Origin of the sequence: Streptomyces sp. NPDC058678 (assembly GCF_042714835.1) — a bacterium.
GTDB lineage: Bacteria > Actinomycetota > Actinomycetes > Streptomycetales > Streptomycetaceae > Streptomyces.
In genome coordinates, this window is the sequence record NZ_JBHXSG010000013.1 from 1 (window position 1) to 55473 (window position 55473).

The 55473-nt window shown below is 69.3% G+C and carries 52 protein-coding genes and 5 pseudogenes (1 of these 57 only partly in view); 33 read left to right on the plus strand and 24 right to left on the minus strand.

What is annotated here, in order from left to right; genetic code table 11:
- Positions 1–40: 40 nt before the first annotated feature.
- Complete coding sequence (locus ACFWWR_RS14530) at positions 41–1309, minus strand: MFS transporter (protein WP_383871140.1); 1269 nt, start codon at positions 1307–1309, stop codon at positions 41–43.
- A 741-nt stretch (positions 1310–2050) separates the two neighbouring features.
- Between ACFWWR_RS14530 and ACFWWR_RS14535 the strand changes: the two genes are divergently transcribed.
- From ACFWWR_RS14535 to ACFWWR_RS14545, 3 genes are all read left to right on the plus strand, one after another.
- On the plus strand, positions 2051–3052 hold the full coding sequence (locus tag ACFWWR_RS14535) for a C-terminal binding protein (protein WP_384303445.1): 1002 nt from the start codon (positions 2051–2053) through the stop codon (positions 3050–3052).
- Entirely contained in the window at positions 3052–4116 is a 1065-nt protein-coding gene (locus ACFWWR_RS14540; RefSeq protein WP_383871134.1) for a phosphotransferase family protein, read from the plus strand. Before ACFWWR_RS14535 ends, ACFWWR_RS14540 begins: the two co-directional genes overlap by 1 nt.
- A gap of 72 nt (positions 4117–4188) precedes the next feature.
- The gene (locus ACFWWR_RS14545; RefSeq protein ID WP_384303447.1) at positions 4189–4719 is read left to right on the plus strand and encodes a cupin domain-containing protein; all 531 of its coding nucleotides are present in this window, start codon (positions 4189–4191) and stop codon (positions 4717–4719) included.
- An 847-nt stretch (positions 4720–5566) separates the two neighbouring features.
- Here the strand turns inward: ACFWWR_RS14545 and ACFWWR_RS14550 are convergent.
- Positions 5567–6466, minus strand: a complete 900-nt coding sequence (locus ACFWWR_RS14550) for a LysR family transcriptional regulator (RefSeq protein ID WP_384303449.1) — start codon at positions 6464–6466, stop codon at positions 5567–5569.
- A 179-nt stretch (positions 6467–6645) separates the two neighbouring features.
- Between ACFWWR_RS14550 and ACFWWR_RS14555 the strand changes: the two genes are divergently transcribed.
- From ACFWWR_RS14555 to ACFWWR_RS14575, 5 genes are all read left to right on the plus strand, one after another.
- On the plus strand, positions 6646–7818 hold the full coding sequence (locus ACFWWR_RS14555; RefSeq protein WP_384303451.1) for an acyl-CoA dehydrogenase family protein: 1173 nt from the start codon (positions 6646–6648) through the stop codon (positions 7816–7818).
- Positions 7819–8005: 187 nt separating this feature from the next.
- The gene (locus ACFWWR_RS14560) at positions 8006–8503 is read left to right on the plus strand and encodes a flavin reductase family protein (RefSeq protein WP_383871122.1); all 498 of its coding nucleotides are present in this window, start codon (positions 8006–8008) and stop codon (positions 8501–8503) included.
- A 444-nt stretch (positions 8504–8947) separates the two neighbouring features.
- On the plus strand, positions 8948–9619 hold the full coding sequence (locus ACFWWR_RS14565) for a hypothetical protein (protein WP_384303453.1): 672 nt from the start codon (positions 8948–8950) through the stop codon (positions 9617–9619).
- 77 nt (positions 9620–9696) lie between these two features.
- Complete coding sequence (locus ACFWWR_RS14570) at positions 9697–10572, plus strand: PhzF family phenazine biosynthesis protein (RefSeq protein ID WP_383871116.1); 876 nt, start codon at positions 9697–9699, stop codon at positions 10570–10572.
- A gap of 171 nt (positions 10573–10743) precedes the next feature.
- Positions 10744–11493 carry a DNA alkylation repair protein gene (locus tag ACFWWR_RS14575; RefSeq protein WP_384303455.1) on the plus strand — a complete coding sequence of 250 codons (750 nt, stop codon included), beginning with the start codon at positions 10744–10746 and terminating at the stop codon, positions 11491–11493.
- Between the two features lie 28 nt (positions 11494–11521).
- Here the strand turns inward: ACFWWR_RS14575 and ACFWWR_RS14580 are convergent, their stop codons facing one another.
- Positions 11522–11767, minus strand: coding sequence for a hypothetical protein (locus ACFWWR_RS14580; protein ID WP_383871110.1), 246 nt, complete (start codon positions 11765–11767; stop codon positions 11522–11524).
- A gap of 295 nt (positions 11768–12062) precedes the next feature.
- Between ACFWWR_RS14580 and ACFWWR_RS14585 the strand changes: the two genes are divergently transcribed.
- Positions 12063–12461 carry a hypothetical protein gene (locus ACFWWR_RS14585; RefSeq protein ID WP_383871108.1) on the plus strand — a complete coding sequence of 133 codons (399 nt, stop codon included), beginning with the start codon at positions 12063–12065 and terminating at the stop codon, positions 12459–12461.
- A 47-nt stretch (positions 12462–12508) separates the two neighbouring features.
- Here ACFWWR_RS14585 and ACFWWR_RS14590 read toward each other — a convergent pair whose 3' ends face one another.
- Positions 12509–12838, minus strand: a complete 330-nt coding sequence (locus ACFWWR_RS14590) for a hypothetical protein (RefSeq protein ID WP_383871106.1) — start codon at positions 12836–12838, stop codon at positions 12509–12511.
- 90 nt (positions 12839–12928) lie between these two features.
- On the opposite strand from ACFWWR_RS14590, the pseudogene ACFWWR_RS14595 reads away from it, so the two are divergent.
- Positions 12929–13700, plus strand: a pseudogene (locus ACFWWR_RS14595) (IS5 family transposase).
- 220 nt (positions 13701–13920) lie between these two features.
- Entirely contained in the window at positions 13921–14124 is a 204-nt protein-coding gene (locus ACFWWR_RS14600) for a cold-shock protein (RefSeq protein ID WP_037751662.1), read from the plus strand.
- A gap of 607 nt (positions 14125–14731) precedes the next feature.
- Here the strand turns inward: ACFWWR_RS14600 and ACFWWR_RS14605 are convergent.
- Complete coding sequence (locus ACFWWR_RS14605; RefSeq protein ID WP_383871103.1) at positions 14732–15127, minus strand: GNAT family N-acetyltransferase; 396 nt, start codon at positions 15125–15127, stop codon at positions 14732–14734.
- 494 nt (positions 15128–15621) lie between these two features.
- On the opposite strand from ACFWWR_RS14605, the gene ACFWWR_RS14610 reads away from it, so the two are divergent.
- On the plus strand, positions 15622–15942 hold the full coding sequence (locus ACFWWR_RS14610; protein WP_383871151.1) for a hypothetical protein: 321 nt from the start codon (positions 15622–15624) through the stop codon (positions 15940–15942).
- A 154-nt stretch (positions 15943–16096) separates the two neighbouring features.
- Here the strand turns inward: ACFWWR_RS14610 and ACFWWR_RS14615 are convergent, their stop codons facing one another.
- Positions 16097–16978: a helix-turn-helix transcriptional regulator gene (locus ACFWWR_RS14615; protein WP_384303457.1), complete on the minus strand. Its 882-nt coding sequence runs from the start codon at positions 16976–16978 to the stop codon at positions 16097–16099.
- Between the two features lie 169 nt (positions 16979–17147).
- Between ACFWWR_RS14615 and ACFWWR_RS14620 the strand changes: the two genes are divergently transcribed.
- From ACFWWR_RS14620 to ACFWWR_RS14675, 12 genes and pseudogenes are all read left to right on the plus strand, one after another.
- Positions 17148–18164, plus strand: coding sequence for a zinc-dependent alcohol dehydrogenase family protein (locus tag ACFWWR_RS14620; RefSeq protein ID WP_384303459.1), 1017 nt, complete (start codon positions 17148–17150; stop codon positions 18162–18164).
- A gap of 133 nt (positions 18165–18297) precedes the next feature.
- Entirely contained in the window at positions 18298–18963 is a 666-nt protein-coding gene (locus tag ACFWWR_RS14625; protein WP_384303461.1) for an SDR family NAD(P)-dependent oxidoreductase, read from the plus strand.
- A 189-nt stretch (positions 18964–19152) separates the two neighbouring features.
- Positions 19153–19500, plus strand: a complete 348-nt coding sequence (locus tag ACFWWR_RS14630) for a cyclophilin-like fold protein (protein ID WP_383871092.1) — start codon at positions 19153–19155, stop codon at positions 19498–19500.
- Positions 19501–19718: 218 nt separating this feature from the next.
- The gene (locus ACFWWR_RS14635) at positions 19719–21017 is read left to right on the plus strand and encodes an MFS transporter (protein ID WP_384303463.1); all 1299 of its coding nucleotides are present in this window, start codon (positions 19719–19721) and stop codon (positions 21015–21017) included.
- Complete coding sequence (locus ACFWWR_RS14640) at positions 21014–21781, plus strand: glucose 1-dehydrogenase (RefSeq protein WP_384303465.1); 768 nt, start codon at positions 21014–21016, stop codon at positions 21779–21781. The genes ACFWWR_RS14635 and ACFWWR_RS14640 overlap by 4 nt, the downstream gene beginning before the upstream one ends.
- Positions 21782–21817: 36 nt before the next feature.
- Positions 21818–22231, plus strand: a complete 414-nt coding sequence (locus ACFWWR_RS14645; protein WP_383871082.1) for a cupin domain-containing protein — start codon at positions 21818–21820, stop codon at positions 22229–22231.
- A gap of 440 nt (positions 22232–22671) precedes the next feature.
- Positions 22672–23322, plus strand: a complete 651-nt coding sequence (locus ACFWWR_RS14650; protein WP_383871079.1) for a 2Fe-2S iron-sulfur cluster-binding protein — start codon at positions 22672–22674, stop codon at positions 23320–23322.
- A gap of 12 nt (positions 23323–23334) precedes the next feature.
- The gene (locus tag ACFWWR_RS14655) at positions 23335–24315 is read left to right on the plus strand and encodes an FAD binding domain-containing protein (RefSeq protein WP_384303467.1); all 981 of its coding nucleotides are present in this window, start codon (positions 23335–23337) and stop codon (positions 24313–24315) included.
- Positions 24312–26507, plus strand: coding sequence for a xanthine dehydrogenase family protein molybdopterin-binding subunit (locus ACFWWR_RS14660; protein WP_384303469.1), 2196 nt, complete (start codon positions 24312–24314; stop codon positions 26505–26507). Before ACFWWR_RS14655 ends, ACFWWR_RS14660 begins: the two co-directional genes overlap by 4 nt.
- Positions 26508–26766: 259 nt before the next feature.
- On the plus strand, positions 26767–27897 hold the full coding sequence (locus ACFWWR_RS14665) for an XdhC family protein (protein ID WP_384303471.1): 1131 nt from the start codon (positions 26767–26769) through the stop codon (positions 27895–27897).
- A gap of 14 nt (positions 27898–27911) precedes the next feature.
- Positions 27912–28436, plus strand: a pseudogene (locus tag ACFWWR_RS14670) (GNAT family N-acetyltransferase).
- A 213-nt stretch (positions 28437–28649) separates the two neighbouring features.
- Entirely contained in the window at positions 28650–29879 is a 1230-nt protein-coding gene (locus ACFWWR_RS14675) for an MFS transporter (RefSeq protein WP_384303473.1), read from the plus strand.
- Positions 29880–30048: 169 nt separating this feature from the next.
- Here the strand turns inward: ACFWWR_RS14675 and ACFWWR_RS14680 are convergent, their stop codons facing one another.
- Positions 30049–30936, minus strand: a complete 888-nt coding sequence (locus ACFWWR_RS14680) for an aminoglycoside phosphotransferase family protein (protein WP_384303475.1) — start codon at positions 30934–30936, stop codon at positions 30049–30051.
- Positions 30937–31398: 462 nt separating this feature from the next.
- On the minus strand, positions 31399–32310 hold the full coding sequence (locus ACFWWR_RS14685) for an NAD-dependent protein deacetylase (protein ID WP_384303477.1): 912 nt from the start codon (positions 32308–32310) through the stop codon (positions 31399–31401).
- A 399-nt stretch (positions 32311–32709) separates the two neighbouring features.
- Between ACFWWR_RS14685 and ACFWWR_RS14690 the strand changes: the two genes are divergently transcribed.
- Positions 32710–33303, plus strand: coding sequence for an SDR family NAD(P)-dependent oxidoreductase (locus tag ACFWWR_RS14690; protein ID WP_384303479.1), 594 nt, complete (start codon positions 32710–32712; stop codon positions 33301–33303).
- Positions 33304–33561: 258 nt separating this feature from the next.
- Positions 33562–33993 carry a pyridoxamine 5'-phosphate oxidase family protein gene (locus ACFWWR_RS14695; protein WP_384303481.1) on the plus strand — a complete coding sequence of 144 codons (432 nt, stop codon included), beginning with the start codon at positions 33562–33564 and terminating at the stop codon, positions 33991–33993.
- Positions 33994–34336: 343 nt separating this feature from the next.
- Here ACFWWR_RS14695 and ACFWWR_RS14700 read toward each other — a convergent pair whose 3' ends face one another.
- Complete coding sequence (locus tag ACFWWR_RS14700; protein WP_384303483.1) at positions 34337–35323, minus strand: aldo/keto reductase; 987 nt, start codon at positions 35321–35323, stop codon at positions 34337–34339.
- A gap of 154 nt (positions 35324–35477) precedes the next feature.
- On the opposite strand from ACFWWR_RS14700, the gene ACFWWR_RS14705 reads away from it, so the two are divergent.
- Positions 35478–36836: a helix-turn-helix domain-containing protein gene (locus ACFWWR_RS14705; RefSeq protein ID WP_384303485.1), complete on the plus strand. Its 1359-nt coding sequence runs from the start codon at positions 35478–35480 to the stop codon at positions 36834–36836.
- A 5-nt stretch (positions 36837–36841) separates the two neighbouring features.
- Here ACFWWR_RS14705 and ACFWWR_RS14710 read toward each other — a convergent pair whose 3' ends face one another.
- From ACFWWR_RS14710 to ACFWWR_RS14730, 5 genes are all read right to left on the minus strand, one after another.
- Positions 36842–37801, minus strand: a complete 960-nt coding sequence (locus tag ACFWWR_RS14710) for an amidohydrolase family protein (RefSeq protein WP_384303487.1) — start codon at positions 37799–37801, stop codon at positions 36842–36844.
- Between the two features lie 53 nt (positions 37802–37854).
- Positions 37855–39444: a Na+/H+ antiporter gene (locus tag ACFWWR_RS14715; protein WP_383871044.1), complete on the minus strand. Its 1590-nt coding sequence runs from the start codon at positions 39442–39444 to the stop codon at positions 37855–37857.
- A 70-nt stretch (positions 39445–39514) separates the two neighbouring features.
- Complete coding sequence (locus ACFWWR_RS14720; RefSeq protein ID WP_383871041.1) at positions 39515–39919, minus strand: cupin domain-containing protein; 405 nt, start codon at positions 39917–39919, stop codon at positions 39515–39517.
- A gap of 108 nt (positions 39920–40027) precedes the next feature.
- Positions 40028–40360, minus strand: coding sequence for a carboxymuconolactone decarboxylase family protein (locus ACFWWR_RS14725; protein WP_383871038.1), 333 nt, complete (start codon positions 40358–40360; stop codon positions 40028–40030).
- A gap of 30 nt (positions 40361–40390) precedes the next feature.
- A complete protein-coding gene (locus ACFWWR_RS14730) occupies positions 40391–40564 on the minus strand; it encodes a hypothetical protein (protein WP_383871035.1) in 174 nt (57 codons plus the stop codon).
- A 454-nt stretch (positions 40565–41018) separates the two neighbouring features.
- Between ACFWWR_RS14730 and ACFWWR_RS14735 the strand changes: the two genes are divergently transcribed.
- Positions 41019–41888, plus strand: coding sequence for a helix-turn-helix transcriptional regulator (locus ACFWWR_RS14735; protein WP_384303489.1), 870 nt, complete (start codon positions 41019–41021; stop codon positions 41886–41888).
- Between the two features lie 181 nt (positions 41889–42069).
- Here the strand turns inward: ACFWWR_RS14735 and ACFWWR_RS14740 are convergent, their stop codons facing one another.
- From ACFWWR_RS14740 to ACFWWR_RS14750, 3 genes are read right to left on the minus strand one after another with little or no spacing between them, the layout of a single operon-like run.
- The gene (locus ACFWWR_RS14740; RefSeq protein ID WP_383871148.1) at positions 42070–43173 is read right to left on the minus strand and encodes a maleylacetate reductase; all 1104 of its coding nucleotides are present in this window, start codon (positions 43171–43173) and stop codon (positions 42070–42072) included.
- Between the two features lie 35 nt (positions 43174–43208).
- Positions 43209–44105: a dioxygenase gene (locus ACFWWR_RS14745; RefSeq protein ID WP_383871145.1), complete on the minus strand. Its 897-nt coding sequence runs from the start codon at positions 44103–44105 to the stop codon at positions 43209–43211.
- 32 nt (positions 44106–44137) lie between these two features.
- Positions 44138–45331, minus strand: a complete 1194-nt coding sequence (locus ACFWWR_RS14750) for an FAD-dependent monooxygenase (RefSeq protein WP_383871030.1) — start codon at positions 45329–45331, stop codon at positions 44138–44140.
- Positions 45332–45503: 172 nt separating this feature from the next.
- Between ACFWWR_RS14750 and ACFWWR_RS14755 the strand changes: the two genes are divergently transcribed.
- Positions 45504–46283: an IclR family transcriptional regulator gene (locus ACFWWR_RS14755; RefSeq protein ID WP_384303491.1), complete on the plus strand. Its 780-nt coding sequence runs from the start codon at positions 45504–45506 to the stop codon at positions 46281–46283.
- The gene (locus ACFWWR_RS14760; protein WP_383871025.1) at positions 46250–46942 is read left to right on the plus strand and encodes an aldolase/citrate lyase family protein; all 693 of its coding nucleotides are present in this window, start codon (positions 46250–46252) and stop codon (positions 46940–46942) included. Before ACFWWR_RS14755 ends, ACFWWR_RS14760 begins: the two co-directional genes overlap by 34 nt.
- A gap of 81 nt (positions 46943–47023) precedes the next feature.
- Here the strand turns inward: ACFWWR_RS14760 and ACFWWR_RS14765 are convergent, their stop codons facing one another.
- From ACFWWR_RS14765 to ACFWWR_RS14795, 7 genes and pseudogenes are all read right to left on the minus strand, one after another.
- Positions 47024–47956: an NADP-dependent oxidoreductase gene (locus ACFWWR_RS14765; RefSeq protein ID WP_383871022.1), complete on the minus strand. Its 933-nt coding sequence runs from the start codon at positions 47954–47956 to the stop codon at positions 47024–47026.
- A gap of 122 nt (positions 47957–48078) precedes the next feature.
- Complete coding sequence (locus ACFWWR_RS14770; RefSeq protein ID WP_383871020.1) at positions 48079–49251, minus strand: MFS transporter; 1173 nt, start codon at positions 49249–49251, stop codon at positions 48079–48081.
- A gap of 264 nt (positions 49252–49515) precedes the next feature.
- Positions 49516–50385 carry a helix-turn-helix domain-containing protein gene (locus ACFWWR_RS14775; RefSeq protein ID WP_383871017.1) on the minus strand — a complete coding sequence of 290 codons (870 nt, stop codon included), beginning with the start codon at positions 50383–50385 and terminating at the stop codon, positions 49516–49518.
- Between the two features lie 173 nt (positions 50386–50558).
- Complete coding sequence (locus tag ACFWWR_RS14780; protein ID WP_383871014.1) at positions 50559–51257, minus strand: type 1 glutamine amidotransferase domain-containing protein; 699 nt, start codon at positions 51255–51257, stop codon at positions 50559–50561.
- 33 nt (positions 51258–51290) lie between these two features.
- Positions 51291–51683, minus strand: a complete 393-nt coding sequence (locus ACFWWR_RS14785; protein ID WP_383871011.1) for a nuclear transport factor 2 family protein — start codon at positions 51681–51683, stop codon at positions 51291–51293.
- A 53-nt stretch (positions 51684–51736) separates the two neighbouring features.
- A pseudogene (locus ACFWWR_RS14790) lies at positions 51737–52297 on the minus strand (flavodoxin family protein); the annotation flags it as partial.
- Positions 52298–52525: 228 nt separating this feature from the next.
- Positions 52526–53089, minus strand: a pseudogene (locus tag ACFWWR_RS14795) (TetR/AcrR family transcriptional regulator); the annotation flags it as partial.
- A 204-nt stretch (positions 53090–53293) separates the two neighbouring features.
- Between ACFWWR_RS14795 and ACFWWR_RS14800 the strand changes: the two are divergent.
- The 3 genes and pseudogenes from ACFWWR_RS14800 to ACFWWR_RS14810 all read left to right on the plus strand — a co-directional run.
- Positions 53294–53840: pseudogene (locus ACFWWR_RS14800) on the plus strand (carbohydrate ABC transporter permease); the annotation flags it as partial.
- A gap of 94 nt (positions 53841–53934) precedes the next feature.
- Entirely contained in the window at positions 53935–54882 is a 948-nt protein-coding gene (locus tag ACFWWR_RS14805) for a zinc-binding alcohol dehydrogenase family protein (RefSeq protein ID WP_384303493.1), read from the plus strand.
- Between the two features lie 172 nt (positions 54883–55054).
- A protein-coding gene (locus ACFWWR_RS14810) for a TetR/AcrR family transcriptional regulator (protein ID WP_384303495.1) crosses the window boundary here: on the plus strand, positions 55055–55473 show its 5' portion. The gene runs 160 nt beyond the window's last position; the window shows 419 of its 579 coding nt (coding positions 1–419); its start codon is at positions 55055–55057; its stop codon lies beyond the right edge, outside the window.

A 55473-nucleotide genomic window follows, 5' to 3' on the forward strand; every position in this document is an offset into this window, starting at 1 on the left:
CCGGCGCCCGGTGCAACACGGCGGCAGATGGCCGGCGGCCCTAGCGGACCGCGTTGTTGAACTGCGCGGGGCGGACGAAGGCCAGCGCCGCGGCGCCCATCAGCGGCAGCACCGTGACCTGCAGCAAGCCTGCCCGGCTCCAGTCGAAGGAGTCCACCAGTGCGGCGAAGAGCAGGCCCGAGAAGGCCGCCGTCCCGTAGTAGCTGGTGACGAAGAGGCCGGAGGCGCGTCCTATCTGCTCGGGACGGACGGACCGCTGCATCGCGCTGTTGGTGTTGGGATAGATGAAGCCCAGACCGAAGGCGCCCATGAGGAAGGCGAGCACGTACTGCATGCCGATTCCGGGATGGGTCTCGTAGATGCACACGCTGATGGCGGAGACGGCGACCATGCTCAGGATCAGCAGGTTGCGCTGGTTCACGCGGTCCCCGAGCCACCCGCCGAGGATGCCCAGCATGCCGCCGAAGCCGAGGCAGCTCATGGCCAGTGCGGCCTGCCCGGCGGTGTAGTGCAGCGAGCTGATGAGGTACGTCGGGTAGAGGCCGAGGAACCCGTAGATGGCCACGCCGCTGACGACGGAGTGGACGGCCAGAGCGATGGAGTTGCGGTTGTAGGCGGAGGCCGGCATGTACTCGTAGGTCCTGGTCGAGACGACCTTCTCGGCGGAGTGCTCGGTCAGACCGGTTTTCACGAGGAACAGGGAGGCGGCGGCGATCAGCAGGCCGGCCACCCCGAACAGGTAGAAGGGCGAGTGCCACGTGCCGTGCATGCTCATGAGCTGGACGCCGATGAGCGGGGCGATGAACACGCCGATGGAGTAGCCCATGCCGATGACGCCGAAGGCGAGACCCCGCCGGTGGGCGAAGAAGGCGCCGATCGCCGCGAAGATGGCGGCGGACTGCATGCCCTCGCCGAAGCCGGAGACGACCCGGTACAGGGTCATGTCGGCGAAGCCGGTGGCCAGTGGCGTGGCCATGGTGCCCAGCGAGTAGATCACGATGCTGACCAGCAGCACGGTCTTGCGGCGGAAGCGGTCCAGGAGATAGCCCGCGGGCAGGCCGGCCAGGGCCATACCGAGGGTGAAGTTCGTCGCCAGCAACCCGCCCTGCTCCAGGGAGAATCCGTACTCCGCGCGGATGTTGGGCAGCAGGGGAGGAAAGACCTGTCGGTCCATCGCGTTGACCATGTAGGAGAGGACCACCAGCAGGAAGCCCACCCCGATCATGAGGCGGGAAATGGGGGCCGGGCTCTTTTCCTGCGTGTCGCTTTCGGGCACCGCGCTGGTGTCGACTTGCGCTGCGTGAGTCATAGCGGCTCCTGAGGAGGAATGGGCCACGGCAGGCCGCGGCGGATACATCGCCGGTACGGGGCCGTACGGGCGATGACGAGAAGCGGTGAGCTGAACACGGACTCGTGGCGACGACGGCGATGCTGTCGTCGGCAGGCGGAATGAGGGCGACAGGCTGCCGCGCGGTCGGACACCGCGTGCGGAATTGAGCCCTGTATCGCCCGTCGGGGACGTCCGTGGCTATGGCGTCTTCGACAGCCGGACCCCGTGCGGAGACTTATCGGTCACACGGTCGGCGCTGGCAGAAACCATGAGGGGGAAGTCTCTTGCGCGTCAAGACGTGAACGCCGGATTTCTTCGGTGTTTCTCGATTTCCGGCTCCGGCCGGGCTGCTCGGCGCTCACCGGGCCCTGTGGCACAGGGGGCGGCGAGCATGTGCGCGTCCCACTCTTGACGTGTTGAAGACCCGCAATGCTATCGTTAGCACCACGTGGCTGTGACAAAGTGATTCGACGTGCCCCGACATCTCGTGATCCGTTCCAGGGGCATCCCGCGGCGCCCGCACCGACCACAAGTCGGCGCGCGCCTGCTACACCGACCGAGCCCGGCGACCCTCTCCACTTCACCCTCCTGGCGGCCGACGGCCCAACCGGACATGCCGACGGCCGCCCTTCCGGGGGCGATCAGACCCGCACATCGGATGTGACCGGGATGACCCCGGCCGTCCGCCGCGGCCGCACGATTCTGCGAGGACGACCTGCCATGAAACCACCGAGCCGCCCAGGCACCGTGCTGCTCACCGACTACGCCTGGCCCGACGACTCCGTCGAGCGATCGGTCATCGAGGAGGCGGGCCACACCCTGGTGACCGGGCCCGCCGATCCCGCCTCCGCCGAGGCGATCGAGAAACTGGTGGCCGAGCACCGGCCCGCCGGGATCCTGACCTGCTGGGCCCCCGTCTCCGCCGGCGCGATCGGCACGTCGCCCGATCTGCGGATCGTGGCCAGACTCGGAGTCGGGCTCGACAACATCGCCGTGGACACCGCCACCGAGCGCGGTGTGTGGGTCACCAACGTGCCCGACTACTGCGTCGAGGAAGTCTCCGACCACGCCGTCGGCATGGTGCTGGCCTGGACACGGGGCCTGGCCGTGTCCGACCGGGAGGTCCGCGCGGGCCGCTGGGACCCCGCCGGCGCCCGGCTGCGCCGACTGTCGACGCTGACCTGCGGTGTCGTCGGATACGGGCGCATCGGACGCGCCACCGTGCGCAAGCTCGGCGCGTTCGGCAGCCGGATCCTGGCCCACGACCCACATCCGCCGAAGGACGCCCCAGGAGTGGAGATGGTGGGCCTCGAGGAGCTGCTGCGCCGCAGCGACGTGGTGATCCTCCACGTGCCGCTCACGCCGGACACCCACCACATCATCGGCGCCGAGCAGCTGGAGCTGATGGCACCGGGCGGTCTGCTCGTCAACGTCAGCCGTGGCGGCCTGGTGGACACCGACGCGGTCGTCAAGGCGCTGGACAGCGGGCACCTGGACGGAGCCGCCTTCGACGTACTGGAGACCGAACCGCGCGTCCCCGCCGGGCTGCTGGACCAGCCGGGAGCTCTCCTCACCCCGCACATCGCCTTCTCCTCCGACGCCTCGGTCACGGAACTGCGCCGCCGCGCCGCCGAGGAGGTCGTACGAATCCTGGCGGGCGAAACACCTGCCCACGCCTGCAACAGCCCCCTCGCTCCTACCACCGGGTCGGGTGACCGGTGATGAGCCCGACCTCCGCACAGGTGAGCCCGGGCCCCGTGCCCGACACCGCGCTGGCCGACTTCCTGACCGCGCACGAGCTCGCCGAACCCGGCGAAGCCGCACGCTGGACGCCACTGGCGGGCGGTGTCTCGTCCGATCTGTGGCGAGTGGACCTGCCGGGACGTTCCCTCTGCGTCAAACGCGCCCTGGCCAAGTTGAAGGTCGCCGCCGACTGGCAGGCACCGGTGTCGCGCAACGCCTACGAATGGGCGTGGATGCGGTTCGCCTCCCGGCACCGCCCCGACAGCGTGCCCGAACTGCTGGCCCACGACCCCGAAGCCGGCCTGTTCGCGATGGAGTTCCTGCCCCCCGAGCACTACCCCGTGTGGAAGGCACAGCTGCTGCGCGGCGAGGTGCGGGCCGCGACCGCGGCGGCCGTCGGAGAGCTGCTCGGCACCCTCCACGCGGCCGGCGCCGGCGACGCCGGCCTCGCCGCGGACTTCGCGACCGACGACAACTTCCACGCGCTGCGCATCGAGCCGTACCTGCTGGCCACCGCCGCCGCGCACCCCGGTCTGAGCAGCATCCTTCAGGGCCTCGCCGACCGCACGGCCACGACGCACGTGGCCCTGGTGCACGGTGACGTCAGTCCCAAGAACATCCTCGTCGGACCGTCCGGGCCCGTGCTGTTGGACGCCGAGTGCGCCTGGTACGGAGACCCCGCCTTCGACCTCGCCTTCTGCGTCAACCATCTGCTCCTCAAGAGCCTGGTGGTACCCGGGCGCCGCGCCGATCTCCTGCGGTCCGCCCGGGTGCTGGCAGAGGAGTACGTCCGGTGCGTCGACTGGGAACCTCGGCCGGCCCTTGAGGCGCGGGCCGCTTCACTGCTGCCGGCCCTGCTGCTCGCCCGGGTGGACGGCAAGTCCCCGGTGGAGTACCTCACGGACGACCGGCACCGGATGTTCGTACGCACGGTGGCATCGGCCCTGCTCAGGGCACCCGCCCCCACAGTGGCGGACGTCCTGGACACCTGGGCGAGCGAGCTCGGTCCCTCGACCGGGCCCGGCCAAGGCCGAGCCGACTGACCTTACCGGTCCGTCAGGGCCCGACGACCCTGACGGACCCACGCACCGACTGACGCGATTGAGGAGAGACACATGCGCAGAGTCGTCACCGGCCATGACGAGAACGGCAGATCGGTCGTGGTCAGCGACGGTCCCGTCCCGCGCAGCCGGGAGTTCACCAGCCTGCCGGGCTGGGTCTCCCGCCTGCCGTGGGCCACCGAACCCGGCGAACCGGTCGGCCGGACAGGGGAGGACCCCACGCCGAAGGTCACCAGCCTGCTGCCGGTGCCCGGCGGCACGCGCTTCATCGTGCTGACCTTCCCGCCGGACACCGCGATGGCCGACCCGGCGTTCGACCCCGTCGCCTTCGACCAGGAGCAGCGGGCCGACTCACCCGGCATCGCGGACCGCATGGAGCCCGACGGCATGCACACCACGCCGACCGTGGACTACGGCATCGTGCTGCAGGGCGAGATCGTCCTCGAACTCGACGACGGCCGGTGCACCCACCTCTCGGCAGGCGACATCGTGATCCAGAACGGCACCCGGCACGGCTGGCGCAACCGCGGCGATCAACCGGTCACGATGGCCTTCGTCCTCGTCGGCGCGGAACGGGACGTCTGACACGGCAGTCGGTCCACGGTCCCGTTCCGTGTTCAGCCGTCGGGGGAGCGAGATTGTCGTCGCGTGGAGCCCTCGTGACTGCTCGCCTCCTTGCCCCTGCGACGGCCCGATGTTCGCCCTCTCCGAGTCCGCTCACTGGCAGCGGGCAGCGGCCGGATTTGTCCACCGCCGCTTCTCCGCCGCGACGTCCGAACCGTCACCCCTGTCCGCGGCAGAGGGATCCAGTTGCCGGCGAGCGTGGGGCGGGCCTTGGCAGCCGATGAGCTTCAGGGGCGGCAGCGGCCATACTGGCCCGAAAGCGTGCGGCATCCCCGACCCGGCGTGTTCGCGCCCACGACCTGGTCGACACTGCACGACACGAGACACGACGAGCCGCCGAGAACAACAAGTGCCCCGCATGGGCTGACCGGCACGACGACGGTTCTCAAGCGTGGCGGGAGGAGAACCCCGGGCGTCCGGCGCACTCCATCCCGTCGCGGTCCGCCGACCGAAGGCGCAGGATGGCCAGACTGCGCCGGGTGCCGCGCTCAGGGGACCGCGCGTGGTGGACGGCCTGGGGCGAATCCTCGAAAGTCACTCTGTGACGACGGTGGCGGTCGACATCAGGGCGGCTTGGACGCCGAGTGCTGCTGCAGGCGCCCATCTCCGTGCACCTCGACCTGTCCGACCTGCCGTCCGCGGCGGCCGGACCCGGTGGGCCGCGGGAGGCGCGGCGGATGCGTCGCGAGCAACGGCGGGCCGTTGCCCACTGCCACCGTGCAGTATCTCCGTAGTCGGTGTGAGGGGTGTCGGCCCGGCCTGGTGCCCGTTGCGTACGAGTCGTTCGGGGTTGAACGCCCAAGGGCCGTCAGCCGGTTGTCCGCGCAGTGTCCGCAGCGGCGAGCGAGTCCTTGGCGAACTGGAGGAACGCCCGCGCCCGATGGCTGGGGGTGACGTGTGCCGCGTGGGCGATCACGAGCTCGACCTCGTCCAAGGGGTCGCTGAGGGGCACGGATGCCAGGGGAAGCCCCTCGACGCTGGTGTCGGTCGGCCAGGACTGGATCAACGTGGCGAAGCCGAGGCCGCGGGCGACCATGCTGCGGACCGCCTCGATGCTCGAGGTCCGGTACCTGACGTTCGGCTGTGCTCCCGCGAGGGAGAACCAGTGGTCCGCGTTCTGCTGGGCCGGCGGCTCGGAGTAGATGATCAGTGGTTCGTCCGCCAGTTCGGCGAGAGAGACCGCCTTGCGCTCCGCCATCGGATGACCGGCGGACACGATGACATACGGGCGGCTGGAGCGCAGCGTCGTGCAGGACAGACCGGGCTGGGCGCCGAACGCGTACAACAGGGCCAGGTCGCATCCGCCCTGGAGCAAAGCCTGTCGCATCTCTTCCTGCTGACCCTCGATCAGTTCGAGGTCGACCGCCGGGTGGACCTGCCTGAACCCGTCCACCAGGGGCGGGATGAGAAACGGGGTCAGGGCCGCGTAGCAGCCGATCGTCAGGCGGCCCGCCAGACGGCCCTCCTCCGCCCGGGCGCTCGCCGTGAGTTCGTCGGCCTGCGCCAGCATGGCTTGGGCGCGCTCCAGGATCCGGCTGCCGGCCTCTGTGAGGAAGGCTCCCTTCGCCCGGCGCCGTACCAGCAACTGGACTCCGAGGCGGCGCTCCAGATCGGCGATCGCCGTGGAGATGCTCGCCTGGGAAGCGTGGCATCGCACCGCCGCCGCGCTCATGGAGCCCGTGTCCGCCACCGCGACGAAGTATTCCAATTGGCGTAGGGAAAGATTGGCCGCCATTTCGCTCCTGCTGTCATGGGATCCCTGATAAGCCTTATAGGAAAGTTCTGGTTTTCCTGGCCGTAACGCGGATGTCATCCTAAGCCGCAGTCACCTTCTGAAAAAAGCTTGGTTGACGACCAGCCCCCGCACATTCAGCTAGGAGCCCTTTCATGGCCACGCTTCTTGACCCCGCTCAATCCTCGGCCCGACGAACCGACGACAGTGTGCTCGGCCGCGTCCGCGCACTCCTTCCCGAGATCGCGGCACGATCTGCCGAAGGTGAGAACGCGCGGGCTGTTCCGGCGGATCTCGTCACCGCCCTGCGCGAGGCAGGAGCATTCCGGATGGCCCTGCCCAGGGTGTGGGGCGGAGAGCAGCTCGGGCTGCCGGAGGCCGCCCGGGTGGTGCGGGAGATCGCACGAGCCGACGGCTCGACGGGCTGGACCGTTCAGGCCGCTTCGATGGCCTGGTTCTTCGTACGGTCACTGCCCCGGGAGACGCTGGAGAAGGAGGTGTTCGCCGACGGTGCCGACCTCATGCTCCGTGGAGCGGTGGCTCCCAAGGGGCTGGCGACGCCGGTGCAGGGCGGCTATCGGCTCAGTGGTCGCTGGCCGCTCGCGAGCGGCCCGTTCACCCCGGACTGGATGCTCGCGGGGTTCCTGGTCGAGGGGGCGCCTCCGCTGCCGGACGGCCGTCCGGACATGCGGGTCGCGCTGTTGCGTTCCGAGCAGGTGACGTTCCTCGACACCTGGGACGCGGTCGGCCTACGTGCCACGCAGAGCACCGACTTCACGATGGACGACGTCTACGTGCCGGAACACCACACGGGGCCGATGTTCGGCGACAACAACTTCCCCGCTCCCCTTTACGACCTGCCGTACTCCCCGACGGGCTCCTCGCACGACGCCGTCGTCCTCGGCGCCTTGGAGGGTGCGCTCGCCGATCTCTCCGCACTCGCCGCCACCAAGCGGCCGGCGTTCAACCCCAAGGCACTGCTCGGTGAGGACCCGGTGTTCCAGGAGAAGTTCGCGGAACTGCACGTGCGTACGGCCGCTTTGACGGCCCTGTCGGAACACACCGGCCGTCTCGTCATGGACCGTGCCCTCGCCGGAGAGGCACCCACGCCGGACGAGTGGTTCACCTACACCGGCAGCACCCAGCACATCCATCACGACGGCATCCGGATCCTCAACGAGATCATGACCCTCTCGGGCAGCGCGGGCCTCTACAGCACCAGCTCACTTCAGCGCCGCTGGCGCGACGTCCGCTGCGTTTCTCAGCACGTGGTCGGCAACAACGGTGCGATACGGCAGTTGGGCGCAGTCCTGTCGAAGCAGAACTGAAACTCGTCCCTGTCCGTGCCCCGGAAGTGCCCCTCTCCGTGATCTGAACCCGCGCCAGAGCCTTTCACCTTTTCACCACCTCGGGAGAAGCAATGAATACGCCATTCACCCTCGATCCACGAATCAGTGAGAGCTCCGTTTCTCAGCGGGCCAGCTCCACCAACCGACACCAGACGGGTGGTCTCCGGTGAGCCCTCTCCACGCGGCACCGACCAGTCCCGCGCTCCTGCGTCAGGCTTTCGGCTGCTTTCCGTCCGGGGTGACAGCCGTGTGCGCACTCGACTCCGACAGCCCGGTGGGCATGGCGGCGAGTACGTTCACCCCGGTTTCCCTGTCACCCGCGCTGATATCGGTCTGCGTGCAGGACACCTCGAGGACATGGCCCAGACTGCGTCAGCGAAGCCGAGTGGGCGTGAGCGTGCTCGCCGAGGGACAGGACGCGGTCTGCCGGTCACTGGCCGGCAAGGCCGGCGACCGGTTCGCCGGCGTCGACTGGGATGCCGACGAGGAGGGCGGTGTCTACATCCACGGCGCAAGTCTCTGGCTGGACTGCTCCCTGCACGCCGAACTTCCCGGAGGCGACCACACGATCGTGCTCCTCGAAGTCCACGGTCTGAAAGCCGAACCCGACCGAGAACCCCTGGTGTTCCACAACAGCCGGTTCCGACGCCTGGCCATCTCGTAGACAGGCGCTGCCGCTCGGACTCGCGATGCCCGTCTGTCTTCCGGTGACAAATAATGGTCGGCCGACCTCGCCGACCTCGCCGACCTCGCCGACCTCGCCGACGCAGCCGGCGACTTCGGGGAGCTCAGCGAGTATCTGGACGAGGGACTCATGCACCCGGGTACCTGCTTACGCGACGCGCGGTGGCGACCGGCGACCTGCGCGAGCTGCAACGGATCTCCGACGCCGGTAACGGCGAAGCCGGCAAGGAGGTCACGGTCACGGTCCGGTTCCCGAGCTCGAACCGGACCGGCTGTGGCAGCGGCTGCCGCAGAACCAGAGAGGGTATTCGCTGGGGATGACGCCCGGCGCCCGGGATGGCGCTCGCTCAGGGCTCCAGCCTGACTGATAATCCGAAGACCTGATGGGTCCGCCCGGCTACGGTGCGGGTGAGGAGGTGGGCCGATGGGCGCGTCGATGCTCTACCAGGTTCTGGAACCGCTGCCGGACGCGCGGACTGCTCTGCTGTTCGCACGCGAACTGCTCGCCCGATTCGGTACCGGGACGCCGGACATGCCTTCCCTGAGCTTCAACGACATCGCCACGCGGGAACAGTTCCACTACGCCCGGCAGTACTTCACCTGCGGCACGTTCCTCAGCTCAAAGCGGGACCTCCAGGACTCGCGTGTGCAGGAACTCTGGCAGACCCTGTACGGCCTGGGCCTCCGGGACACGTCCACTGGCTGGGTGGAGACAGAGCTGCAGCCCGAACTGGCGTCCCTGTGGCCTTTGCCGCAGGGAGTGCGGTTCCAGCTGATGAAGGGAGAGGCGCCCTCCACCTTTCCCATCCGTGACTGCGACGAGTGCACCGAGGCGGAGATCGACCGCGCAGTCGCGGCCTGCGGCCCCCTGTCGATCGACATCGACTGGTTCTGGGCACTGCGCGGTCTACCAAGCTCCAACCTCTGCGGCGTCCAACTGTGCCTCAACAGCACATGGACCGAGCAATACAGTGAACCTGATCCGGGCAGGCACGCCGTGTACCTGTCCATCGGCACGCGAAACTCGGACGAAGACGTACGGGATTGGCTGCAGGGCACCGGACTGCGCCTGGGGAAATCTCAGCTGGGTTGGTAGACAGGTCCGCCAGGCCAGCAGCGACAAGGGGAACAAGGAAAGGAATAGTCGAGGGCCCGCCCCACGTTGCCGCGAACATGACGACGAACGCGCCGCGGCCCGAGGTGCTGCGATACACCGCCTTCTCCAGCGCCCCCGACGGCGGCAACCCCGCCGGCGTCGTGCTGGACGCCACCGCCCTGGACGACAACGGCATGCTGGCCATCGCCGCCGACCTCGGATACTCGGAGTCCGCGTTCCTGACCGCGCCCCCGGAGGACCTCGGCGGTCAGGAGGGGCGGGCGTACACCATCCGCTACTTCAGCCCCAAGGCCGAGGTGCCGTTCTGTGGACATGCCACCGTTGCGGCCGCCGTCGCGCTCGCCGAGCGGATGGGCCCCGGGGAGCTGGTGTTCGCGACGCGCGCCGGTACCGTGCCGGTGGAGGTGGTCGAGGAAGGCGGGACGGTCAGGGCAACGCTCACCAGTGTCGAGCCGCACATCGAGGAGATCGCCGACGCCGACTTCACGGAGGTGCTCGCCGCGCTCGGCTGGCCGCCTACCGATCTCGACCCGGCGTTCCCGCCCCGTATCGCGTTCGCCGGGGCCCGCCATCTCGTTCTCGCGGCGGCGACGCGCGCTCGCCTCGCAGACCTCGCATATGACTTCGCGCGCCTCGAGGCGCTGATGCACCGCTTGGACCTGACCACGGTCCAGTTGGTGTGGCGGGAGTCGGCGACCGTCTTCCATGTCCGTGACCCGTTCCCCGTCGGAGGCGTCGTCGAGGACCCGGCGACCGGGGCCGCTGCCGCCGCGTTCGGTGCGTACGCTCGGGAGCTCGGCCTGGCCCCCGAGGACGCCGTCCTCACCCTGCACCAGGGCGAGGACCTGGGCCGCCCCGGCGAGCTCACGGTGACCTTGCGCGCGGGCGACTCGCGCGTCCGTGTCAGCGGCGCAGGAGCTCGTATCAGCTGAAACGCCGGTCATGACAGCAGTGCGTGCACGGCGGGCCTTCCCTCAGTGGCAACGGGCGTCCAGAACGCCGACCGAGTGGGACCGCTCGGCCGGCGTTCGGCCTCTCGGCCGGGGAGCAGGCTGCGACTGCGGACTGCGGACTGCGGACTGCGGGCGCTAGCGTCCGTCAGCATGACAACTGCCACCCTGAGGAAGATGCGGTCCGAGCTGAGGGATCATGCGGAGCCCAGCGTCCGGGCGCAACTGGTGCGGGTGCTCAGCCCCGCGGTCGACGACGAGCTGCTCGGCGTACGCGTTCCGGTGATGCGCGAACTGGCCCGGCAACACCGCGAGTTGCCGCTGGAGGACGTGGACGTTCTGCTGCACAGCCGGGTGCACGAGGAGCGGTTCGCCGGTCTGCTGGTCCTGGCCGAGCAGGTGCGCAACGCACGGGGTGCCGAGCGGAAGGTGCTGGTCGATTTCTATCTGGCCCGCACCGACTGCGTGGACAACTGGGATCTGGTGGATGGTTCCGCGCACGTCGTACTGGGGCCGTGGCTGCTGGACGGACCGTCGGACATGCTGGACGTGCTGGACGAGCTGGCCGGGTCAGCGTGGCTGTGGGACCGCAGGATCGCCGTTGTGGCCACTTTGGCGCTGATCCGAGCCGGCCGCTTCGAGCCGACGTTCCGACTCGTTCTCAGGCTGCGCCGGGATCCGGAGCCGCTGATCCACAAGGCGTTGGGGTGGATGTTGAGGGAGATCGGCCGCCGGGACGAGCAGGTGATGGTGGATTTCCTCGACCGGAATCTCGCCGAGCTGCCCCGGATCACCGTGCGGTACGCGACCGAGCGCCTGGCGCCGGGTCGGCGGGCCCGGTTCGTGAAGACGCGTCAGGGCCGGCCCGGCGGATCGGGTGGGCAGCGGACCCTGCTCCCGTAGGCCCCCGGGAGAGACCGCGAAGGTCTGACTACGCGGCAGCCGTGCCGCCAAGCAGTGCCTCGGTTCGGCGGCGTGAGCGGCTGGGGCGGCCTGCGGCGGGCGGGGTGCCGTCGGCGAGAGCGAGGGTCGCGGTGACATCGTTGATGTTGGCGGCTGTGGTGATGACCTTCAGTGGGGTGCCGCGGCCGTCGCCGAGCAGGTGGTGTGCTCCGGTGGTGTTCAGTTCGGCGGGCAGGATGCGGTGAAGCCGGTCGAAGCATCCGCCTGCTGTCATCGCTCTTCCAGTCTGAGCCGGAGGCCTGGAGGGAGCCGAACTCCGGTGGTCCCAGCGACAGGAGTTGCCGGGCATGTTGTTGAAGACGACGTACAGGACGCCCTGCAGGCAGCCGGTCCGGCACCGATCGCGGGCCCGGCGACGTCTCGGGCCAGGGCGGCAGAGGCTCGATCAGCGCCCACGGGCCGTCGTCAACAGGCTGCGGCGGAGTGCTCACACCATCCCGAATGGCTGAATCATCACATCGGTCAGGCCCGACCAGGGCACTCGTGTGACGAGTCCATAGGGTGGTCGGATGTTCAACAGGTTCGAGGTCAGGGCGTTGCCGCCGGGGACCCGATGGGCTGCCCAGTTGCAGTTGTGGATCGACGGTGAGGACGTGGTGGCACAGGTGGTCGGCGCGGGAGGCCGTGGCCCGCTTGTGGAGGAGGCTCTGCTCCCCAGCGGCCGCAGCTCGCTGTGGGCCACCGGACAGGGGCGACGCGTGGTGTTGGGGGAGCCTGAGTGCACGGGCGGATGTTGCGGCGCCCTCTCCGTGTTCGTGCAGCGACACGGGCGCATCGTGGAGTGGTCCGACTGGCAGGTGCCCGACGGCGAAGCGCAGCCCCCGGCATTTCACTTCGACGCCGATCAGTACGACGCCGAGTTGGCTCGAGTCTCGGCAGATCGGTCATGGCGGGTCTTCACGGAGTGATGAGCCGAACGGCTCTCGTCGGATCGAGTACTGAGCGCTGCAGTTGACTACTGCTGCCCTTGCCTGGAACACCCGTCGGCTGACTTCGCCGCCTCTGCCTGATGGGCGGTGAGGATGAGCCGTCCGTCGGTCCCTGCTGCGACGACGTTGACCAGGAACGTGCTTCCCTCGTCGAAGCGCAGGGTGAAGAGCGGATCGAGTTCCATCAGGAAGTCGAAGCCCTCCCGGTCCTCCGCAGACACAGGAGGGTCGAGGATCGCGTCGCACGTCCACTCGCTGCCGGTCACGCGGACCGTGACTCGCACACCGAGCCTGCTCAGGCAGGTCGATCGGTTGGCCCACCACTCAAGCGTCGCGGTGCCCTCGTGAATGTTCATGGCCCAAGTATCGGGGGCAGGTAGACGGCCAAATGTCGGTCGTGCAGCGTTTGCGGCATCTCATTTGGCTGACTCGGTAGGCTGTGGCTCGTGGGGATCGTAGAGCGGCTGGTGCCGGATGCATTGTGGGAGTTGTTCCAGCGGGTGGTGCCGGAGGCCCCCTCGCGGCCTCAAGGCGGTGGCCGGCGCCGTCACGGTGACCGGGAGGTGCTGGCCGCGATCGTGTTCGTGGCCACATCCGGCTGCACGTGGCAGCAGTTGCCGTCCGCGTCGTTCGGGCCGTCGGGAGCGACGGCCCATCGGCGCTTTGCCGAGTGGGCAGGGGCCGGCGTGTGGGCCACACTCCACCGCCTGGTCCTTGACGAGTTCGGCACACGTGGCGACTTGGACTGGAGTCGCTGCGCGATCGACGCCGTGAACGTGCGGGCGCTGAGAAGGGAGGTCTGAGACCCGTCGACCGGGGCGAGTACGGGTCGAAGATCCACCTCATTCACCGAGCGGACCGGTCTGCCACAGCCCGTCGGGATTTCGAGAGCGAACCTGCAGGGCAGCCAAGCCCTGATCGCCGGTGAAGGGCATACCGCCCATGCGCTCGGCGACCCGGGCCGGGCAAGCTCCATGCCGACAAGAGCTACGGCTGCTCCCACCTGCGGCGATGGTTACGCGGGCGCGGCATCCTCCACCGCATCGCCCGAAGAGGCATCGACACTTCGCAGCGACTGGGCCGCCACCGCTGGACCATCTGACGCACCGTGGCCTGGCTCACCGCCTGCGCCGGCGCTATGGGCCGAAGGCTGACCGCTTCCTCGCCTGCACCAGCATCGCCTGCACCCTCACCTGCTTTCGCAGACCCACCAAATGAGATGATGTTCGAGACGAGGTCCTTTCGGAGTCCGGTGTGGCTGATGGCTGTTGCTCTCTGGTGAGGGCCCGTTTCGCCGTGTAGCGTCATCGGCAGCTGTCGTGGTTCGCAGTACCTGCCCGCGCTTTGGCGCGGGCGCTTTGCTGTGCAGTGCCGGACCAGGGCGATCACCTCCAGGACCGCGCGGTGCGGTTCCTGACGTCGACTGAGAGGCACCAACATGGCCAGCGGAACTGTGAAGTGGTTCAACGCCGAGAAGGGTTTTGGTTTCATCGCCCAGGACGGCGGCGGACCGGACGTCTTCGCGCACTACTCCAACATCAACGCCTCCGGCTTCCGCGAGCTGCAGGAAGGCCAGGCCGTCACCTTTGACATCACCCAGGGCCAGAAGGGCCCGCAGGCGGAGAACATCACCCCTGCCTGACCTGGGGTGGCCTCGGGCCCGTTCTGGGCCCGAGGCCAACACGAACCCCTGTGGACCCGCGGGGCTTCGCATGCTGTGCAGCGCTCTTACGGCCGCTAGCCCGGCTGAGCCTGTTCATCTGTCCGGGCCGGCTCTTCGCCCGGGGGCGCTCGGATCTTGAAGGCGTCGTACGTCCGGAGACAACAGGGCACCGGCGGTTGCGACCGTGATCAGCGTGGCGCACTCTGCGAGTGCCCAGCGCGTTCCCACCGCCATGGCCACGGGGCCTGCCAGGAGCAGGCCGAGCCAGGACGGCGAAAGCGAGCGCGACCTTGACAGAAGCATTGCCAAGGACCGAAACAGTACGGGCCGCAGCGAGCAGGACGAATGGCCTGGACAGCCACCGCGAATCGTGGCGTCGGCTGGCGCGGTTCCGCGGCGGCGTTGATGCGGCGGTGGCCGGACAAGGGCAGGCCGCGTGCTTCTGCGTCTGTGGGGCCTCGATTTCCCGATTGAGCAAGCCCACTTCGCCTAGCTGATGGGGGAGGGCCAGGGACCCAGAGTTCTGGCAAGGGCTTGTTGATGCCACTCCGCCTCCTGTGCCTCGCCCTGGTCTCGGATCTCGGCGTTATAGAGCAATGAGACCGGCTGTCGTCTCCTTGAAGCCGCAGCGATCGAAATAGAACGACCGCAGGTGCTCCTCGAAGTCGACGTGGAGCCATTCGCACTCTGCGGCACGGGCTTCGTGGGCTGCGGTGGCGACCAGCGCGGCGCCGACACCTCTCGCTCGGCGATGCTGTGCCACCACCGTGTCCAGGATGAAGGCGTGGACTCCGCCGTCCCAGACGACGTTGACGAAGCCGATCAGGGAGCCGTTCTCCCACGCACAGACCCAGCCGAGACTGTGGCGCTCGAGTCGTTCTCGCCAGTCAGTCCGAGCGACCGGGTGGCCGAAGCCGTCAGCGTGCAGCGAGTTGAGGGCGGCGTTGTCGAAGTCGCCACGCCACTCGTACTTGATCGTCACTCGTCGATCGTAAGGTCCGTGCCCCTTCCAGCGACCGGATTTACGGAGCGAGGAGAACTCGCTGCGGAGCAGTTCGAATCCGGCGCGGCCGAACATCACCTACATCTCGCCCCTGCTCACCGAGCCCGCCGGGACCCCTACTTGGGCGGTGCCCCGGGGCGTCAACCACTACGGTCTGGGCGCCCTGCTGGGCAACACGGTCGGCGGGTGGCTGGGTCACCCGGCGGCCACTCGCCACGCTCATCACGGCCGCCGCCGCGAGCATGCTGTTCCTGTTCTTGCTGGTGCCTCGTTCCCCGAGCCCGGTGGTGCCCGTGGTTCTGGTGACGGTCACGTGCGCCAGTCCGACTGCGCGAATCCTGTCGGAGGTACAGCGCCTCGGTTGGCGGTCAGTCTGGTGCTGCACGCATATCGCGTTGTGGGTCCAGGGGCGCCGCCGTAGGGTCACCGGCATGTCTTTGCGTCTTCGTATGCGTCAAGCACTGCCGGAAGCGATGCGCGCCCGTGACAAGGCCGCGGTGAGCGCCCTGCGCGCAACACTTGCTGCGCTGGACAACGCTGAGGCCGTGCCTGTGGACGAAGCTGAGCTCCGCGGCTCGGCCCTCGAGTACTCGCCGCTTGGTGTCGGTACCACCGAAGCGGCGCGGTGTGAGTTGAGCGAGCGCAGTGTGGTGGATGTCGTGCGCGCCGAGGCTGCCGAGCGACTGGACGTCGCAGCGCAGTTGACTGCGCCCGCGCACGCCGACCGAGCAGCACGGCTCCGCGCCGAGGCCGCCGTGCTGCTCCGCTTCCTCGACGGTCCGGGCACCGCCTAGGGAACGGGTCGCGTCGCTCCCGAAGCGACGCAGGAGCAGGGCTGGGAAGGGGTACGGTCACCGCGTGCGACCAGGTCATGGCGTGGATCGCGGGCCTCTGTGCCAGGCCACAGGCACGATCCACCGGCCGTTCCACAGCGGCGGACCGTCGCGGTCAGCTGAGGGGGGATGAGGCCGGCAGGTTCTGGTCGGCGGCCCAGGAGGCCAGGATGCGCAGCCGTTCGTGGGTGGGGGAGCCCGGGAGGGCCGTCCAGACGGTCAGGTGCTGGTCGGGGTCGGTGTTGGCGGTGAGGGTGTCCCAGTCCAGGACGAGTTCACCGACGACCGGGTGGCTGAGGGTTTTCGTGCCCACCGTGCGGGCGGCGACGTGGTGATCGCCCCACCATCGTGCGAACTGCTTGTCACGCATGGACAGTTCACCGACCAGCTCGATCAGACGGGGGTCCTCGGGGTACTTCGCGGCTTCCATTCGCAGTTGCGCCACTGAGATTTGCGCGGAGGTCTCCCAATCGGCGTACAGGGTGCGCATGGCCGGATTCGTGAAGATGATCCGCGGGTAGTTGCGGTGCTTTTCCGAAATGCGGGAGAAGTCGGTGACCAGGGCGGCGGCCAACGCGTTCCAGGCCAGAATGTCACCACGCCGACCCTGCACGATGGCGGGGGTGGCGGTGAGATCGTCCAAGACCCGCTGCAGTTGCGGCTGGACCTTCTGCCGGCCGCGTCGCCGGGTGCGGGTGGTGGTCTTGCCCGCGAGCTGGAAGAGGTAGCCGCGCTCGTCGTCGTCCAGGTGGAGTACGCGGGCGAGGACGTCCAGCACGGGTGCCGATGCCTGCATGCGGCCCTGTTCGAGACGGGTGTAGTAGTCGGTGCTGATACTGGCGAGCTGGGCGACCTCCTCGCGGCGCAGCCCCTCCACCCGGCGGGGCTTGCCGGTGTCGGGCAGTCCGACCGTGCGCGGGCTCAGCTCCGAGCGGCGCTTCTTGAGGAATTCTCCCAGCTCATTGAGGGGGACGTTGGCGGTCATGCTTCCCAGCATGACACCGATTCCACCCGGGAAAGGGGGGAGAAATTACTCCCAGGATGTTCCCTTCCCAGGATGCATCTCTCCGCTTTTCCCCTCTGCCGTCGCGTGTGAGGCTCGATGTCGAGCAGCCGGTCCTAAACCCGGCTGCGGCTCATTCACCCTCACACCTAAGGAATCACCCATGCGCGGAGCAGTGATATACGCCCCCGGCGACGTGCGCTTCGAGAACCTCGACCACCCGAAGATCAGCCGGCCGTCCGATGCGGTGATCCGTACGGTCGCCACCTGCGTCTGCGGATCGGACCTGTGGCCCTACCGCGGCGCGGAACCCGTCGGTGAGCCACACCCGATGGGCCACGAGTACGTCGGCATCGTCGAGGAGGTCGGCAGCGAGGTCACCTCGGTCAAGCCGGGCCAGTTCGTGGTCGGCTCGTTCGCCACCTCGGACAACACCTGCGCGAACTGCCGCAACGGCTGGCAGTCCAACTGTCTGCACCGCGAGTTCATGAGCACCTGTCAGGCCGACTACGTCCGCATCCCCAACGCCCACGGCACCCTGGTCGCCACGGACGAGCACCCGGACGGCGCGCATGTGCCGAGCCTGCTCGCCGTCTCCGACGTGATGGGCACCGGCTGGTACGCCGCCCTCGCCGCCGAGGTGAAGCCCGGCTCCACCGCCGTCGTGGTCGGTGACGGAGCGGTCGGCCTGTGCGGTGTGATCGCCGCCCGCGAACTCGGCGCGGAGCGGATCATCGCCATGAGCCGCCACGAGTCCCGCCAGAAGCTCGCCCTGGAATTCGGCGCCACCGACATCATCAGCGAACGCGGGGACGAAGGCATCGCCCGCGTCAAGGACCTGACCGGCGGCATCGGCGCGGACTCCGTGCTGGAGTGCGTCGGCACCGCCGAGTCCATGCGGCAGGCCCTGCACTCGGCCCGCCCCGGCGGCAACGTGGGCTTCGTCGGCGTCCCGCACGAGGTGCAGGTCGACGGCGAGGAACTGTTCTTCTCACACGTCGGCCTGCGCGGCGGCCCCGCACCCGTGCGCCGCTTCCTGCCCGAGCTGATCGACCGGGTCCTGTCCGGCCGGATCAACCCGGGCAGGGTCTTCGACCTCACCCTGCCGCTGGAGCAGGTCGCCGAGGGCTACAAGGCGATGGACGAACGCCGCGCGATCAAGGCCCTCCTCAAGCCGTGACCGCACACGCGTCCACTCCCGGCGCCGCACACGCGTCCACTCCCGGCGCCGCACACGCGTCCACACCCGGCGCCGCACCCAGGCGCTGCGCCCCAGGCACCGGAAGCCACCTCCGCTCACACAAGGACTGACCATGACGACCTTCGCCCTCGTGGGTGCCGGGCCGGGCCTCGGGCTCGCCACCGCCCGCCGTTTCGGAGCCGCCGGCCACAGCGTCGCTCTCATCGCCCGCGACACGGAGAAGCTGGACGGCCTGACGGCCGACCTCACCCGTGACAACATCCAGGCCCGCGGCTTCGCCGCCGACGTCCTCGACATCGAGTCGCTGACCGCGGCCCTGCACGCGGCTGCGGCCGGCCTGGGGCCCATCGAGATCCTCCAGTACAGCCCGGTGCCGCGCGCCGACTTCATGAAGCCGGTCCTCGACACCAGTGCCGACGACCTCGACGCCCCGCTCGCCTTCTCCGTCAAGGGCCCCGTCACCTGCGTGAACGCCGTCCTGCCCGGCATGCGCGCGCTGGGCCGCGGCACGTTGTTGTTCGTCAACGGCTCCAGCGCCGTACGGCCCAACCCGAACGTCGCAGGCACCTCGATCGCGTTCGCCGCCGAAAGCGCCTACGCCCGCATGCTGCACGACGCGCTCGCCCCGGAGAACATCCACGCCGCCCAGATGATCATCCCCGGAGCGATCCGGCCCGACGCCGAGCACAACAGCCCCGACGTGCTGGCACAGCGTCTGTACGACATCCACGAGCAGCGGGACGGCTTCCGCCACTACTCCGAGCCCCTGCCCGACTAGTCACTGGACCACCCCGTGAACCCGGCACCCTTTCGCGCTCTCGCCCGCGTGGTCCCGGCCGCCGCCCTGCTGCTGGTCGCGACCGCCTGCACCAACGATTCCCCATCCACTTCCTCTCCCTCCGAGCCCGCGTCGCCGCAGGCGTCGACAGCCCCGGCCGCCGCCACATCACCCGGCAGGACGACCGCCATGAACATCCGGCTCACCCTCAACGGCCACCGCATCGCCGCCACCCTGAACGACAGTGCCACCGCCCGCGACTTCGCCGCACAGCTACCCCTGACCCTGTCCCTGCGCGACCTCAACCAGGCCGAGAAGATCACCGACCTGCCCCGCAAACTGTCCACCTCCGGCGCCCCGGAAGGCGCCGACCCCAAGGCCGGTGACCTGGCGTACTACGCGCCCTGGGGCCAGCTCGCCGCCTACTACCGCGACGCCCCCTACGCGACCGGCCTGGTCCCCATCGGGCACATGGCCGACGGCGGCACCGAGCAGCTCGCCACCGCCGACGAGATCACCATCGAAGCCGCGCCCTGACCCGACCTACCGCTCGCCCCCACCGTTCACCCTCACGGACGCCCCCACGCGGACGCCCCCACGCGGACGCCCCCACGAGAAGGGTGGAGGGCCTCCCCCTTCTGCCCGGTTCGGTCCGGGTAACCGTGAACGACGTGGCCGCGCCGTCCGCTGTCCGCCGCGACGGCCTCGGCCCCCACCATGATCCGCCGATTTCCACTCGAGGAGAGACCACACGTATGCCCTCCGCGTCCGGGACCACCACCGGCAAGCTCCCCTTCGTCGTCTGGGTGCTCGCCGCCGGCACGTTCCTGATGGGGACCACCGAGTTCGTCGTCGCCGGCCTGTTGCCGGAGCTGGCCGGTGACCTCGGAGTCAGCGTCTCCCACGCCGGCCTGCTGATCACCGCCTTCGCCATCGGCATGATCGTCGGCGCGCCGACCATGGCCATGGCGACTCTGCGCCTTCCGCAGCGTCAGACGCTGATCCTGGCCCTGTCCGTGTTCTGCCTCGGGCATCTCGTCGCCGCCCTCAGCACGTCCTTCACGGTCGTCCTCCTCGCCCGCGTCGTCACGGCCCTGGCCACCGGAGCGTTCTGGTCCGTCGGTTTCGTCGTCGCCACCGCCGCCGCCGGGCCGCACCAGGCCACCCGTGCCACGGGCGTCATGATCGGGGGCCTGACCCTGGCCAACGTCGTCGGCGTACCGATCGGTTCCTTCGCCGGCCAGTTCACCGGCTGGCGCGGTCCCTTCTGGGCCCTGGCCGTCCTGTCCGGGCTTGCCGCCCTGTTCATCGGCCGCTTCATCCCCGCCCAGGGGCAGCGCGTCGAGGTGTCCGTACGGGCCGAGGTCCGGGCTCTGCGGCAGGGCCGGTTGTGGCTGGCGCTCGGCGCCGCGATGCTGATCATGGGTGGGGTCCTGGCGACGTACACCTATGTCTCGCCGCTGCTGACCGACCGCGCCGGCATCCCCGCAGGCGCCGTACCGCTCGCCCTGATCGCCTTCGGCGTCGGCGCCCTGGGCGGCACCGCCATCGGAGGGCGCCTGGGCGACCGACGTCCGATGGTCACCACGATCACGGCCGCCGCGGCCACTGCCCTGGTCCTGCTCCTGCTGATCCCGCTGTCCGGTAACCCGGCGACAGCCACCCTGCTCGTCTTCCTCATGGGGCTGACCGGCTTCACGGTCAACCCGGTCGTCACCGCCCTCGCCATGCGCTTCGCGGGTGATGCCCCGACCCTCACCTCGGCGCTGACCACCTCCGCCTTCAACACGGGCATCGCCGCCGGATCGGCGATCGCCGGTACGGCCCTGGACTCCTCCCTCGGTCTGACCGGCCCGCCCTTGGTCGGCACCGTCATCGCCGCGCTCACGCTGCTTCCCCTGATGGCCCTCGCCGTCCACGGCTCTTCGCGCACGGGACGGATCGTGGCCCGGAGCAGCGCTCCCACGCAACGGCGACGCGACGCGGCTCGTCACACAGCCTCAGTTCCCGTCGCGCCGCCACACTTCTGCACTCGAAGGGACAACACGACGTGAACCCTACGTACGACTTCAACGGCCAGGTCGCCTTCGTCACCGGGGCCGGTGCCGGTATGGGCCTGGCGACCGCCCGCGCGTTCGCCGCGTCCGGGGCCGCCGTCGCCCTGACCGACATCGACGAAGCGGCCGTCAACGCAGCCGCGAAGGAACTCACCGACGCCGGCCACCGAGTCCTCGCCCTCACCTGCGACGTCAGCGACGAGGACCAGGTCGCCGCCGCGGTCGACCGCACCGTCGAGACCTTCGGCCGCCTCGACATGGCCTACAACAACGCCGGCATCCAGATCCCGCCCAGCGACGCAGCCGAGGAACCCGCCGAGAGGTTCGACCGCGTCAACGCCATCAACCTCCGCGGCATCTGGGCCTGCATGAAGCACGAGCTGCGGCACATGCGGGCCCAGGGCAGCGGAGCCATCGTCAACTGCTCCTCCCTCGGGGGCCTCGTCGGTCTCCCGGGCCGCGCCTCGTACCATGCCTCCAAGCACGGAGTCATCGGCCTGACCACCAGCGCCGCCCTCGAATACGCCCCGCGGGGCGTACGCATCAACGCCGTCTGCCCCGGCACCATCGACACGCCCATGGTCAGCGACATGATCGCCAAGGGGGAACTCGACCGGGCGGAGGCCGAGGCGAACCAGCCCATCAACCGCCTCGGAACCGCCGAGGAGATCGCACAAGCCGTCCTGTGGCTGTGCAGCCCCGGTGCGGGTTTCGTCATCGGGGTGGCCCTCCCCGTGGACGGCGGCTACGTCGCTCGCTAAGGACAGCCCACGCACGAAGGAGACCTGAGAGACGCCATGGAATTCACCAAGCAGCAGCCCAGCAGCAAGGCCCCGGCGGACTGGTTCACCGGCGACGTGTGGTTCGACGTCATCGTGGCCGGCCAGGAGCCGTCCCGGATGCGCGCCAACCTGGTCCGCTTCTCACCCGGCGCCCGCACCAACTGGCACTCCCACGCCCTGGGCCAGACCCTGCACATCGTTTCCGGCATCGCCGTGATCGGCACCCGGGACGGCACCGTCTTCGAGGCCCGGCCCGGCGAGACCGTCACCTGCCCGCCGAACGAGGAACACTGGCACGGCGCCACCCCCGACCGGTTCATGGAGCACATCGCCATGTGGGAGGGCACAGGTGACGACACCCCAGAGACCGCCTGGGCCGAGCCGGTCACCGACCAGCAGTACAACGGCCCCCGCACCCGCAACCAGTAGCTCTGGCCGCTCGATCACGCGACCGGGCTCACTCAGGACGTCGGGCTTCCCGGAGGAGGTAGCGGAGGCTGACCGCGAGCAGGGTGCGGTCGGCGAGTCCCTCGGGCGTCAACGACCTGCTCGAAGCGGACGATCGGTGCGCCACGCACAACGAAGTGGTGAGCGACGCGGGCGCACCCACCACCGGGGGTGACGCGGCTCTGTCCTGCCTCCGCCCGCGCCCAAGTACCCCCGATGGTGTCGGCTGATCGCTCCTGATGGAGCTCAAAGGGGGAGGAAAGTCTCCCTGCCACGAGCGTGGCCGGTGGTGCAAGACTCCCCAGGTGACCAGCCGCCGCAGCCAAGGCGTGCGGTTGCCCGGTTCCCCGCGGTGACGACGATCCAGTCTCCCGTCCCGCTGTCGAGTACGGCCGACCCGTCCGCGATACGAAGGCGTACCTATGTCCACTGAACTCCCTGCGTCTGCCGTTCCACCCCCCACCGGATCCAGCGAGTCCTCCCCGGCGCCCACTCGGCGCACATTCATCGCCACCAGTACGGCAATCGGTGGCGCGGTTGTCGCGGGGGGCGTGATCGGAGGGACATCCCTCGTCGGCCCGGAGGAGGCGACGGCCGCTGAGACGCCGCCGTCCAGCCATGTCTCCCTGACGGTCAACGGCACCCGCCGGACCGTGACGGTTGACAACCGCACCTCGCTGCTGGACCTGCTGCGCGAGCACTTGGGTCTCACGGGTTCGAAGAAGGGCTGCAACGCCGGGGCGTGCGGCGCGTGCACGGTGCTCGTCGACGGGCAGCGGCACAACGCCTGCCTGACACTCGCCGTGCGGCTGGAGGGAGCCGAGGTCACCACGATCGAAGGGCTGGCCGACGGCGACCAACTCCACCCGCTCCAGCAGGCGTTCATCGACCAGGACGCCTTCCAGTGCGGCTACTGCACCCCCGGCCAGATCGTCTCCGGTGTCGGCTGCGTCCAGGAAGGTCACACGGGTTCGCCGGAGGAGATCCGGGAGTGGATGAGCGGCAACATCTGCCGCTGCGGCTGTTACGTCAAGATCGTGCGCGCGGTGGAACAGACCGCGGCACGGAAGTAAGGAGCGGCCACCATGCATCCCTTCTCCTACACCCGCGTCTCCGACACCCGCGAAGCCCTCAACGCCGGTCACCGCGGCGGCCGTTACATCGCCGGGGGCACCACGCTGGTCGACCTGATGCGCGAGACCGTCGAACGCCCCGAGACTCTCGTCGACATCACCGGCCTGCCGTTGAGCGAGATCACCGTCACCGAGCGCGGCGGACTGCGTATCGGCGCCCTGGTGACCATGTCCGAGGCCGCCGCCCACGCCAAGGTGCGCACCCTGTATCCCGTCATCTCCCAGGCGCTGGAGTTGAGTGCCTCGGCTCAGTTGCGGAACATGGCGACCATCGGCGGGAACATCATGCAGCGCACCCGGTGCACGTACTTCCGGGATGTGACAGCCGCCTGCAACAAACGCGAGCCCGGATCGGGTTGCGCCGCGCTGCAAGGCTTCAACCGCTCACACGCCATCCTCGGCACATCCGGCCACTGCGTGGCCACCCACCCCTCCGACGTCGCCGTGGCCTTCGCCGCCCTGGAGGCACAGGTGCGCCTGCTGGGACCTGACGGGGAACGTCAAGTCGCCTTCGCGGACTTCCTGCTGCGACCGGGCAGCACCCCGGATCGTGAACAGGCCCTACAGCGGGGTGAGTTGATCACAGCCGTGGAGGTTCCCGCCCTGCCGCGGCCGCTCAGGTCCGGCTATCTGAAGGTGCGTGACCGACAGTCGTACGAGTTCGCCCTGACGTCGGCGGCCGTCGCGCTGCACGTACGCGGGGGGTTGATCCGCGAGGCGAGGGTGGCCGCCGGTGGGGTGGGCACGGTGCCGTGGAAGCTGCCCGCGGTCGAGCAGCACCTTCTCGGGGAACGCCCGTCCGAGGCCCTGTGGGCCGACGCCGCCGAACGTGCCGCGGACGGGGCCCGGCCTCTCCAGCACAACCGCTTCAAGACCGAGCTGCTCAAGCGGACCGTCGAACGCCAGCTGCGCATCGTAGGAGGTACGAAGTGAGCCCCCAGCCGCAGGCAGCCGTGGGTGCCCCGCTGTCCCGGGTGGACGGCCGGCTGAAGGTCACCGGCAAGGCGCTGTACGCCGCCGAGCACGAGGTCGACGGAGCCGTGCACGCCGTGATCGTCGACGCCGGCATCGGCCGCGGCCGCATCACCGGCATCGACACCCGCGCGGCCGAAACCCAGCAGGGCGTGCTGAAGGTGATCCACCACCGCAACGCGCCGAAGCTGCCGTACCGCGACAACAGCGGGTCGAACAACCCCGAGGGCCGACGACTCCGCGTCTTCCAGGACGACAAGGTCCTCTTCCACGGCCAGCCGGTCGCCGTCGTGGTGGCCACCACCCTGGAGGCCGCCCAGCACGGCGCGAGCCTCATCAAGGTCCGTTACGACGCCGAACAACCCTCGACCGACCTCACCAAGGCCGAACCGGACGAGCCGACCCGTTACGCGCGCGGTGACGCCGACACAGCCCTGCACACGGCGGCAGTGCGGCTGGACCTGACGTACCGCACGGCGCGCAACCATCACAACCCGATGGAGCCGCACGCCACCATCGCCCGCTGGGTCGGCGACAAGCTCACCGTGTGGGACAAGACCCAGTGGGTCGTGGGCACGCAGACCGAACTCGCGGCGGTGTTCGGCCTGGAGACCGACGCGGTGCGTGTCATCTCGCCGTTCGTCGGGGGCGGTTTCGGCACCGCGCTGCGCTGTTGGCCGCACGTGATCGTCGCCGCGCTGGCCGCGCGTGAGACGCAGCGTCCGGTCAAGCTGGTTCTCAGCCGCAAGCAGATGTACCTCGGTACGGGCTTCAGGCCCTCGTACGAGTACCGCCTGCGGCTGGGCAGTGACCGACGTGGCCGGCTCACCGCCGCGATTCACGAGTTGGACGCCGAGACGTCGTCGTACGAGAAGTTCACCGAGGCCGTTCTGGCGGCCGGGCAGATGCTCTACAGCATGCCCGACGTGAGACAGCGGTACCGGACGGTGCCGTTGGATCTGCCTACGCCGCTGTACATGCGAGGCCCCGGCTTCCAGACGGCCTCCTTCGTCATCGAGTCGGCCATGGACGAACTCGCCCACGAACTCGGCGTCGACCCGATAGAGCTGCGCCGGCGCAACGAGCCGGCGGAGGACGAGTCGTCCGGGCTGCCGTTCTCCACCCGTCGGCTGCGCGAGTGCTACACCGTCGGCGCGCGCGAGTTCGGCTGGCACCGCCGCAATCCCGAGCCCCGCGCGACGCGCGAGGGGGACTGGCTGATCGGCAGGGGCATGGCCGCCGGCGTCTACGACACCGCACGCATGCCGGCCCAGGCCCGGGCCCGCCTCGACTCCGACGGCACCGCCGTGGTCGAGGCCGCCGCCACCGACATGGGGCCGGGCACCTACACCTCCCAGACCCAGGTCGCCGCCGACGCCCTCGGACTGACCATGCGTACGGTCACCTTCCGCCTCGGCGACTCCCTCTATCCGCCGACCCCGCCGCACGGCGGCTCCATGACCATGGCCAGCGTCGGCTCCGCCGTGCTGGACGCCTGCAACCAGGTCCGCCGTCAGGCCGTCGAACTGGCTGTCGGCGACCGCGAGTCACCGCTGCACGGTGTGCCGGCCGACGACGTCGTGGTGCGCAACGGGCGGCTGCATGTGAAGGGGAGCCCGGCCCGCGGTGAGACGTACGAGCGACTGCTGGCCCGCAACGACCGCAGCCACCTCGAAGCGGGCGGCTCCTTCGCCCCGCCGTCGGGGCCCGAGCGGCACTCCTTCTACGGCTACAACGCGACGTTCGCCGAGGTGGCCGTGGACGCGACGCTCGGACTGGTGCGGGTGCGGCGCGTACTCGGTGTGTACGACGCCGGCCGCATCATCAGCCCCAAGCTCGCCGACAGCCAGGCCCTGGGCGGCATGGTCGGCGGCATCGGCACGGCCCTGCTGGAGCACACGGTCACCGACCACCGCGACGGCCGGATCGTCAACGCCAACCTCGCCGACTACCTCGTGCCCGTCAACGCCGACATCCTCGACCTCAAGGCGATCTACCTGGACGGCGAGGACCGCGAGGCCGACCCGCTCGGCGTCAAGGGCCTCGGCGAGCTCGTGATGATCGGTGTGGCGCCCGCCATCGCCAACGCGGTGTTCAACGCCACCGGCCGCCGCATCCGCGAACTGCCCATCACGGCAGAGACGTTGATCTGACCCCAGGCACCTCGGACTGGCCGGGGCCGGCTCCGTCTCAGCCTCCGGTTGCGGTTGCGGTTGCGGTTGCGGTTCCGGCTCGGGCTCGGACTCCGGTTCCGGCTCGGGCTCCGGCTCCGCGGAGTGCGCACCCCTCGTCCGGCAGCCTCCCCCCGTCCCGCTGCCGGACCTTCCAGGGCCGCCGCCGCACGACGTTTCCCCGGCGTCGTGGCGGCGGCCCGCTCACCTTCCGATCCTGGTCCTGCCGTGGAGAACTGCCATGCTGAACATCGCGGACACACTGCACCACTGGTGCCGCCAGGAACGCCCCTTCGCCCTGGCCACCGTCGTCGGCGTACACGGCAGCGCCCCTCTGCCGGTCGGTACGTCGGTCGCGGTGGACGAGGACGGCAACGCTGTCGGCAGCATCTCCGGCGGCTGCGTCGAGGGAGCGGTCTACGAGCTGTGCCGACAGGTGCTCCGTGACAGGGGTGCTCCGCAGCGGGCCTGGTACGGCTACTCCGACGACGACGCCTTCGCCGTCGGTCTGACCTGCGGCGGCGAACTCGACGTCTTCGTCCAACGCATCGACCCCGCAGCCCGGCCGCACCTGTCCACGGCCCTCTCCGAGATCGCTCATGGACGACCGGTCGCCGTGGCACAGGTCGTGGACGGCCCGGAGCGCCTCCTCGGCTCCACGCTGAGCGTGCTCGGCGGTGACCATGCCGCCTACGGACGCGTGGACGGCGGTCCGGCGAACCGGGCGGTGGCCGACCAGGCCAGGGCCCTGCTGCGGGCCGGCCGCACCGCCCGCGTCGACATCGGCGGGGAGGGAGACGGATGCCCCGAACGGCTGTCCCTCCTCGTCCATGTACATGAGTCCCGGCCGCGCCTGCTGGTCTTCGGCGCCGTCGACTTCGCCGCCGCCCTCAGCCGGGCCGGCCGCTTCCTCGGCTACCACGTCACCGTCTGCGACGCCCGCCCCGTCTTCGCCACGACCGCACGCTTCCCGCATGCGGACGAGGTGGTGGTCGACTGGCCCCACCGCTACCTGGAGCGCACGAGCGTGGACGAGCGCACCGCCGTATGTGTCCTCACGCACGACGCCAAGTTCGACATCCCCCTGCTGCGCCTGGCACTCGAACTGCCCGTCGGCTACGTGGGGGCCATGGGCTCCCGGCGCACCCACGACCAGCGCCTGCGGCTCCTGTGTGAGGAGGGCGTCACGGAGGACCGGTTGGCCCGGTTGCGTTCCCCGATCGGCCTCGACCTCGGAGCCCGCACGCCCGAGGAGACGGCCGTCTCCATCACCGCGGAGATCATCGCCCAGGCCAACCAGGGCACGGGCCGACCTCTGACCCAGATCACCGGCCCGATCCACCGGCCGCCGAAGTTGACGAGCTACCGGTAGGCCGCACTCAGGAAATGCCGCTCAGGGCCCGGCACGAGGACGACACTACGATCCTGCGGGCCGAGCTCTACGACGACGTGGTCAACTCCTCGCGGGCCGAAGGCGGGCCGTGGCGGCCGATCACGCCCGGCTCGAAGGATCCGCGGCTCGTGGTGGACGACAAGGAGCAGGGCGAGTCCAGTTCTCCGTGGTGGAGCTGGAGGGCGGCACCCTGGTCGGCACCGCGGTGCTGTGGGACATCGACAACCACAACCGATCCGCGCACATCGGGCTGGGACTGCTGCCGACCTCCCGCGGCAAGGGCTACGGCACCGACGTGGTCGCGGTGCTGTGCCACTACGGCTTCGTCGTGCGGGGCCTGCAGCGGCTGCAGATCGAGACGCTGTCGGACAACGCCGCGATGCTGCGCTCCGCCGAGCGCCACGGCTTCGTCCGCGAGGGCGTGCTGCGCCTCCTCGGCCTGGGTGATGGGCGAGTTCCTGGACGAGGTGGCGCTCGGTCTCCTCGCCCAGGAGTGGAAGCAGGACGCGAAGGTCTAGGTCGCCGTCCGACCGCCAAGGGCGGCGGGCCGCAGAGCAGACATGGACGGAGGGATGGCTGCCGCAGCCTGCACCGGCGCTACGAGCACAAGGCCGAGAGCGCGGTGCCCTTAAGCGCCGCGTCCAACTCGCCCTGGAAGCCCCAGCTACGGCCGACACAGTTCGCACGCCCCACGGTTGTACAATCTTTAAAAAATGTACATAATCACGATCGTGAGTGAGCCACTGCGCCGCAACCGAGACTTCGTCCTGCTGTGGAGCGCCTCCTTGGCCTCGACGCTGGGCGGCCAGGTCGCCTCCGTCGCCTACCCCCTGCTGGCGCTGGAACTGACCGGTTCAGCCGTCCACGCCGGGCTGATCGGCTCTGCCGCGATGGCTGTCGGCATCGCGCTGCGCCTGCCGGCGGGCGCCCTCGTCGACCGATGGGATCGGCGGCGCACGATGCTCAGCTGCGATCTCGTGCGAGCCGCTCTTCTCGCCGCCACCGTCACCGGTTCGCTGGTCGGGTTGCTGGACTGGCAGATGCTGCTGGCTGCGGCTGTGATCGGCAGCGCCTGCGGCGTGTTCTTCCACCCGGCGGAGACGGCGATGCTACGGCGCGTGGTTCCCCCTGAGCACCTGCCTCAGGCACTCGCGCATTATGAAGCCCGCCAGTACGGAGGTTCGATCGTCGGCCCTCCGCTGGGTGGCCTGCTGTTCAACCTGGGGAGAACGGTCCCTCTTGCCGGGGAGTTCCTGGCCTATCTGCTGTCCTTCGCCGCAGTCCTCGCGATCAAAGACCCGACGCCCGTAGCTCCGGCCGCGGACCGGTCGCGCACGCTCCTGCGCGACATCGCCGAGGGCCTGCGGTGGACTTGGCGGCAGCGGTTCCTGCGCGTCCTGCTCGTGACGGCCGCGGGCTTCAGCCTCGTGTTCTCCGCGCTGACCCTCACCGCGATCGTCGCCGCCCGGCAGAGCGGCGCCACATCGGCCGATGTCGGCCTGATGATGGCGATCTCCGGCGCCGGAGGCCTGCTGGGCGCGTTGGCCGCCCCCCGGCTGCAGCGGTGCAACCCGGCGTCGGTCGTCCTGGCGATGTTCTGGATGGCAGCCGCGGCCATTCCCGCGATGGCCGTCCGTCCCACCGTCTGGGCCATCGGGCCGCTCCTGGCCGTGGCGTTCTTTCTGGCCCCGGCCGCCAACGCGATCTTGTACACGTACCAGATGACCATCACGCCCGACCACTTGCAGGGCCGAGTGATCAGCAGCCTCGCCCTCATCGGCAGCGCGGTGACCCCGGTCGGGCCGCTCGCCTCGGGACTGATCCTGGACCGCTGGGGTGTGACGGCCGCCCTGCTGTCGATCGCGTCCGTCATGACGGTGGTGGCTTTGGGTGCCACGTTGAGCCGCACCATCCGGCATCTGCCCCCGCTGGCCGGGGCCGAGGCCGTGGCTGCACCTTGAGCGATGTCCTGTACACCATCCTCGAGCACGGCGGTGCGGTCCTCGTTGGATCACGTGCGACCAGGACAGCGTCGTTCCTTCTGCACTGTCAACACCATGACAGGTGGTGCGAGTGCGTCGCACGGTCATCAGCCGGACCACGCGTCGTCCCCGACGCGCGGCCACGCGGTCAGTTCGCCGCCAGGACCCGTGCGAGCGTGGCGTAGCCTGCCGGCTCCCAGGTCGGTTTGCCCCCGGGCAGACCGAGCCTGCCGTTTCGCCCGATCCCGATCAGGCCCAGGGCGCGCAGGACAGCCCAGCCGCGGGCCCGGGTGATGGTGGCTTCGTCGGCGTGCTCGTAGGCGTCGAAGAACCGACTCGCCGCGCCGGCAGGCAAAAGGATCCAGGCGGCTGAAAGATCGGTCGCGGGATCGCCTGCGCACATTTCGCCGAAGTCGATCACCCCAGCGAGCATTCCCTCCCGGACGACCACGTTCGCCGGATGCAAGTCACCATGCAGCCAGAGTGGAGCGCCCTGCCAGGGGGGCGCTGCGAGGGCCTTCTCCCAGACTTCCCGTGCAGCGTCAGCGGTCGCGTAGTCGGCGATGACCTCGGCCCAGCCCTCGCACTCCACCTGCAATCCGGCGAGAGGGATGCCGCGCGAAGGGTTGGCCGGGGCGTCGGCGGGCGCCTCGTGATGCAGCACGCCAAGGAATTCCGCGAGGATTTCGGCCGCATCGTTGCTAGTGATCGGCGCGTGATCAGCCGGCTCACCCTCGACCCAGCGCGCGATCGTCCAGGTGTGCTCGAACAGGCTCGAAGGCTTGCCGATACGCACCGGAGTGGGCGTCGGCAGCGGCAGGAGCTTCGCCAACACCGGCAGCCACGTCTGCTCAGTGTGCAGCAGGGCCGGTGCGCGCTCGGTACGCGGTAAACGCACGGCCAACTCCTCCCCGAGACGCCACTGCTGGTTGTCCCAGCCTCCGTCGACGTCTCGGAGCTCGAGGCCTGCGAGATCCGGATGCTGATCCCGTAGCAACGCGCGTACCAGGTCCTGCTCGAACTTGAACTCGTCCATCAATGAGCTCCGATCACTGGGATGAGCAGGCACGCTAGCATCGGCCGAACGTGGCAGTGGGAATTCACGTAGGGCCATGGTCCGGCTGGTGACGTCGGCCCCGAGACGCGCCCGGTGGCACCAACTGGCCGCAGACGGGCGGCACTCGTCGCTTGACGAGCAGTCACACAGCGATCTCCGACTGCCGTACCAGGTAGGCGATATCGATGACCTGCCGATGACCATGCACCGATGAGCGGCCGCCTGGCCGGCCACCGCCCAGCCGCTTTCAGGTGGCCGGCATCGCGAGCGCGGTCAACACTCCCGGCCGCACGTAAGGTGCCCACCCTTCGTCAGGGGCCGCCGTCAGCCCCAGTCCCACGGCCACGGCCGGCTGCTGGCAGCGCACGCCTTCCATCACGTTCGGAAAGCGGATGACGTCCAAGAGCTGGCGCGATGCGCTCCGGTGACGCCCCGTCACCGTCACTGCCTCTCCCGGGCCGTCACCTCGTCGTCGACAGGGATACCCAGTCGGCCGGCCACGGTGGTGAGGGCTGTTCCCAGGGGGAGTGCGACCCGGGTGAGGGCATGCAGGTCGCCCCGGGTCGGGTCCCGGTTGACGATCAGCACCGGCTTCCCGGCCTGGGCCGCCTGGCGGACGAACCGGAGCCCGGACATCACTGTCAACGAGGAGCCGAGGACCAGCAGCGAGGCCGCTTCACGGACCAGTTCGCGGCAGTGCTCGACCCGCGGCGGCGGAACGGTTTCGCCGAAGAAGACCACGTCCGGTTTGAGGATGCCGCCGCAGGCGGTGCAGGGCGCCACGCGGAAGTCCCCGACCTGTTCGTCGGTGAGGTCGGCGTCGCCATCCGGGTTGATTCCGGTGGCCACCGGCTCGAAGCCCGCATTGGCCTCCTCCAGACGCCGGGCGAGTTCGCGGCGTGGGCTGAATGCGCCGCAGGAGAGGCAGACCACCCGATCCAGGCTTCCGTGGAGTTCCACGACGTCCTCATTGCCGGCGGCCTGGTGCAGGCCGTCGACGTTCTGGGTGATCACGCCCGAGAGCAGGCCGTGCCGCGCGAACGCGGCCACGGCGCGGTGTCCGGCGTTGGGTCGGGCGCGACCGAAGGTGCGCCAGCCGAGGTGGCTGCGCGCCCAGTACCGGCGCCGGGCCTGGGCACTGGCGGTGAAGTCCTGGTAGGTCATCGGGGTGTGCCGGCTCAGGCTCCCGCCCTGGCCCCGGTAGTCGGGGATGCCCGACTCCGTGGAGATGCCCGCCCCGCTGAGCACCAGCACACCACCGGTGCTCAGTACACCGGCGACCGGCTCCAGATCCGTGGTGCCGGGCGGCAGGTCCTCGGTGGGGGTCCAGTTCAAAGTGGGGCGCATGCGCATGCCGCCAGGGTACGGAACAGACTCCTACCCCTCGCTGTCGATGGCGCCGTTGGCTCCGATGTTGCCGTGCACGACGATTCGGTGCCCGGGCCCTTCGGCGACGGGAGGTCCTCACGTGAGCCTGGGTTTGCCGCGGATTGCGATCAGCGGCGAGTGCTGCGCCGCCCTCCATGCCCCATACCGAGACTAAGACAACTTCATGACTATCAAGCGTTTGATTCAAGGTGGCCGGTTGAGGTGCGCTGAGGCCATAACTCGGATGACTCGGACCCTTGCTCTGATAACGGGCGCCTCCTCCGGCATCGGCGCCGCGTATGCCCGCCTTCTCGCAGACGATTCGGACTTCGTCCTGGTGGCAAGGTCGGCGGGGAGGGTCTCCACACCCGCGAGGGCATCGCCATGGTCAGGGACCGCTTGAGCGCCGGGGACGTCCGCCTCCTGATCAGCAACGCCGGTGTCGGCGGCTACGCCCCGCTCATCGACGTCGACCCGGCAGAGATCGACGACCTGCTCACCCTCAACGCCGAGGCGCACGTCCAGCTCGTCCGTGCCGCACTCCCCGGCATGCTCGCCGCCGACGACGGCACCATCGTCACCGTCGCCTCACTGCTCGCCTTCAGCGCCGGACAGACAGACCCGCGTCCGCCCCGACGCACCTTGTACACCGCGGCCAAGGCCGCCACCGTGGCCTTCACCCGCACCCTGGGCCACGAACTCGCCGACACCGGGATCCGCACCCAGGTGGTCTGCCCCGGCCCGGTGGCCACCGAGTTCCACCAGGGCGTCGGACAGACCGTCCCCGTCGCCATGTCCGCCGAGGACGTCGCGCGAGACAGCCTCACCGGGCTCCGCCTGGGCGAGGCGATCTGTGTCCCGGGCCTGGAGGACCAGTCCGCGGCACTCGACGCGCTGCTCGCCGCCGAAAACGCGGTGCTGTCCGGCGGCCGCCGTTCGAACCTCGCCTCCCGCTACCAGCAGCCGCTGCCCCAGTGAGCAGACGTCGGGCCGCCAGGACGGGAGCTGATGTACGCAGAGCGACGCCGACCTCCGACTCATGGCAGCGCGAGACCGTCGCGGTCGGTCTGCCGGAAGCGGGTTGTCGGACCCGCTCGCCTGCGGAAACGTCCAGGAGGCCCCTAAAAGGTCTCTCCACCACGTCACCGGTGATCAGCTCGGCCGCGCAGCGACGGCTGGTTGTCGTGCGCACCCGGAGATCGTCGGAACGGGTTCCGGGGGAGCCAGAGTCCATCAATGCAATGGAGATCGGTTATGGGTAAGTTCAGCGCGCAGGAAGTCGGTTTCCTGCAGGAACACCTCCTTGGACGACTGGCCACGTCGGGTAAGTCCGGCAAGCCGCATGTGGTGCCCATCAGGTACCACTTCGATCCCGATCACGAGGTGATCAAGATCGGGGGACGCTCGCTGGAAGGACGCGGCCAGGAGCGGCTGTACGTCCGTCACCTCAGGGGCAACCCGCAGGCGGCATTGGTGGTCGACGACGTGCCGGACGAGCAGGCGTGGCAGCCGCGCGGCATCCTCATCAAGGGACGACGGTCCTGCATACGTCGGGTGGGTGGCGAGGCGCTGGGGCCGGGGTTCGGGCCGAACTGGGTCGAGGTGGCACCCGACTTCGTCACGTCCTGGGGTATTGAGACCCCTGCTTTGCCGGCCCACCGTTCCTGACAAGGGCTGAGCCTGAAACCGTGGGGCCAGGGGGACCTCCAGTCCCGCGAACTCCACCAGGCCCTGCCGCCGCCCGCGCCGATCGGCGCTGGGCAACGCGGTCTTCACGCACAGCACCAGCGCGTGCTCGGGCGGTGCCAGGACAGCCCAGGCAGGCTGCGTGACCGTACGCGGGGGATGACTTCCGGGAGGTGGAAGCCATCCCCCACGACAAGCCCGATCACGGCGACAGGCCCGATCACGGCCTTCACGGTGTGCGGATCGCTACTGGCGGAGATGCCCGCGAACGGGTGCTGACACCGAAACCGGAGTGTCCGACCGCAGGTCGCTTCCGCTCGTCCGGCTACTTGTCGACCAGCGACATGTGGTGCTCGTTGTAGCGGTCTCCCTGCACCCCGACTCGGCCGGCGAGTTCGTTGAGGTCCGCCAGTTCGTCGGTGGAGAGCGGCAGCTGGGTGGCACCGATGTTCTCGTCGATGCGCGTGATGCGCCGGGTTCCGGGAATCGGAACGATCGACGGATGCTGCGCAAGCAGCCAGGCGAGCGCGACCTGCCCGGGTGTGGCGTCCTTGGCCTGCGCGAGCGATGCGATGTGCTCGACGAGAGCCTGGTTGGCCGCTCGATTCTCGGCCGTGAACCGTGGAATGGTTGTCCGGACGTCGTCGGCCACGAACGACGTCGACGCGTCCACCGCCCCCGTCAGGAACCCCTTGCCGAGCGGGCTGAAGGGCACGAATCCGATACCGAGCGCCGCGCACGTCGGCAGGACTTCTGACTCGGGATCCCGGGTCCACAGCGAGTACTCGCTCTGCACTGCCGTGACCGGGTAGACCGAGTGAGCACGGCGGATGGTCTCCGCACTGGCCTCCGACAGCCCGAAGCAGCGGACCTTGCCCTCCTGCACGAGCTCGGCCACCGTGCCGGCGACGTCTTCGATCGGCACCTGTGGATCAACGCGGTGCTGGTAGAACAGGTCGAGCGTCTCGACCCCGAGCCGTTCGAGCGAGGCTGTGGCTACGGCACGGATCTGCTCGGGCCGGCTGTTGAGTCCGACCGACGCACCGTTCTCGATGCGGAATCCGAACTTCGTGGCGATCACCACTTGGTCACGGACCGGAGCGAGAGCCTCTCCGACCAGCTTCTCGTTGACGTAGGGGCCGTATACCTCCGCGGTGTCGAAGAACGTGACCCCGCGGTCGACGGCGCCACGGAGCACGGCGATCATGTCGCTTCGATCACCGGGGTTCGGGCCGTAACTCTGGGACATTCCCATTGCGCCGAGGCCGATGGCGGAGACCCGCAGGTCCTTCCCTAGTGCTCGGGTGTGCATCTTCTCTCCATCCGGTGTCGTTCTTCGTGCTCGATAGTGGATCGAGCGTTCAGTCGACCCTCGACGCTTGGCCGGCCGGAACGGTGACCGGACAAGTCCGAGGATCGGCGGCACACTCGATGCTCACGGCCTTCTACTTGAGCGAAGTGGTTGGATGCCGATCCGGGCCGCCGTCATGAACGGCGGCGCCCTCGCCCTGCCATTCCGCTTCGCTTCCGGGAGCGTTGAAGTACGTCAATGGGCGACGCTGCCGCTGTTCAAGGGGAGCGGGAACACCGACCACGAAGTCGGCCCCAAGGCTGCTGATTCCGATGTCGAGCCGTCTGATCCCGAGCGCCTGGTCGCCATCGGCGGTCAGGGTGTCCATGGCCTTGGGAACGGCGTCCTCGTCGACGTCGGCGAGAGTGACCGCAGCGCCCACCTCCGCGGCGGCGCGAGCGGTTGCTGGCCCAGGCCCGCGCCGGTGACGAGAGCGTTCGCCAGGGACGGCACCGCGTGGCCGCGGAGTGTGGCCCGAGCCACGGACCGCGGCCGTTGCGTCGATCACCACTACGGCGGCGATCGACGGAGCCTCTCCCGGCGACGACGTCGGCAGCCGCTTGGTTTGATGCGCGGAATCGCGGCAACATGCGAAGCTGTGCGTGTGCAACGGGAGCCGAGCCTGGACCAACTGGGAGCCTTCCTCAAGGCGCGTCGTGCCCAGTTGAGCCCCGGCGGGGTCGGGCTGCCCCACACCGGTGAGCCGCGGCGTGTTCCCGGGCTGCGTCGTGAGGAAGTCGCTCGGCTGGCCGCCATCAGCACCGACTACTACATCCGGCTCGAGCAGGGTCGCGTTCAGGCGTCCGCGGCCGTCCTCGACGCCCTCGCGCAGGTGCTCCGCCTCGACGGCGACGAGCGCGAGTACATCCTGACTCTCGCGGGGAAGTCCTCCTTGCCCCCGGCGAACAAGAGCGCCGGGCAAGAAGTCGACCCGCAGATGCAGTACCTGCTGGACGACCTCACCCTGACGGCGGGTTTCGTCATCGGGCGCAACACAGACCTTCTGGCGTGGAACGCCATGGCCGCCGCTCTGGTGATGGACTTCGGGCGTGTCCCCAGGGAACAGCGCAACTACGTGCGCCTGTTGTTCACCGACCCCGCCATCCGGGTGCTGTACAGGGACTGGGAGCACATGGCGCGACTGGCCGTGTCCCACCTGCGCATGGACAGCAGGCGAAACCCTCACGATCCTCGACTGACGGCGCTTGTCGAAGAGCTTTCCGCGCTGGATCCGCAGTTCCGGCTGTGGTGGACCTCGCACGATGTCGCCGTGCGGGCCGGCGGTACCAGGCTGCTCCGGCATCCCGTGGTGGGCGACCTGTCGTTCCAGCGGTCCACCTTCACTTGCGCGGAGGATCCCGAGCAGCACCTCGTCGTGTGGACCGCCGAACCCGGCAGCCAGACGTGCAGGGCCTTGCGTTCCCTGGCTGCTGGGATCGCAATGGCACAGGGAGGACTGGACGGCGCCGCCTGACGCGTTCACCGTGCTGTCCCCGGGAACAGGCGCTCGGCGTTGGCCGTCGTCAGGGAACGCCACATGGTGCCCCTTACCGGTGACTCGGCCGCGTCGATCGCCGCGATGTGGGCGTCGGCCAGCGGGGGAGGCGTCCAGCAGTAGTCGCTGCCGAACAGCACGTGGTCCGGATCGACGAGCTTCAGCAGGGCGGGAACCTGGCGTGGGAAGGCTGTGCCCGCCATGTCGTAGTACAGGCCCCGCAGTTGCTGCACGGCATCGAGGGAGGGTGATTGCTCCGAAGGCAGGAACAGTTTCATGAACTCGTTGATGCGGTCAGCCAGGACGGGAACCGCGCCACCGCCATGCGGAACGATCACCTGCATGTTGGGATGACGCATCAGGACGCCCGCCATCACCAGGTCCGTGACGGTGCGGGCCGTGTCGAAGATGTACTCGACCATAGGCCGCGGTCTGCCGAGTGCGGACTGTTCCCAGCACACCGGTGAGGTCGGGTGCAGGAAGACCACGGCCCGGCGCCGGTCGAGTTCCGCGAAGACCGGGTCGAGGCGCTGGTCACCCAGGTACACACCGTGCGTGTGTGTCAGCAAGGCCACACCGTCGGCGTCGAGTTCGTCGAAGGCGAATGCGATCTCCTCCAACGAGCCGTCCACGTCCGGCAGGGGAAGCGACACCAAGTTGCCGAAGCGGCCCGGGTGGTCTCGGGTCAGCGCGGCGGCGTACTCGTTGACGCGCCGGGCGAGGAGGCGAGCCGCCCTGTCGTCGCCGAAGTGCACGCCGGGGGAGGACATGGACAGCATCGCGGTCTCGATGCCGTTGCGGTCCATCAGGTCCAGGTGCGCTTCCACGGACCACGACGGCCAGCCGCCCATGCCATCGGGGTGGGCGTGGCCCGCCGCCGTCGCCTGCTGGACGTAGAACTCGGGAAGGAGGTGGGCGTGGACGTCGATGAGGCCGGAGGACATGGCAGGGGATCCCTTTGTCGGGTCTTGTGCGGAGGTCGGGTGTCGGACTCGGCTCACTCCACCTGCTCGCGTCCGGCCAGCCGCACCTCTTCGTTGTCCAGGGTGGCCTGGAGCTGACGCAGCACGGTGTCGTCGATCTCTCGCTCGTCGCGCAGGCGTACGACCGTCGCGCGTTTGTGGGCGATGAGCGCGAGTCGGAGGTCGGTGTAGTGGCGGTTGTGGAGGAGCGCGGGATGATCGTCGTCGGTGCCCGCCCCTCTGGCCCTCACGGTGGCCAGGTGGGCCTCGTACTCCTGGCGCAGCCACTCCATGACCTTCGGGGTGGTACCCAGTTCGGCAGCGAGTCGCGGCAGCGCCGTGATGGCATCCTCGGTCGCTTTTGTCTCGGCGAGGACCTGCTCCTCGTCGACGGACGTGTCGCGCGGCAGCCGGGCCCAGCGCACCACGCCCGGCAGCAGCAGTCCCTGCACCACGAGGGTCACCACGATGACGCCGGAGGTGACGAAGACGATGAAGGCACGGTCGGGGAAGGGCTCACCAGAGTCGAGGGTTTCCGGCACCGAGAGCGCCACGGCGAGCGACACCGCGCCCCGGAAGCCCGCGAACCCGCTGACGGTGCGCGCCCGGTTGCTGATTCTGCGCAGCCGTTGCTCAGGCCGCCGGTCGATCATGCGGATCAGGTAGGCGGAGGAGAACAGGAACGCGAACCGGACGACGATCAACACCACGCTGACCACTCCGACCGCGATCAGGGCGTCTTGGAGGTCGGACCGGTTCAAGTGACGCAACGCGTACTGGAGTTCCACCCCTACCAGGACGAACAGCGCGCCGTTGATGATGAAGGTGAGCAGTGGCCAGAAGGCCAGCGCCTGGCGACGATGCTCGGCGCGGATGAGACTCGGAGCCACCTGGGCCATGATCAGCCCACTGACGACAACGGCGAGGACACCTGAGGCGTGGATCAGCTCGGCGAGCAGATATGCCGTGAACGGCGCAAGGATCATGACGAGATTGCCCAGCAGGGGATCGTCCAGCCGGCGTCGCAGATTCATGTTGACCCAGGCGACCACCACGCCGATGGCGGCCCCGCCGCCGTAGGCCAGGAGGAACAGTGCGCCGACGTGCGGAAGGGTGAGGTGTTCCTCGCCAACGGTGAGACCGACCGCCAAGCCGAAGATGACCAGTGCGGTGCCGTCGTTGACGAGGCTTTCGGCACGCAGCACGGTGACCTGACGGCGCGGCAGAGAGCGGGCCAGGACGCCGACCGCTGTCGCGTCGGTCGGAGCCACGGCCGCGCCCAGCGCCCACGCCGGTCCCCACGGCAGTCCGAGCGAGTGCCCGGCGACCGCGACGGCCCACGCGGTGAGGATCACCAGAACCGTGCTGAGCAGGACGATGCCCCGCAGGTTCGAACGGATCTCCCGCATGGATGTGGTGAGGCTCTCCCAGTACAGCAACACCGGCAGGAAGAGCAGCAGCACTACTTCCGGCGGAAGTTGAGTCTGACGCACGGCTGGGACCAGTCCCAGAAGCGCACCCACGACAAGCAGTACGACGGGCGGGGCAACGCCGAAGCGCTGGGCGAGGACTTGGCCGACCAGCACTGCCACGCCCAACACCACGATGAGTTCGAGACCGAGCATGGCGCCTACTCCTGTGTTGGGCCGGCTGCTGGCGGGAGTCCAGCGGCCCTCGCCGGGAATTGCTGGGGCGTCAGGGGCGGGTACGGGTGCTGACTCGCGGGCCGTGGTACTCGTCACCCGAGACGTGCTCGAGCCAGGTGGTGTCGTCCGTCTCCCACAGAGCCAGGTGACTCATGAACTGCTCGGGCGCGGCGCCGTGCCAGTGCTCCTCATCCGGGGGCGTGTGGATGACGTCGCCGGGATGAGCCTCGATGATGTCGCCGCCACGTGACTGCAAGGCGATGCCCTCGACGATGTAGAGGGTCTGCCCCAGGCCGTGGGAGTGCCAGGCGGTACGGGCGCCAGGAGTGAACCGGACCATGTTGGCCCGCATCCGGGAGGGGTCCTCGCCGCGGTGGATCACGTCGGCGTAGGCGTCGCCGGTGAACCAGTCGGCGGGAAGCTTCATGGTCGGGGGCTGCTTCAGCAGTTCCATGGTGTGTCGTTCCCTCGGGGCGGTGCTGCCGCCGGACGGTGCGGCGGCGGTATGTGCGTGTGGGGGGGGCGAGCCCGCGCTGTGGGGTGCGGGCGGTCAGGAGGGGCCTCACCCGGACTGGTCGGCCTTGTCCACGATCTCCTTGAGCTGGGTCATCGCGGTCATGGCGTTGGGCCATCCGGCATAGAAGGCCAGATGCGTGATGGCCTCGACCAGCTCGTCCTTGGTCACGCCGTTCTCCAGCGCCTTGCCGAGGTGGAAGCTGAGCTGGTCGTTGCGGTACAGGGCTGCGAGAGCGGTGACGGTGACCAGGCTGCGGTCGCGCGGCGACAGACCCGGCCGCTCCCAGATGTCGCCGAACAGGACCGTGTCGGTCACTTCCGCGAGCTTGGGGGCGAATTCCTGGATCGCAGGCGGCGCGAACTTCTTCCGTTCGGGCATGGGTGGTGCTCCTAGCGTGTGTTGAGGGATTCAGGCCGCCCGGCCCTTGGCCGGGGGCCGACCGTGGCGGCGGTGGTGCTGCGCCTCGACGGCACGGCGGTCGCGGCCCGCGCTGCCCGCGACCGTCAGCAGCGGGCACGGAACGCGGCGCTCGACGCCGGCGAAGGAGTCGTACCGGGCGATCTGGCCGACACCGCGCGACACCCATGCGCTCTCGGACCCCGGCTGCCCGCCGCGTGGAGTGCGGTCGATCTGGTGACCTGCTGGACAAGGTGCGGCGTCGGCTCGTCGGCCTTCACGGGCGCGATGTGTTCGAGGAACGCCGGGTTGCGCAGGGCCTCCTCCACACGGAGTTGGCCGACGCGGTTCACCAGGCTGCGGACATCCGTCCGCCCCTTCATTTCTCGCCTCCTCCACCTGCCGCATGGAAATGCCGAATATCGGTGACACTCGGAGAGCAATTACGACCCCGAGGCGGGCAACCCCGCCTGTTCGGGTGAGTGCTCCCCGTGAGCCGGTCCTGATCGCCGACCGCGTCATCGACCCTGCCACCATCGCGCGAACCCGCAAAGGGGAGAATTCCATCCTGGGAATGCCTTATCCAGGGGAGGAATCCTTACCCCCCTCGCGGAGACTGAGCGGTGCGAGACTGGTCGGCATGACCAGCGACGCGCATCTGAACGAGCTGGGAGCATTCCTCAAGGTGCGCAGGGCCGAGTTGAGCCCACGCACCGTCGGCCTGCCCGACACCGGTGGCCCCCGGCGGGTGCCCGGCCTGCGCCGGGAGGAGGTCGCCCTGCTCGCGGGGATCAGCACCGACTGCTACACGCGGTTGGAGCAGGGGCGTGCGGCCGTGCCGACCTTGGTGCTCACCACGCTCGTCCGTGTCCTGCGCCTTGACGATGCCCAGCGTGACCACCTGTTCGCGCTGGCGGCGGGAGATGAGTGTGCGCCGCGCCGCCGGCCGGCGCAGAAGGTCCAGCCGCCACTCAGACGTCTGCTGGACGAACTGACCGCGACGCCCGCGCTCATCCTGGGTCGGCACATGGACATCCTGGCTTGGAACGCTTTGGCAGCCGCTGTGCTCACCGACTTCGCGCGGGTTCCGCAAAAGCAGCGCAACTACGTCCGGCTGCTCTTCACCGACACTGGCTTCCGGGAGCGTTACCTCGACTGGAGGACGATCGGCCGGAGCTGCGTCGCCCAACTGCGCCTGGAGGCCGCCAAGTGCCCTGGCGACCCCGAGTTGACCTCACTCGTCGGCGCGCTGTCGGTGGCCGACGCCGACTTCCGGCAGTGGTGGGCAGGCCGCCAGGTGCCCGGCCTGCGGGTCGGCACGAAGAGGCTGAGCCACCCGGTCGCCGGCGACCTCACTCTTGACTGGGACAGTCTGACCTGCACGGCCGACCCCGCGCAGCAGCTTGTGATCATGACCACTGAGCCCGGGACTCCCTCCCATGACGGACTGCGCTTTCTTGCGTCGTGGACTGCCGCCCCGCACCAGCGGGCACGGGATGCGACAGCTTGACCGCCACGAGTCAGGCGGCTCGCGTCACCGTGTCCCGTTGTCCGTGTACTGCGTGTCGCACCGGTGGCGAGCTGATGGACCATCATGCGGAACACGTTCATGACCGGCGTCGATCGGGACCGGCCGTGGTTCCACGGTCGGGAATCACCTGTGCACGTGCTGTGTCACGGAGCGCCGGGTGTCACGATGGACTGCCGAGCCCGGTTCTGCCGTGTGAACGGTCGTACGTCGTCAGCGGATCCGCGCCCTCCCACGCGGCTCGCAACAGCCGTCGCACACCGTGGGCGGTCACGGGGCGCGGGTTGTCCACCGGGACCACCTGCAGGATCGCGCGCGCCGCGTCATCGATGTCGGACTCGTCGAACCCGTGGTCGCGCAGCGCTGCCGGGGCGTCCACCGTACGCCGCAGGCGCTGCAAGCCTTCGATGGCCGTAGCGGCGCCGAAGGCTTCCGCGATCCGGCGTTCGGCCTCCGGTGCGGCGGATGCGTTGAACGCCAGTACATACGGCAACACGACCGCATGCGTCTGGGCGTGCGGCAGGTCGTAAGTACCACCCAGCACATGACAGATCTTGTGGTGCAGCCCCGAACCCGCCGAGGAGAAAGCCACAGCCGAGAGGTAGGCGCCGTACAGCATCCGCTCGCGGCCCTCGACTCCGGCCGGGGCGGCCACCACCGCCGGGAGTCCGGCCGCCAGCGCGCGAATGCCCTCTCCCGCCAGCGCTCGGTCCACCGGATCCGTGCGCGGAGCCCACATCGAATCCACACAGTGCGCGAGCGCGTTCAATCCCGACGCGACGCTCATCGCCACCGGCAACGACAGGGTCAGTGTCGCGTCGTACACGACCGAGCGCGGTAGCACCCGCGCGTCCACTCCCGTGACTTTGCGGGCCCCCTCGGTCAGCCCCCAGACGCTGGTGGCCTCCGACCCCGCGTACGTCGTGGGAACGGCCACGATCGGGATTCCGCTTGTCAGCGCGATCGCCTTTGCCAGGCCGGTCGTGGAGCCCCCGCCGACGCTGACCACCAGGTCCACCTCGTGAGCGGCTGCGGCGGCGCGTGCCCGCTCGGCCGATTCGACCGGAACGTGCATCACCACCTCGTCATGGCGGAGCACGACCGGCACGCGGGCGGTGACCCGCTCGGCCAGGGCGGTCTCGGACGCCGCCGCGATCACCATCACCCGCGCGCCGCCCAGTCGCTCCACCTCGGCCCGCACCGTCGCCGACGCCTCACCGGGCGCGAAGCACACGCGCTGGGCCAGGGTTTCATGCTCGAAACGCACCACTCACTCCTTGTCGTTCGCGGATGACGGACTCGTCACCTGGGTTGTGGGGAGAGCACGATGTCGAACCGCACGCTTGACCAGCTCTGCCCCGACAGGTCCCGCCCGTCGGGAGTCGGCGTGCCGGCGGGGTGCCGTTCGAACCGTTTGACGAGGGATTCCCTGACACCGAACACCGCGTCGGAGGTGAGGAGGTCGTCGCCCTCGACGAAGATGTGGGTGACGAGGGTGCGCAGGCCGGGTGCGGTGGCCATGAAGTGCAGGTGGGACGCCCGCATGGGCGAGCGTCCGGTCGCTTCGAGCAGAGCCCCGACCGGCCCGTCGTGGGGGATGGGGTACGGCGTGGGAGTGAGGCCCCAGAAGGCGTAGCCACCTTGGTCGTCGGTGAACAGGTGTGCCCGGCCGGCCAGGTGATCATCGTTGTACTGCACGTCGTACAGGCCGTCCTCGTCGGCTTCCCACACCTCGAGTCGCGCTCCGGGGACCGGATTGCCGCCGGTGTCGGTGACGGAGCCCTCGACCCAGCAGGGCTGTCCCGGGGCATCGGCGGCCATGTCACCTCCTATGGGGACCTCGGGAGAGCCGTCGACGAAGAACGGGCCGACGACGGTGGCTTCGGTGGCACCCGCGCCGCCCCCATGGTTGACGTTGATGGTCTGCATGGACGCGCCCAGGACGTCGGACAGCAGCACGAACTCCTGGCGGCGGTCGGTGGTGATGTGACCGGCCGCGGTGAGGAAGTCGATGGCGTGTTGCCATTCGGCTTCGGTCAGGCGGGCCTCACGGATGAAAGCGTGCAGGTGCCGCACCAAGGTCTGCATCAGTTCCTTGAGCCGCGGATCCGGGGTGTCCTGGAACGACGCGAGGACGGTCTGAACCAGCTCCTCCTCAACCTGACCTTGCTGGTGCGGCACAGCGGGAGTGACGGCCATGATGGCATTCCCTTCGTCGTCGGAGTCGGTGTTCACGAGGTGGGTGCCTCCTCGGCGTCGTAGCCGTAGATCCAGGCGTTGCGCACCAGCGGATCGGATTCGGCCAGTGCGGCGTCGCGGGCCCGCTGCTCGGGCCCGTCGGGCAGGTGGTTGATCTCCCTGCGAGCGTGACTGATCTCCTGCAGGCGTGTGGTGCGTTCGAGCCGCGCCGCCTCGTACTGCTTCAGCGCCTGCTCGGGGTCGTTCGCATACGCGGCCAGACAGCGAGCCAGAACCGCGGCGTCCTCGATGGACTGGGCCGCGCCCTGGGCGAAGAAGGGGAACATGGGATGCGCGGCGTCACCGAGCAAGGTGATCCTGCCCCGGCTCCAACGCCGTAGTGGCTCCCGGTCCAGCATCGCCCAGCGCCCCGGCACACCGCCGGCGGTGATCAAATCCGTCACTCGCGGGTCCCAGTCGGCGAACTCGGCGTGGAGTTCCTCGATCGTGGCCGTCGAACTCCATGACTCGTCGGTGTACTCCCCGGCCGGGGTGAAGGCGACGACATTGACGGCCCGCCCACCGGCGACGGGATAGTGCACGAAGTGCCGTCCGGGTCCGAGCCAGAGGGTCTGGGCGCGGCGCAGGGCGAATTCCGGCGCGGCTCGGGCGGGCACGATCGTGCGGAAGGCGCAGATACCGGAGTACGTGGGCGGTGAGGGTTCGGTCACCGCGCCGCGGACGACGGAGTGCACGCCGTCGGCGCCGATGACGATGTCCGCCTCGACATGGCTGCCATCGGCGAAGCGCAGCAGCACGACGTCCTTGCGTGCCTCGACCGCCGTGCAGCGTGCGCCCAGGCGGACCCACTCGCCGGGCACGGCCGCCCTGAGCGAGTCGAGCAGGTCGGCCCGGTGCACGACATAGGTGCGCTCGCCGTAGAGCCGCTCACAGACACCGCTCAGCTTCTCGACCGAGAGCACTCTCCCGTCCGACCAGCGGCGGAACTCCCAGCCCCAGTCCAGCGGTACGGCCCGGCGGAGGAACTGGTCCATGATGCCGAGGCGCCGCAGCAGCCGTACGGCATTGGGAGCCATCACGAGCCCGGCACCGACCTCGGTGAGTGCGGGCGCCTGCTCGTGGACGGTGACCGTCAACCCCGTGCGGCGCAGGAAGGCAGCGGCGGCCAGACCGCCGATGCCACCCCCGACGATGGCTATGCGTGGACCCGAAACGGTGGCTGGCACTTATGGGCTCCTCTGGCTCGGCGATGGCAAATGAACTGGCCACCGCAGATCCTGTCCGGCGTCCTGCACAGACGTGAACGGCGGTGTTCATTGAATGGACACCGTTTTCGATGGCCTCGCTATCCTGAGTCGGCAAGACGAGCGGTACCGCACAGCGAGGAGGCCGTACCGTATGCCCAGGACCAGCGAGCCCGGCAGGACGGTGAGTTCCCGCCTGCTGGAGGTACTGTTCGCGTTCCAGCCCGGGCACACTGCGCTCAGCCTCGCCGACCTGGTCCGCAAGACGGGCATGCCTCACGCCACCGTGCGGAGACTGGCCGTGGAACTCACCGACTTCGGCGCGCTGGATCGTCGGCCGGACGGCAGATTCACGGTGGGACTGCGTCTGTGGCAACTCGGGACCCTGGCCCCGCTCACCGAATCACTGCGCACGCTGGCCCAGCCGTTCCTCGAGGATCTCTACGCCGCACTGCACCAGCACGTGCAACTGGCGGTCCTGGAAGGCCGGGAAGCGGTGATCATCGAGAGACTGTCCGCGCCGGAGGCACCCGAGCTGGTCTCCCAGGTCGGTGGGCGGCTTCCACTGCACTGCACGGGTGTGGGCAAGGTGCTGCTCAGCCACGGCGGTACGGAGCTGATCGAGACCGTGCTGTCGGGCGAGTTCCGGAATTACTCGTCCCGAAGCATCGTGACACCGGAGATGCTGCGCAAGGAGATCGGCGACTGCCGCCGCACCGGGACAGCCACGGTGCGAGGAGAACTGACCGCAGGTGCCGATTCGATGGCCACGCGCATCGTGAACGGTGAAGGCCGTGTCGTAGCGGCCTTGTCCGTGGTCGTGCGCACTGACTCGGTGAAGCACCAGGAAGTGCTTCCGTCGGTGATCGCGAGCGGCCTCGGCATCTCCCGCCTCCTCGGATGGCGCCCTGGCGTCAAGGTCCGCAACAGCTGATTACTTTCTCGTTGTTCAATCAGGCGGTCGCCCCGTACCCCTGCTCGCCCGTGGTGCGTCCTCCGGCCAACGATCTCTTGGTGATCAAGCGGCTCCTGGACATCGGCGCGCAGTCGCTGCTGATTCCGCAGGTCGAGTCGGCCGAAGAAGCGCGTGCCGCCGTCGCCGCCACCCGTTACGCCCCCATCGGCGTCCGTGGCGTGTCGGCGTTGACCAGGGCCAGCCGGTTCGGCCGCGTCAAGGACTACGCCGAACTGGCGCACACCGAGCTCTGCGTGCTCGTCCAGGTCGAATCGCGGCACGCCCTGGCGCAGATCGAGCACATCGCGTCCGTCGACGGCGTGGACGGGATCTTCATCGGCCCCAGCGACCTGGCCGCCAGCCTCGGCCACCCCGGAAACCCGAACGCACCGACCGTCACCGAGGCGGTCGAGGACGCGATCCGCCGCGTGCGCGCGTCCGGCAAACCGGCCGGCGTGCTGACAACCAACCCCACATTCGAGCGACGGTGCATCGATCTCGGTACTACGGTCACCGCCGTCGGCGTCGATGTGGACCTGCTGGCACGCGGCGCCGACGCCCTCGCCCGCTCCTTCACACAACAGGTCGCGGCGACGGGTGCGCCCGCCGCCGCGAGCCAGTCACTGGAGGCCCGATGACGCTGGAGCTGTAGAGCCGCCCGCCGAGGGCCGCGTTCACCGGCTGCTGGTCGCCCCGGCTGTGCCTCCTCGGCGCCGTGCTCAGAACGTAAGGATCAGTCGGCCACGGCTCCCGCCTACGGCGAGGAGCCGGTGCGCTTCGGCGGCCTGTTCCGCCGGGAAGGTCTTCGCGACCCTCAGCGTGATGCGGCCCTCCTCCACCTGCTGCCGGAGCCGGTCGAGCTTGGCGCGCTCCCCGGCGTAGCGGAACACGACGATCGGCTCGAAGACGACGCCCCGCTCGCCCGGCTCGTCGAAGCCGCGCAGCGTCACCACTCGGCCGCCGTCGCGGACCGCCCGAGCGGTGAGAGCGCCGAGCGACGCGGCGTCGACGAGTCCGTCGACGCCGTCAGGGATCTCGGTGCGTACCCGGTTCGGGTACTCGGCACCGCGGCGGAGTACGACTTCGGCACCCAATTCCTTGATCAGAGCCTCGTCCTGTTCCGAGGAGTCGGCCACCACGCGCAATCCGTCCGCCTTGGCCAGCTGGACGGCGTATCCGCCGACCGCGCCGGCCGCGCCGGTGATCGCGACGGTCTGGCCGGGCTCCAGGCCGAGCGTGTCCAGTGCCAGGCGTGCGGTGAGGCCGTTCATCGGCAGGGAGGCGGCCTGCGCGTCGGTCGCGCCGTGGGGGGCGCGGACGACCGAGTCCACCGGCACCACGACCTGCTCGGCGTAGGCGCCGTGCGAGCCGTTGGGGAGCACGATCGCCATCACGCGGTCGCCGACCCTCAGATCCGTGTCCGCATCCGGGCCGATCTGGTCCACGACCCCTGCGGCTTCCATGCCGGGAACGAACGGCGGCTGGGCGTCCGGCGGTCCGGAGGGCCCGCCCCGCTGCAAGGCGTCGACCGCGTTGACGGTCGCGGAGTGCACCCGGATCCGCACCGTGTCCGGACCGGTCTCGGGGGCGGGCAGCTCCAGGACCTGAAGCACCTCCGGCCCGCCGAATTCCGTGAAACCTACAGCCTTCATCGAATTACCTCATTGCTCGGCATGCGGTGGTTGAGGTTTCCGACATTCGTGCCTCGCGCACGCCGGGAAAAGGGGAAGGTTCTTGCCCGGGATGTGCGTATAGGGGGGAAGGATCTTCCCCCCTACGCCACCGGCGAGCGTCGCAGCGGGCCCCGGCGACCGAGCGCCCACACCACGAGGGCGAAGCCGCTGAGGACCATGCCCGCGATCGTCACGGCCGTCCAACCGCCCGCAGTCCACAGCACCGAGGCGACGGCCGAGCCGATCGCGCCACCGAGGAAGTTGCTCGTGACGAAGGCCGTGTTGAGCCTGCTGCGCGCCTCGTTCGACACGGCGAGCATCCGCGACTGGTTGAGCAGGTTGACGCCCTGGACGGCCACGTCGAGCAGGACGATCACGACGACGATGAGCACCACGGAGTGCCCGGCGAACGCCGCCAGGACGAACGACGCCAGGACCAGGGCCCACGCGATTCCGGTCGCGGGCAGCGACAGCCCGCGGTCGTGCAGGAGTCCGGCCCGTTGGGCGGCGAGGGCGCCCGCCACGCCGAGGAGCCCGAACAGCCCGATCGCGGTCACGGAATAGCCGAACGGCGGGGCACTGAGCAGGAACGTCAGCGACGTCCAGAACATCGTGAACGCGGCGAACGCTGTGGATCCGAGGACCAGCGTCCAGCGCACGGTGGGCTCACGTCGCACGACCGTCCAGACGGAGGCGATGAGTGCCGGGTAGGGCATGCGCGTCTTCGGCGGAAGCGAAGGGATCGCCCGGTACAGCAGCGCCGCGAACACGACGGCGACGGCCGCCGCCACGACGTAGATGGTGCGCCAGCCGGCAGCATCGGCGATCAGACCGCTGACCGTCCTGGACACCAGGATGCCGGTGAGGATGCCCGACACCACGGTCCCGACCACGCGGCCGCGGTTGTCGTCGTCGGCCAGGTCACCGGCGAGCGGAGCAAGCAGCTGCCCGGAGACGGTCGTCACGCCCAGCAGCGTGATGGCGACCAGCAGCATTCCGAATGACGGCGCCAGTGCGCACAAGAGCAGCGCGACCGCGGAGCACAGCAACATCACGGGGATGAGCCTTTGCCGGTCACGTACGTCACCGAGCGGCACAAGGAGAAGGATGCCCGCGGCGTAACCGATCTGGGTGGCCGTGACGAGCCACCCCGCGGTCGCGGTCGAGGCGTGCAGGTCCGTTGCGATGAAGTCGAGCAGCGGCTGCGCCCAGTAGAGGTTCCCGACGGCAGCGCCGCCGGCCACCGCGAACAGGAAGGTCAGTCCGCGGATCATGAACCTACGTTGCGCGGCCGGCGGCGTCAGGGCTTCGGATTCGGTCACAGTCGGCAATGGCGTCGACTTGTCCGGCGTGGCCATGGTCCTTCTCCTCTGGGCGGGGCTCGATGCGCGAGGCAGATGGTGAGATCGCTTCCCCGTTCAGCGATGTCGCCGACTTCTCCGAGTCCGCGCAGGGGAGACGTTCCGCCCGGGAAGGCCCTGACCAGGGGGAATTTCTGCCCGCAGTGACCGCAGTGACCCCAGTGCTCCCGGCGAGATTTACGCGACGGTGTCGGACGCCGCCCGCCTCTGCTCCGCGGCCCAGGAGGCCAGGAGGCGCACCCCATCGTGGGACGGGGAACCGGGCTCGGCGTTCCACACGATGATGTGCTGGTCGGGGTCCGTGCCACACGTGAGCGTGTTCCAGTCGAGTGTCAGCTCGCCCACCACCGGGTGATGAAGCTTCTTGACGCCCTTGCCCCGCATCGCGACGTCATGCGCCGTCCACCACTCCCGGAACTGTGGGTCACGGGCGGAGAGGTCCTCGACCAGAGCGGTGAGCCGCTGGTCGCCGGGGTAGCGCGCGCTCTCCATGCGCAGCTGGGCGATGGCCAGCCGGGTGACCTCCTCCCAGTCGGCATACAGCTCGCGCATCCAGGGTTCGGTGAACAGCAGCCGAACGAACACGCGCTCCTGCTCCGGGTAGTGCCCGAAATCGGTCCACAGGGCGGCGGCGAGCTGGTTCCAGCCCAGGATGTCGGTGCGCCGGCCGATGACGAAGGCAGGGGAGGCGGTGAGATCGTCCAGCATGCGCTGCAGCTGCGCATCCACCTGCTGCCGGTCGCCTGACGTGGGCGGGCGCACTCTCTCTTTCGCCGCGAGGTCGAAGAGGTAGGTGCGCTGGTCGTCGTTCAGGCGGAGCGACTGGGCGATTTCGTTCAGGAGGGGAGCTGACGCCTGCAGGCGGCCCTGCTCGATCCGCGTGTAGTACTCGGTGCTGATCGAGGCGAGAAGGGCCACTTCCTCACGGCGCAGACCGCTCACACGCCGCCGTTGCCCACCGCGGAGTCCGACCTCGGAGGGACTGAGCTCGGCACGGCGGGCCTTGAGGAACTCACCCAGCTCGTTCAGATGCGGGTTGCGGTTCATGATTTGCAGCCTCGCACAAAAGCCCGGCTCTGTGAGGGGGAGGGATCCTGCCCATGCCGGCTTGGCTGATGTACGAAATTGGTACCGGTTCCGACCCGTATGGCAGCGGGCGGAAGAGGACTCGGCGGCCCGGAGTGCGTACCGGGCCGCCGAGAGAGCGCACAGGGCCGGTGTCAGCTCAGTGCCTTGAGTACTTCCTGTGCCAGCGGGACCGCCGAGCCCGGGTTCTGGCCGGTGTACAGAGTGCGGTCGGTCTCGACGTGCGGGGCGAACGGCTCTGTCTCGCGGTAGTCCGCGCCGAGTTCGCCCACGAGGCGGTCCTGCAGCAGCCACTTCGCCCGGTCCGCGAGGCCGTTCAGTTTCTCCTCGGCGTTGGAGAGGCCGGTCAGACGGTAGCCGGCGAACGGGGACGTTCCGTCCGGTCCGATGGTGGCCAGCAGCGCCGCGGGACCGTGGCACACCAGCGACACCGGCTTGCCCGAAGCGAGCCACTCGGTGAGCAGCCTGCCGGACTCGGCGTTGTCCGGCAGGTCCTCCATCGGGCCCCAGCCGCCGGGATAGAACACGGCCACGTAGTCGTCGATGTCCACGTCCTCGATGCGCAGCGGGTGCGCCAGCTCGGTCGCCTCGCGCAGGAGGGTGCGCATGCGCTGCGCGCCTTCCTCGCCGCCGTTGAAGTCCGCGGTGAGGCTGAGCGCATCCGCTGTGGGCGGTACACCGCCGGGTGTCGCCGCCGCGATCTCGAATCCGGCCTCCTTGAAGACCTGGTACGGGCCGATTGCTTCCTCGGCCCAGAAGCCGGCCGGCTGCCGGGTTCCGTCGGCCAGCGTCCAGTGGTCGGCCGCTGTGATCACGAAGAGGATCTTCGCCATGGGGTGGTCTCCTAGTGGGGGTCTCAGCGGGTCTCAGCCCTTGAGGGCTTCCTGGATGACGTGGCTGTCGGCGGCCTGCCGCATGCTGACGGCCTTGCCGTCACGGACGGTCCACAGGTGGATGAACCGGACGTCGGCCTTGTCCCCGGCCTTGGTCGCGGCGTGGTAGTGCCCGAAGACGAAGACGTGGCCTTCGTCGTCCGCGTAGAACTCCTCGGGCACCGCGCCGAAGGACACGATGTTCGGCATCGGCGTGCCGAAGAAGTCCTTCGCCACGCTGTCCCAACCGCGGTACACGCCGCTGTTCGGAAAGCCCGGGGTGATGTCCCAGACGAGGTCCGGAGCCATGACCTCCTTCGTGACCTCGGGCGCCATTCGGGATTCGTAGACCCGGCGGATGAGGGCGAGGTTCGGGGAGTCGGACATGGGTGCTCCTTGCGGGGGGTGGTGGATCGGATACGGGAAAGGAAGACCTGTGATCAGGCGGCGAGGGCGGCGCGCCCGGCGCGGAAGATCGCGGCCTGGCGCGCGACGCGCGCACCCAGGTGCTCCGCGGTGGCGATGTCCGACTTGTGGACCGCTTCCGGACCGGCATCGGTCGGGCTCTGGGCGCCGGCACCCATGAAGAAGCCCAGCCGGCTGATGTCGTCCTCGCTGCCCGTGCTGGAATCCCAGCCCGGCAGCAGACCCAGGCTGATCCAGTGCATGCCGTGCTGGGCGGCCAAGGTGGCGAAATAGCCCAGGGTGGATGACTTGTCGCCGCTCTTGGCACCGGAGTTGGTGAAGCCCGCGGCGAGCTTGTCCACCCAGACATGGGAGAACCAGCGCTTGCTGCTGGCCTCGGCGAACGTGTGGAAGGCCGCGGAGGCGGTACCCATGTAGGTGGCGGCACCGAAGATGATCGCGTCGGCGGCGTCCAGCTGCGCCCACTGCTCGTCGGTGATGGAGTCGACGGAAATCACGACCACCTCGGCGCCGGCTCCCGCTGCGCCACGCGCCACGGCTTCGGCGACGACGGCAGTGTGGCCGTAGCCCGAATGCCCGAATGGAAGGCAACGGCGATTGTGGGGCGGCCGGAATGCGACATGGTGATCGGGCTCCTCGAATGTATTTGCTGAGTTCGTGACCGAGCTTTGCACCGGAAGAGCGCCCTGTGAGGGGGAAGAAAATTTCCCCTGCCTACCGTTCTCCAGGTAAGCGGTTCTCCCCTTCGGGGGCTGCGGAAAGGTGACCGCGGGAAATTGACCGGCCGAGATGCGCAACCCGGCGAGCACCAGGTCGAGGGGCCGCAGGTGGAACTCGGCGGCACGTTCACCGGTGACGGGGATGCGTGCGCTGAGGTGTTCGAGCAGTAACGGGATGTCGGCGGGGGTGAAGTCGGCGCGCAGCACCCCTGCCCGGTGCGCGCCTCCCACCAGGTCGTCGAGGGTGGCCTGGAGCCGAGCGGCGGAGGCCACGATCTCGTCCGTGGCCGGCAGTGGGCCGCCGATCAGGGGGAGGAGCGGCCCGCCCGGCCCCTGGGCCGACAATGCCTCCCGCAGGAAGCGGGCGAAGGCCGACCAGGGGTGGGGCTCCTCGGTGAGAGCCGTGCGTGCCTGGGTGACGAGCTGTTCCATCCCCACGATGCGCATCCGTTGAGCCAGCAGTGCCTTGCTGGGGTAGTGGCGGTAGAGACTGCCCATGCCGATTCCGGCTCGACGGGCGATCTCCGAGACGGGCGCATCCCAGCCGCGCTCGGCGAAGACCTCGCGCGCGGCCTGCAAGAGGCGGGCGTCGTTGCGGGCGGCCTCCCGCCGGCGGCCGCGTGGCGTACCCGTGTGCGTGTCACCCATGGCGAAGCATTCCCCTGCGTGCGTGCCACGCCGAACGCACTGTCGACGGCGAGGATCGAGCCGGTGACGAAGCCGGCCTCCTCACCGACCAGCATCGCGATCGCCCGGGCCACATCCTCCGCTTCCGCGACCCGCCCCAGCGGGGTCTTCTCCGCGGAAGCGCCGTTGGATCTCCTGCGGCATCCTGGCGCTGCCCCCGGTGCGCTCGACCCCAACTTCGGCCTGGGCGCGGCCCTGGACCTGCCGATCCTCGGACAGGACTGGCTGAGTGACCCCCAACTGGCCTTCTATGCCGCCGTGTTCGTCATCGCCTGGCAGTTCGTGCCCTTTCGCACGCTGCTCTACCAGGCAGGAGCCCGGCAGATCCCGGCATCCCTGTACGAGGCGGCGTCGATCGACGGCGCGGGCCGGCTCAAGCGGTTCTGGCACATCACGCTGCCCCAACTGCGCTACACCATCGTCACGTCACGTCTCGACGCTGATGGTCGTCGGCTCGCTCACCTTCTTCGACCTCGTCTTCGTGCTCACCGGCGGCGGCCCCGGCTGCGCCACCCGCATCCTGCCGCTCGACATGTACATCACCGGCTTCCAGAGCAACGAGATGGGCCTCGCCAGCGCCATCTCCGTGGTGCTCGTCCTGGCAGGACTTCTGCTGGCGGCGGTGGTCCTCTCCACGCTGCCGATCCTCGCCCTTTACATTCTCGGCCGCCGACAGCTCATCAGCGGGCTCACGGCAGGCTTCGGCAAGTGAGTCACCTGCCCAAGGTCTGTGCACGGGATCGCACAGGCAAAACGACCACGAGCGGGCGGGAATCAGCGCCTCCGGGACAGAGTTGGCCTCTGACATGAGCGAAGTAGTAGTAGCAGGCGCGTACGGCGGTCCCGAGGTCCTGTCGGTGATCGATGTCACCGTCCCGGAGCCCGGACCGGGCCAGGTGCGCATCGCGGTCCGTGCCGCCGGCGTCAACCCCTTCGATCAGAAGGTGTACAGCGGCGCCTTCGGAACCGATCCGGCGAACCTGCCGCTGCGGCTCGGCGCCGAGGCGGCGGGTGTGGTGACCGCGGTGGGCGCCGACGCGACCGGCCCCGCAGGTCGGGTCGAGGTCGGCGACGAGGTGATCGCCTATCGTGCGTCCGGCGCGTACGCCGCCGAACTCGTCGTGCCGGCCGCCTCAGTGGTGCCGAAGCCCGCCGGGTTGTCCTGGGAGCAGGCCGGCGGCCTGATGGCCGCCGGTGCCACCGCCGTACACGTTCTCGAAGCGATCGGCCTGAGCAAGGACGAATCGGTACTGATCCACGGCGCCGCCGGCGGAGTCGGTCTGACGGCCGTGCAGCTGGCGGTCGCGCGCGGCGCCACTGTCCTCGCAACGGCAAGCCCAGCCAGGCACGACCTGCTGCGCGACCTCGGAGCGATCCCGATCGCGTACGGGCCCGGCCTGGCCGACCGGGTACGCGCGGCAGCACCGGAGGGCGTCCACGCGGCGGCCGACCTGGTGGGCACCGACGAGGCGGTGGACGTCTCCGTGGAACTCGTGGCGGACCGTTCCCGCATCGCGACCATCGCGGGGTTCGCGCGCGGGGCGCAGGCCGGCATAAAGCTCCTCGGCGGCGCGCCCGGCGCAGATCCGGGCACGGACGTCCGTGCCGCCGCCCGCCTGCAGCTCACCGAGGCCGCGGAGGCAGGGCGACTGCGCGTTCTGGTCGCCGACACTTACCCGCTCAGCGAAGCCGCTGCCGCCCATCGCCAGATCATGACCGGCCACACCAGCGGAAAAATCGTCCTGGTGCCGTAACCCGGCCAGACCCGTGCTGTGTCCCTTGCCTCCGGGCAGGGGACACACCCATGTCTACGCCATACAGCCGTCTCGCACGCTTCTGGTCAAGATCCCTTCATTGCCGTCGGGCCCGTCCAGCTCGCTGTCTACACTCGGTTGAGACGAGCTGAACACATCAGAGGAGCCCGGGATGCCGCGGAACCGCCAACAGGTCCCTCGTGAAGAGCGGACCGGTGATCTGCTGGCCGCGGCTACGGAGCTCTTTCTCGCCAAGGGCTACGACAAGACCACGATGGCGGACATCAGCGCCGCCGCCGGTGTGGCCAGGGGCAACGTCTACTGGTACTTCAACTCGAAGGACGACATCTTCGCCGCGGTGATGGACCGGATGCTCAGCCGAGAGATCCGCACGCTCAGTGCGGAGCAGGCGGGCGCCGACCCACTGAGCCGGCTGGTGCGCGGGCTGTCCGACATGCGCCTGTACAGGCCGCTGCACCAGGCCATGCACGACCGGCTTCCGCATTCCGAGGCGGTTCGAGCCGCCCACAGCACTTTCCTGGACTGGATCGTCGGACTGGTCGACGAGGTCATGGCCGAGCGCGGCCTCGA

Bases quoted from the DNA above. Each gene is read 5' to 3' on its own strand.
- ACFWWR_RS14530 (WP_383871140.1), bottom strand. From the start codon at position 1,309: ATGACTCACGCAGCGCAAGTCGACACCAGCGCGGTGCCCGAAAGCGAC.
- ACFWWR_RS14535 (WP_384303445.1), top strand. From the start codon at position 2,051: ATGAAACCACCGAGCCGCCCAGGCACCGTGCTGCTCACCGACTACGCC.
- ACFWWR_RS14540 (WP_383871134.1), top strand. From the start codon at position 3,052: ATGAGCCCGACCTCCGCACAGGTGAGCCCGGGCCCCGTGCCCGACACC.
- ACFWWR_RS14545 (WP_384303447.1), top strand. From the start codon at position 4,189: ATGCGCAGAGTCGTCACCGGCCATGACGAGAACGGCAGATCGGTCGTG.
- ACFWWR_RS14555 (WP_384303451.1), top strand. From the start codon at position 6,646: ATGGCCACGCTTCTTGACCCCGCTCAATCCTCGGCCCGACGAACCGAC.
- ACFWWR_RS14565 (WP_384303453.1), top strand. From the start codon at position 8,948: ATGGGCGCGTCGATGCTCTACCAGGTTCTGGAACCGCTGCCGGACGCG.
- ACFWWR_RS14570 (WP_383871116.1), top strand. From the start codon at position 9,697: ATGACGACGAACGCGCCGCGGCCCGAGGTGCTGCGATACACCGCCTTC.
- ACFWWR_RS14575 (WP_384303455.1), top strand. From the start codon at position 10,744: ATGACAACTGCCACCCTGAGGAAGATGCGGTCCGAGCTGAGGGATCAT.
- ACFWWR_RS14580 (WP_383871110.1), bottom strand. From the start codon at position 11,767: ATGACAGCAGGCGGATGCTTCGACCGGCTTCACCGCATCCTGCCCGCC.
- ACFWWR_RS14585 (WP_383871108.1), top strand. From the start codon at position 12,063: ATGTTCAACAGGTTCGAGGTCAGGGCGTTGCCGCCGGGGACCCGATGG.
- ACFWWR_RS14590 (WP_383871106.1), bottom strand. From the start codon at position 12,838: ATGAACATTCACGAGGGCACCGCGACGCTTGAGTGGTGGGCCAACCGA.
- ACFWWR_RS14600 (WP_037751662.1), top strand. From the start codon at position 13,921: ATGGCCAGCGGAACTGTGAAGTGGTTCAACGCCGAGAAGGGTTTTGGT.
- ACFWWR_RS14610 (WP_383871151.1), top strand. From the start codon at position 15,622: ATGCGCGCCCGTGACAAGGCCGCGGTGAGCGCCCTGCGCGCAACACTT.
- ACFWWR_RS14615 (WP_384303457.1), bottom strand. From the start codon at position 16,978: ATGCTGGGAAGCATGACCGCCAACGTCCCCCTCAATGAGCTGGGAGAA.
- ACFWWR_RS14620 (WP_384303459.1), top strand. From the start codon at position 17,148: ATGCGCGGAGCAGTGATATACGCCCCCGGCGACGTGCGCTTCGAGAAC.
- ACFWWR_RS14625 (WP_384303461.1), top strand. From the start codon at position 18,298: ATGACGACCTTCGCCCTCGTGGGTGCCGGGCCGGGCCTCGGGCTCGCC.
- ACFWWR_RS14630 (WP_383871092.1), top strand. From the start codon at position 19,153: ATGAACATCCGGCTCACCCTCAACGGCCACCGCATCGCCGCCACCCTG.
- ACFWWR_RS14635 (WP_384303463.1), top strand. From the start codon at position 19,719: ATGCCCTCCGCGTCCGGGACCACCACCGGCAAGCTCCCCTTCGTCGTC.
- ACFWWR_RS14645 (WP_383871082.1), top strand. From the start codon at position 21,818: ATGGAATTCACCAAGCAGCAGCCCAGCAGCAAGGCCCCGGCGGACTGG.
- ACFWWR_RS14650 (WP_383871079.1), top strand. From the start codon at position 22,672: ATGTCCACTGAACTCCCTGCGTCTGCCGTTCCACCCCCCACCGGATCC.
- ACFWWR_RS14655 (WP_384303467.1), top strand. From the start codon at position 23,335: ATGCATCCCTTCTCCTACACCCGCGTCTCCGACACCCGCGAAGCCCTC.
- ACFWWR_RS14665 (WP_384303471.1), top strand. From the start codon at position 26,767: ATGCTGAACATCGCGGACACACTGCACCACTGGTGCCGCCAGGAACGC.
- ACFWWR_RS14680 (WP_384303475.1), bottom strand. From the start codon at position 30,936: ATGGACGAGTTCAAGTTCGAGCAGGACCTGGTACGCGCGTTGCTACGG.
- ACFWWR_RS14685 (WP_384303477.1), bottom strand. From the start codon at position 32,310: ATGCGCATGCGCCCCACTTTGAACTGGACCCCCACCGAGGACCTGCCG.
- ACFWWR_RS14690 (WP_384303479.1), top strand. From the start codon at position 32,710: ATGGTCAGGGACCGCTTGAGCGCCGGGGACGTCCGCCTCCTGATCAGC.
- ACFWWR_RS14695 (WP_384303481.1), top strand. From the start codon at position 33,562: ATGCAATGGAGATCGGTTATGGGTAAGTTCAGCGCGCAGGAAGTCGGT.
- ACFWWR_RS14700 (WP_384303483.1), bottom strand. From the start codon at position 35,323: ATGCACACCCGAGCACTAGGGAAGGACCTGCGGGTCTCCGCCATCGGC.
- ACFWWR_RS14705 (WP_384303485.1), top strand. From the start codon at position 35,478: ATGCCGATCCGGGCCGCCGTCATGAACGGCGGCGCCCTCGCCCTGCCA.
- ACFWWR_RS14710 (WP_384303487.1), bottom strand. From the start codon at position 37,801: ATGTCCTCCGGCCTCATCGACGTCCACGCCCACCTCCTTCCCGAGTTC.
- ACFWWR_RS14715 (WP_383871044.1), bottom strand. From the start codon at position 39,444: ATGCTCGGTCTCGAACTCATCGTGGTGTTGGGCGTGGCAGTGCTGGTC.
- ACFWWR_RS14720 (WP_383871041.1), bottom strand. From the start codon at position 39,919: ATGGAACTGCTGAAGCAGCCCCCGACCATGAAGCTTCCCGCCGACTGG.
- ACFWWR_RS14725 (WP_383871038.1), bottom strand. From the start codon at position 40,360: ATGCCCGAACGGAAGAAGTTCGCGCCGCCTGCGATCCAGGAATTCGCC.
- ACFWWR_RS14735 (WP_384303489.1), top strand. From the start codon at position 41,019: ATGACCAGCGACGCGCATCTGAACGAGCTGGGAGCATTCCTCAAGGTG.
- ACFWWR_RS14745 (WP_383871145.1), bottom strand. From the start codon at position 44,105: ATGGCCGTCACTCCCGCTGTGCCGCACCAGCAAGGTCAGGTTGAGGAG.
- ACFWWR_RS14755 (WP_384303491.1), top strand. From the start codon at position 45,504: ATGCCCAGGACCAGCGAGCCCGGCAGGACGGTGAGTTCCCGCCTGCTG.
- ACFWWR_RS14760 (WP_383871025.1), top strand. From the start codon at position 46,250: ATGGCGCCCTGGCGTCAAGGTCCGCAACAGCTGATTACTTTCTCGTTG.
- ACFWWR_RS14765 (WP_383871022.1), bottom strand. From the start codon at position 47,956: ATGAAGGCTGTAGGTTTCACGGAATTCGGCGGGCCGGAGGTGCTTCAG.
- ACFWWR_RS14770 (WP_383871020.1), bottom strand. From the start codon at position 49,251: ATGATCCGCGGACTGACCTTCCTGTTCGCGGTGGCCGGCGGCGCTGCC.
- ACFWWR_RS14775 (WP_383871017.1), bottom strand. From the start codon at position 50,385: ATGAACCGCAACCCGCATCTGAACGAGCTGGGTGAGTTCCTCAAGGCC.
- ACFWWR_RS14780 (WP_383871014.1), bottom strand. From the start codon at position 51,257: ATGGCGAAGATCCTCTTCGTGATCACAGCGGCCGACCACTGGACGCTG.
- ACFWWR_RS14785 (WP_383871011.1), bottom strand. From the start codon at position 51,683: ATGTCCGACTCCCCGAACCTCGCCCTCATCCGCCGGGTCTACGAATCC.
- ACFWWR_RS14805 (WP_384303493.1), top strand. From the start codon at position 53,935: ATGAGCGAAGTAGTAGTAGCAGGCGCGTACGGCGGTCCCGAGGTCCTG.